General features: G+C 37.6%; 56 protein-coding genes and 1 pseudogene (1 of these 57 running past the window's edge). 26 read left to right on the forward strand and 31 right to left on the reverse strand.

Translation table 11 applies throughout. The annotated features are described in order from the left end of the window. Positions 1-399 precede the first annotated feature (399 nt). The gene (locus AAV96_RS11625; protein ID WP_046739410.1) at positions 400-1,401 is read right to left on the reverse strand and encodes a Tim44 domain-containing protein; all 1,002 of its coding nucleotides are present in this window, start codon (positions 1,399-1,401) and stop codon (positions 400-402) included. Between the two features lie 82 nt (positions 1,402-1,483). Further along, on the reverse strand, positions 1,484-2,872 hold the full coding sequence (radA, locus tag AAV96_RS11630) for a DNA repair protein RadA (RefSeq protein ID WP_004661073.1): 1,389 nt from the start codon (positions 2,870-2,872) through the stop codon (positions 1,484-1,486). Positions 2,873-3,163: 291 nt separating this feature from the next. Here radA and AAV96_RS11635 point away from each other — a divergent pair, with 291 nt between their 5' ends. The 6 genes and pseudogenes from AAV96_RS11635 to AAV96_RS11660 all read left to right on the forward strand — a co-directional run bounded on the left by AAV96_RS11635 (position 3,164) and on the right by AAV96_RS11660 (position 8,661). Continuing rightward, positions 3,164-4,576 carry an amino acid permease gene (locus AAV96_RS11635; RefSeq protein WP_004661074.1) on the forward strand — a complete coding sequence of 471 codons (1,413 nt, stop codon included), beginning with the start codon at positions 3,164-3,166 and terminating at the stop codon, positions 4,574-4,576. A gap of 143 nt (positions 4,577-4,719) precedes the next feature. Next, entirely contained in the window at positions 4,720-4,947 is a 228-nt protein-coding gene (gene lptM, locus AAV96_RS11640; RefSeq protein ID WP_004661075.1) for an LPS translocon maturation chaperone LptM, read from the forward strand. 22 nt (positions 4,948-4,969) lie between these two features. Then, the gene (gene lysA, locus AAV96_RS11645) at positions 4,970-6,220 is read left to right on the forward strand and encodes a diaminopimelate decarboxylase (protein ID WP_046739411.1); all 1,251 of its coding nucleotides are present in this window, start codon (positions 4,970-4,972) and stop codon (positions 6,218-6,220) included. A 6-nt stretch (positions 6,221-6,226) separates the two neighbouring features. Continuing rightward, positions 6,227-7,081 (forward strand): diaminopimelate epimerase, encoded by an 855-nt coding sequence (dapF, locus tag AAV96_RS11650; RefSeq protein WP_046739412.1) that lies wholly within the window; start codon positions 6,227-6,229, stop codon positions 7,079-7,081. A gap of 78 nt (positions 7,082-7,159) precedes the next feature. Then, positions 7,160-8,086 carry an ADP-ribosylglycohydrolase family protein gene (locus tag AAV96_RS11655; RefSeq protein WP_046739413.1) on the forward strand — a complete coding sequence of 309 codons (927 nt, stop codon included), beginning with the start codon at positions 7,160-7,162 and terminating at the stop codon, positions 8,084-8,086. A 1-nt stretch (position 8,087) separates the two neighbouring features. Beyond that, positions 8,088-8,661 (forward strand): annotated as a pseudogene (locus tag AAV96_RS11660) (alpha/beta fold hydrolase). Positions 8,662-8,715: 54 nt separating this feature from the next. Here the strand turns inward: AAV96_RS11660 and AAV96_RS11665 are convergent. After that, the gene (locus tag AAV96_RS11665; RefSeq protein ID WP_046739414.1) at positions 8,716-9,330 is read right to left on the reverse strand and encodes a LysE family translocator; all 615 of its coding nucleotides are present in this window, start codon (positions 9,328-9,330) and stop codon (positions 8,716-8,718) included. 160 nt (positions 9,331-9,490) lie between these two features. Here AAV96_RS11665 and xerA point away from each other — a divergent pair, with 160 nt between their 5' ends. From xerA to gyrA, 7 genes are all read left to right on the forward strand, one after another. Next, positions 9,491-10,381 (forward strand): site-specific tyrosine recombinase/integron integrase, encoded by an 891-nt coding sequence (gene xerA, locus AAV96_RS11670; RefSeq protein ID WP_161794027.1) that lies wholly within the window; start codon positions 9,491-9,493, stop codon positions 10,379-10,381. Next, positions 10,374-10,955 (forward strand): HDOD domain-containing protein, encoded by a 582-nt coding sequence (locus AAV96_RS11675; RefSeq protein WP_046739415.1) that lies wholly within the window; start codon positions 10,374-10,376, stop codon positions 10,953-10,955. Before xerA ends, AAV96_RS11675 begins: the two co-directional genes overlap by 8 nt. 473 nt (positions 10,956-11,428) lie before the next feature. After that, entirely contained in the window at positions 11,429-12,178 is a 750-nt protein-coding gene (locus AAV96_RS11680) for an electron transfer flavoprotein subunit beta/FixA family protein (protein ID WP_004661090.1), read from the forward strand. A 17-nt stretch (positions 12,179-12,195) separates the two neighbouring features. Then, positions 12,196-13,131 carry an electron transfer flavoprotein subunit alpha/FixB family protein gene (locus AAV96_RS11685; RefSeq protein ID WP_046739416.1) on the forward strand — a complete coding sequence of 312 codons (936 nt, stop codon included), beginning with the start codon at positions 12,196-12,198 and terminating at the stop codon, positions 13,129-13,131. 175 nt (positions 13,132-13,306) lie between these two features. Next, on the forward strand, positions 13,307-13,804 hold the full coding sequence (locus tag AAV96_RS11690) for a DUF2147 domain-containing protein (protein ID WP_046739417.1): 498 nt from the start codon (positions 13,307-13,309) through the stop codon (positions 13,802-13,804). Positions 13,805-13,880: 76 nt separating this feature from the next. Further along, entirely contained in the window at positions 13,881-14,396 is a 516-nt protein-coding gene (locus AAV96_RS11695) for a DinB family protein (RefSeq protein WP_004661097.1), read from the forward strand. 296 nt (positions 14,397-14,692) lie between these two features. Further along, positions 14,693-17,422 carry a DNA gyrase subunit A gene (gyrA, locus tag AAV96_RS11700; protein ID WP_046739418.1) on the forward strand — a complete coding sequence of 910 codons (2,730 nt, stop codon included), beginning with the start codon at positions 14,693-14,695 and terminating at the stop codon, positions 17,420-17,422. Positions 17,423-17,467: 45 nt separating this feature from the next. Here gyrA and AAV96_RS11705 read toward each other — a convergent pair whose 3' ends face one another. From AAV96_RS11705 to AAV96_RS11740, 8 genes are all read right to left on the reverse strand, one after another. Beyond that, on the reverse strand, positions 17,468-19,114 hold the full coding sequence (locus AAV96_RS11705) for an ArnT family glycosyltransferase (RefSeq protein ID WP_046739419.1): 1,647 nt from the start codon (positions 19,112-19,114) through the stop codon (positions 17,468-17,470). A 14-nt stretch (positions 19,115-19,128) separates the two neighbouring features. Beyond that, complete coding sequence (locus AAV96_RS11710) at positions 19,129-19,512, reverse strand: GtrA family protein (protein WP_046739420.1); 384 nt, start codon at positions 19,510-19,512, stop codon at positions 19,129-19,131. Beyond that, on the reverse strand, positions 19,512-20,492 hold the full coding sequence (locus AAV96_RS11715; protein WP_046739421.1) for a glycosyltransferase family 2 protein: 981 nt from the start codon (positions 20,490-20,492) through the stop codon (positions 19,512-19,514). The genes AAV96_RS11710 and AAV96_RS11715 overlap by 1 nt, the downstream gene beginning before the upstream one ends. Continuing rightward, positions 20,489-21,283: a ChbG/HpnK family deacetylase gene (locus AAV96_RS11720; RefSeq protein ID WP_046739422.1), complete on the reverse strand. Its 795-nt coding sequence runs from the start codon at positions 21,281-21,283 to the stop codon at positions 20,489-20,491. The genes AAV96_RS11715 and AAV96_RS11720 overlap by 4 nt, the downstream gene beginning before the upstream one ends. Before the next feature lie 120 nt (positions 21,284-21,403). Continuing rightward, entirely contained in the window at positions 21,404-22,492 is a 1,089-nt protein-coding gene (locus AAV96_RS11725; RefSeq protein ID WP_046739423.1) for an ABC transporter permease, read from the reverse strand. Next, complete coding sequence (locus tag AAV96_RS11730; RefSeq protein WP_046739424.1) at positions 22,489-23,619, reverse strand: ABC transporter permease; 1,131 nt, start codon at positions 23,617-23,619, stop codon at positions 22,489-22,491. The genes AAV96_RS11725 and AAV96_RS11730 overlap by 4 nt, the downstream gene beginning before the upstream one ends. Positions 23,620-23,622: 3 nt before the next feature. Beyond that, positions 23,623-24,786, reverse strand: a complete 1,164-nt coding sequence (locus AAV96_RS11735; RefSeq protein ID WP_046739425.1) for an HlyD family secretion protein — start codon at positions 24,784-24,786, stop codon at positions 23,623-23,625. Between the two features lie 12 nt (positions 24,787-24,798). Next, entirely contained in the window at positions 24,799-26,295 is a 1,497-nt protein-coding gene (locus AAV96_RS11740; protein ID WP_046739426.1) for a TolC family protein, read from the reverse strand. A 325-nt stretch (positions 26,296-26,620) separates the two neighbouring features. On the opposite strand from AAV96_RS11740, the gene serC reads away from it, so the two are divergent. Next, on the forward strand, positions 26,621-27,700 hold the full coding sequence (gene serC / locus AAV96_RS11745; protein WP_046739427.1) for a 3-phosphoserine/phosphohydroxythreonine transaminase: 1,080 nt from the start codon (positions 26,621-26,623) through the stop codon (positions 27,698-27,700). A gap of 73 nt (positions 27,701-27,773) precedes the next feature. Here the strand turns inward: serC and AAV96_RS18295 are convergent, their stop codons facing one another. Then, complete coding sequence (locus AAV96_RS18295; protein WP_004661115.1) at positions 27,774-27,917, reverse strand: hypothetical protein; 144 nt, start codon at positions 27,915-27,917, stop codon at positions 27,774-27,776. Between the two features lie 36 nt (positions 27,918-27,953). Beyond that, positions 27,954-28,892, reverse strand: coding sequence for a hypothetical protein (locus AAV96_RS11750; RefSeq protein WP_046739428.1), 939 nt, complete (start codon positions 28,890-28,892; stop codon positions 27,954-27,956). Between the two features lie 221 nt (positions 28,893-29,113). Here AAV96_RS11750 and AAV96_RS11755 point away from each other — a divergent pair, with 221 nt between their 5' ends. Both AAV96_RS11755 and AAV96_RS11760 read left to right on the forward strand, forming a co-directional pair. Then, positions 29,114-29,584, forward strand: a complete 471-nt coding sequence (locus tag AAV96_RS11755) for a YaiI/YqxD family protein (RefSeq protein ID WP_004661117.1) — start codon at positions 29,114-29,116, stop codon at positions 29,582-29,584. Positions 29,585-29,591: 7 nt separating this feature from the next. After that, the gene (locus tag AAV96_RS11760) at positions 29,592-30,485 is read left to right on the forward strand and encodes a DMT family transporter (protein ID WP_046739429.1); all 894 of its coding nucleotides are present in this window, start codon (positions 29,592-29,594) and stop codon (positions 30,483-30,485) included. 17 nt (positions 30,486-30,502) lie between these two features. Here AAV96_RS11760 and AAV96_RS11765 read toward each other — a convergent pair whose 3' ends face one another. Next, complete coding sequence (locus AAV96_RS11765) at positions 30,503-31,090, reverse strand: PilZ domain-containing protein (RefSeq protein ID WP_046739430.1); 588 nt, start codon at positions 31,088-31,090, stop codon at positions 30,503-30,505. Between the two features lie 25 nt (positions 31,091-31,115). On the opposite strand from AAV96_RS11765, the gene AAV96_RS11770 reads away from it, so the two are divergent. From AAV96_RS11770 to AAV96_RS11780, 3 genes are all read left to right on the forward strand, one after another. Further along, entirely contained in the window at positions 31,116-32,351 is a 1,236-nt protein-coding gene (locus tag AAV96_RS11770; protein WP_004661120.1) for a lipoprotein-releasing ABC transporter permease subunit, read from the forward strand. Then, complete coding sequence (lolD, locus tag AAV96_RS11775; protein ID WP_004661121.1) at positions 32,344-33,030, forward strand: lipoprotein-releasing ABC transporter ATP-binding protein LolD; 687 nt, start codon at positions 32,344-32,346, stop codon at positions 33,028-33,030. Before AAV96_RS11770 ends, lolD begins: the two co-directional genes overlap by 8 nt. Positions 33,031-33,117: 87 nt before the next feature. Next, positions 33,118-35,544, forward strand: coding sequence for a DNA internalization-related competence protein ComEC/Rec2 (locus AAV96_RS11780; protein ID WP_046739431.1), 2,427 nt, complete (start codon positions 33,118-33,120; stop codon positions 35,542-35,544). A gap of 41 nt (positions 35,545-35,585) precedes the next feature. On the opposite strand, the gene AAV96_RS11785 is transcribed toward AAV96_RS11780, so the two are convergent. Then, entirely contained in the window at positions 35,586-36,536 is a 951-nt protein-coding gene (locus AAV96_RS11785) for a lysophospholipid acyltransferase family protein (RefSeq protein WP_046739432.1), read from the reverse strand. 138 nt (positions 36,537-36,674) lie between these two features. Between AAV96_RS11785 and sppA the strand changes: the two genes are divergently transcribed. Both sppA and AAV96_RS11795 read left to right on the forward strand, forming a co-directional pair. Continuing rightward, positions 36,675-37,697, forward strand: a complete 1,023-nt coding sequence (gene sppA, locus AAV96_RS11790; protein ID WP_046739433.1) for a signal peptide peptidase SppA — start codon at positions 36,675-36,677, stop codon at positions 37,695-37,697. 136 nt (positions 37,698-37,833) lie between these two features. Continuing rightward, a complete protein-coding gene (locus tag AAV96_RS11795; protein ID WP_046739434.1) occupies positions 37,834-38,628 on the forward strand; it encodes an alpha/beta fold hydrolase in 795 nt (264 codons plus the stop codon). Positions 38,629-38,689: 61 nt separating this feature from the next. On the opposite strand, the gene AAV96_RS11800 is transcribed toward AAV96_RS11795, so the two are convergent. The 3 genes from AAV96_RS11800 to purM form a co-directional block, all read right to left on the reverse strand. Next, entirely contained in the window at positions 38,690-39,217 is a 528-nt protein-coding gene (locus AAV96_RS11800) for a hypothetical protein (protein WP_046739435.1), read from the reverse strand. 75 nt (positions 39,218-39,292) lie between these two features. After that, positions 39,293-39,922: a phosphoribosylglycinamide formyltransferase gene (purN, locus tag AAV96_RS11805; protein ID WP_171062425.1), complete on the reverse strand. Its 630-nt coding sequence runs from the start codon at positions 39,920-39,922 to the stop codon at positions 39,293-39,295. Further along, entirely contained in the window at positions 39,919-40,989 is a 1,071-nt protein-coding gene (gene purM, locus AAV96_RS11810) for a phosphoribosylformylglycinamidine cyclo-ligase (protein WP_046739436.1), read from the reverse strand. The genes purN and purM overlap by 4 nt, the downstream gene beginning before the upstream one ends. 134 nt (positions 40,990-41,123) lie before the next feature. Here purM and cxpE point away from each other — a divergent pair, with 134 nt between their 5' ends. From cxpE to AAV96_RS11830, 4 genes are all read left to right on the forward strand, one after another. Continuing rightward, entirely contained in the window at positions 41,124-42,317 is a 1,194-nt protein-coding gene (cxpE, locus tag AAV96_RS11815) for a chloramphenicol efflux transporter CxpE (protein WP_004661136.1), read from the forward strand. 20 nt (positions 42,318-42,337) lie between these two features. After that, a complete protein-coding gene (gene hda, locus AAV96_RS11820) occupies positions 42,338-43,033 on the forward strand; it encodes a DnaA regulatory inactivator Hda (protein ID WP_046739437.1) in 696 nt (231 codons plus the stop codon). Positions 43,034-43,148: 115 nt separating this feature from the next. Continuing rightward, on the forward strand, positions 43,149-44,996 hold the full coding sequence (rbtA, locus tag AAV96_RS11825) for a rhombotarget A (protein WP_046739438.1): 1,848 nt from the start codon (positions 43,149-43,151) through the stop codon (positions 44,994-44,996). 18 nt (positions 44,997-45,014) lie between these two features. Then, positions 45,015-47,501, forward strand: a complete 2,487-nt coding sequence (locus AAV96_RS11830) for a hypothetical protein (protein ID WP_046739486.1) — start codon at positions 45,015-45,017, stop codon at positions 47,499-47,501. Positions 47,502-47,597: 96 nt separating this feature from the next. On the opposite strand, the gene AAV96_RS11835 is transcribed toward AAV96_RS11830, so the two are convergent. The 5 genes from AAV96_RS11835 to AAV96_RS11855 all read right to left on the reverse strand — a co-directional run bounded on the left by AAV96_RS11835 (position 47,598) and on the right by AAV96_RS11855 (position 50,868). After that, positions 47,598-47,987, reverse strand: coding sequence for a DUF3106 domain-containing protein (locus AAV96_RS11835; protein WP_046739439.1), 390 nt, complete (start codon positions 47,985-47,987; stop codon positions 47,598-47,600). Further along, entirely contained in the window at positions 47,977-48,300 is a 324-nt protein-coding gene (locus AAV96_RS11840) for a hypothetical protein (RefSeq protein WP_004661146.1), read from the reverse strand. Before AAV96_RS11840 ends, AAV96_RS11835 begins: the two co-directional genes overlap by 11 nt. Further along, positions 48,293-48,904 (reverse strand): RNA polymerase sigma factor, encoded by a 612-nt coding sequence (locus tag AAV96_RS11845; RefSeq protein ID WP_005215205.1) that lies wholly within the window; start codon positions 48,902-48,904, stop codon positions 48,293-48,295. The genes AAV96_RS11840 and AAV96_RS11845 overlap by 8 nt, the downstream gene beginning before the upstream one ends. A gap of 156 nt (positions 48,905-49,060) precedes the next feature. Next, positions 49,061-49,837: a TrmH family RNA methyltransferase gene (locus AAV96_RS11850; RefSeq protein ID WP_046739440.1), complete on the reverse strand. Its 777-nt coding sequence runs from the start codon at positions 49,835-49,837 to the stop codon at positions 49,061-49,063. Positions 49,838-49,896: 59 nt separating this feature from the next. Continuing rightward, on the reverse strand, positions 49,897-50,868 hold the full coding sequence (locus tag AAV96_RS11855) for a class 1 fructose-bisphosphatase (protein WP_046739441.1): 972 nt from the start codon (positions 50,866-50,868) through the stop codon (positions 49,897-49,899). 177 nt (positions 50,869-51,045) lie between these two features. Here AAV96_RS11855 and AAV96_RS11860 point away from each other — a divergent pair, with 177 nt between their 5' ends. Then, on the forward strand, positions 51,046-51,231 hold the full coding sequence (locus AAV96_RS11860) for an NF038105 family protein (RefSeq protein WP_046739442.1): 186 nt from the start codon (positions 51,046-51,048) through the stop codon (positions 51,229-51,231). 50 nt (positions 51,232-51,281) lie between these two features. Here AAV96_RS11860 and pal read toward each other — a convergent pair whose 3' ends face one another. The 8 genes from pal to ruvA form a co-directional block, all read right to left on the reverse strand. Continuing rightward, the gene (gene pal, locus AAV96_RS11865; protein ID WP_046739443.1) at positions 51,282-51,851 is read right to left on the reverse strand and encodes a peptidoglycan-associated lipoprotein Pal; all 570 of its coding nucleotides are present in this window, start codon (positions 51,849-51,851) and stop codon (positions 51,282-51,284) included. Positions 51,852-51,873: 22 nt separating this feature from the next. Further along, a complete protein-coding gene (tolB, locus tag AAV96_RS11870) occupies positions 51,874-53,157 on the reverse strand; it encodes a Tol-Pal system beta propeller repeat protein TolB (RefSeq protein WP_046739444.1) in 1,284 nt (427 codons plus the stop codon). Between the two features lie 99 nt (positions 53,158-53,256). Then, entirely contained in the window at positions 53,257-54,672 is a 1,416-nt protein-coding gene (gene tolA / locus AAV96_RS11875; protein ID WP_046739445.1) for a cell envelope integrity protein TolA, read from the reverse strand. 3 nt (positions 54,673-54,675) lie between these two features. Beyond that, a complete protein-coding gene (gene tolR / locus AAV96_RS11880) occupies positions 54,676-55,128 on the reverse strand; it encodes a protein TolR (protein WP_004661165.1) in 453 nt (150 codons plus the stop codon). Further along, on the reverse strand, positions 55,128-55,826 hold the full coding sequence (gene tolQ / locus AAV96_RS11885; RefSeq protein WP_046739446.1) for a protein TolQ: 699 nt from the start codon (positions 55,824-55,826) through the stop codon (positions 55,128-55,130). Before tolQ ends, tolR begins: the two co-directional genes overlap by 1 nt. Positions 55,827-55,852: 26 nt before the next feature. Further along, a complete protein-coding gene (gene ybgC / locus AAV96_RS11890) occupies positions 55,853-56,260 on the reverse strand; it encodes a tol-pal system-associated acyl-CoA thioesterase (protein ID WP_004661168.1) in 408 nt (135 codons plus the stop codon). 174 nt (positions 56,261-56,434) lie between these two features. Then, positions 56,435-57,430, reverse strand: a complete 996-nt coding sequence (gene ruvB / locus AAV96_RS11895) for a Holliday junction branch migration DNA helicase RuvB (RefSeq protein WP_046739447.1) — start codon at positions 57,428-57,430, stop codon at positions 56,435-56,437. A gap of 18 nt (positions 57,431-57,448) precedes the next feature. Beyond that, on the reverse strand, positions 57,449-57,671 hold the final stretch of the coding sequence (gene ruvA, locus AAV96_RS11900) for a Holliday junction branch migration protein RuvA (RefSeq protein ID WP_046739448.1). 380 nt of this gene lie beyond the right edge of the window; 223 of the gene's 603 nt are visible here — the last part of the coding sequence; the start codon falls outside the window, past its right edge; it ends in the stop codon at positions 57,449-57,451.

A 57,671-nucleotide genomic window follows, 5' to 3' on the forward strand; every position in this document is an offset into this window, starting at 1 on the left:
TGCCTGAATGCCTGAATGCCTGAATGCCTGAATGCCTGAATGCCTGAATGCTTGAATGCCTGAATGCCAGAATGCTAGATCGACAGAATGTCTTAAACCATGAAATAATGAATGTTCCTGAATAAGCTAAGAAGATCTACGTGAACCTATTACAAAAATAGTTTATTCCCCAAACGAGGAATATTTTTATTCTTGATTATCCGCTAAGATAACTGAGATATACAGTTTACTTAACTGCCTGTTTAAATCTATTTAAAAATATAGGCAATCGAAATTAGGGTTTACACTCCGCCATTCTCCAAAATAGAGAGTGGCTTTTTTTATTTCTATCTTTAAACATCGACAAAAAAAGAGCTGTCGAAACAGCTCTTTACATGTATTACGTGAGGTTCAATTCAATTAAGCTTGTTGAATACCCGCAACAACCCAATCTTGTTGCGAACCAGCAGGCTTAACAAAATGCCAAATTTCGGTGAAAGGTTGTGGCAAGCTGTTTAAATCTTCGCTTACTGTTCCTGTAAAACGGACGCTAACAACATATTGAGCATTTTCAGTCGCACTATCTACAACCATTGCGTTTAGATTACTAAATTCTGCAACATCTTGGTCTTGGTTGGCCATAATGTCACTGTACATAGATGAATAAAGTTCAGGTGTTAAATAACGACGAATTTCTTCAATATTACTGGCACTATTCACTGATTGAATATGATTAAAACGCTGACGAGCTACACGTAAGAACGCAGCAGGTTCAGTACCATCAGGTAATTGATTGCCACTACTCATTGATGCTCCGCCAAATGGTGCTTGAGGAGCAGCCGTACCGCCACCGACAGATTGACCAAAAATATTGGTATTGTCACCTGCAGGCGCTGTATTTTGGCGACCAAAATTATTTTGACCGTTATTATTTGGCGCATAAGGATTGTTTGCAGCTACTTTTTGTTTACCGCTGAATTTACGGAAAATAAAGAAAGCACCACCTGCGATCAGTAATAACCAGATCCAAGTTGGGATTCCACCTTTTTTCTCTTGCTCTTGGGCTTGTTGTGCAGCTTGAGCATTCGCTGTTTGCTGATCAGTGGCAGTTGGGTTATGTGGTTTATCATCAGCTAAGGCATTAGCTGCAACTGCACCTACCGCCGCACCAGCTACACCAGCTGCAACCATTGAACCAACACCGGGACCTGATTTTTGAGGTGCAGTTTGTTGTGGAGCAGGCGTAACTTGACGTGGTTGCTGATAAGATTGGTTAGATTGTTGGTATGACTGACTAGATGAACTAGATCTGCTCATACCGTGGCTTTTTCCACCACCTGCACGTTTTGCTTCTGCAAGCGGTGCAGCAACCAATGTTGCCATTAAAAGAGCTGCCATCAAGCCACGCTGGTGTACTTGCATCGAAAATTCCTATTTAAATCCTATTTGTAAATGTATTTATGCAGGTATTTATCTGTAATTTCAACTATAAAAATATGTTTTTTTATGTCAACTCGTCACTCAATTGCATTGCTTCAGTGAGAGCCTCATGTAAGCGTGCAACGGCAATGATTTGAACGCCATCAATAGATTTTTGCGGTGCATTAGCTCTTGGTAAAATCACATATTTAAAGCCATGCTTGGTCGCTTCTTTTAATCTTTCTTGACCATTCGGTACAGGACGAATCTCACCAGATAGTCCAACCTCACCAAAAACTGCCAATTGTTGTGGCAGGGCTTTACCTCTTAAACTTGATGCACAAGCCAATAAAACTGCAAGATCAGAGCCAGTCTCGGTAATTTTTAAGCCACCTACTACATTGACATAAACATCTTGTCCTGAGGTTTGCACACCACCATGACGATGCATCACTGCAAGTAACATATTCAAACGGTTTTGCTCTAAGCCAAGTGCCACTCGACGTGGTTGCCCATGTGCATCATCAACTAAGGCTTGAACTTCGACGAGGAGAGGGCGCGTTCCTTCACGGCTGATCATGACAATTGAACCAGGAATCGCTTCATCATAACGACTGAGAAAAATTGCAGATGGATTGGCAACTTCTCGAAGTCCTTTGTCTGTCATGGCAAAGACACCAAGTTCATTCACTGCACCAAAACGGTTCTTTACAGCACGGATCATGCGATAACGTGAGTCAGATTGCCCCTCAAAGTAAAGTACACAATCCACCATATGCTCTAAGACACGTGGACCTGCAAGAGAACCTTCTTTGGTCACGTGACCGACAATAAATAAGGCGGTACCACTATTTTTAGCAAAACGAGTGAGTAAGGCAGCAGACTCACGGATTTGTGAAACTCCGCCTGGAGCAGATTGTAATGTTTCAGTATAAAGTGTTTGAATTGAATCAAGAATGGCAACAGCAGGACGCTCTTGTGCGAGAACCTCACAAATACGTTCCACGCAAGTTTCAGCCATAACTCTGAGTTGGTCTGTGGGAAGATCTAAACGTTGAGCACGTAAGGCAACTTGTGAAAGTGATTCTTCGCCTGTGACATAAAGAGCTGAACTTTTCTTACTAGCCATATGCGTTGCGGTTTGCAATAAAATTGTTGATTTACCGATACCTGGATCACCACCAATCAGTACAACAGAACCTGTAACTAGGCCACCACCCAATACACGATCGAATTCACTGATGCCAGTTTGTAGTCGAGTTTCATTTGAGACAGAGATTTGATTCAGCGTTGTAATATTGGCTACTTGTCCTGCATAGCCACCTACTTTAGGGCGCGCGCGGTGTGAAATACTAGGCTCTAATCGTACTTCCGTTAAGCTATTCCATTCGCCACATTCTGAACATTGACCAGCCCATTTAGGATGGTCTGCACCGCATTGTTCACAACGATAAACTGTTTTAACTTTGCTCATATTTACTCGTAAAAGATACGTGATAGATCAATTAATTTTTTAAAAAATTTGGTTTAGGAAAATCTGAAATACAAATTTTATCTATAACAGTCGCCAAACTCGATTTTGGCACGTAAACTGCTAATTACAAGGAATTGTACATCGAGGTTTATAAAAGAGGAAAAGATGATTAAAAATGCAACTAAAAAGTTCTGAAATTTTAAAAAAGTGATGAAAAGCCGAAAAAACTTTTTCTATTGTTAGATTTTTAGGCTAATTTTGTGACATAAAACTCGAGAGTTGAATATAACAATGTCAAATGATTTTCTTGGTTCACCAAATGAAAACGGTGAGCTACACCGTAGCCTTTCCAATCGACATTTACAGTTGATTGCGATTGGTGGAGCAATCGGAACGGGATTGTTCATGGGTTCGGGTAAAACGATTAGTTTAGCTGGACCATCTATTTTATTCATTTATGGCTTGATCGGTATCATGGTGTTTTTCGTGATGCGTGCTTTAGGTGAATTACTCTTATCGAATTTAAAGTATAAATCTTTTATTGATTTATCCACTGATTTAATCGGTCCTTGGGCGGGTTATTTTGTTGGATGGACGTATTGGCTATGTTGGGTCACGATTGGTATCGCAGATCTATCAGCCATTATTTACTATCTTGAATTTTTCAATGGGGGCGAGTCATTTACTCCATTAGGCGGATTGTTGATTAGTACTGTTGCGATTCTATTTGTACTTGGGTTGAACCTTGTCACCGTAAAATTATTCGGTGAAATGGAATTCTGGTTTGCAATGGTTAAAATCACAGCAATTATTGTCTTAATTGCGGTTGGTTTATGGATGATCTTTACGGGTTTCACTAATGCTGCGGGTACAACGGCAAGTATTAGTAACTTGTGGACACATGGTGGTATGTTCCCTAAAGGGTTAGATGGTTTCCTTGCCGGCTTCCAAATTGCAATTTTCGCCTTTGTTGGTGTGGAGCTGGTCGGTACAACTGCTGCTGAAACACAAGATCCAAAACGTAACTTGCCGAAAGCGATTAACTCAATTCCAATTCGTATCATTATTTTCTATGTATTGGCATTGTTCGTGGTGATGTGTGTAACACCTTGGGATCAAATTAACCCTAAAGTCAGTCCATTCGTAAACATCTTCTCACAAGCAGGTATTGCTTCTGCGGCGATTATTATGAATTTGGTGGTGTTATCTTCAGTGATGTCATCAATGAATAGTGGTGTATTTTCGACCAGTCGTATGCTATTTGGTTTATCAACGGATAAACAAGCACCAAAATTATTTGGAAAACTTTCTAAATCGGCAGTTCCTGCAAAAGCATTAATCTTTTCTTCGATCTGTATTTTTATTGGTGCTTTCGTTCAATTTGTTTATAAAGTGAAGACAGGAACCAATGATGAAGTTACCGCGTTTACCTTAGCGACCACTTTATCGACTATCTTGTTTATCTGTGTTTGGATTGTGATTATGTGGAGTTACATCAACTACCGCAAAAACCGTCCTGAGTTACATGCACAATCAACTTTTAAACTTCCTGGTGGCGTGTTTACTTGTTGGGTAGTGATTATTTTCTTCCTTGCAACGATTTATTTCCTTGCTTTGGACGAAACCACTTTAGAGTCACTTAAAGTCAGCCCAATCTGGTTTGTTATTTTGGCAATTGGTTATTTCTTAAATAAAAAGAAGTAAGCCGTTAAAGAAGTAATGAACAAGAACGTCGGCATCTAAGTCGGCGTTTTTTTATGGATATTGTTTTATTCCTTCAAGTTTAGACTTTAGCCAATCTGATGATCACGTTATACTGCTCCGAATTGTAAAAGTTAGGTGCTCAGATGCGTCAAGTCATTTGTTCGATCGGTTTATTATTCAGTAGTGTGGTACTTACTGCATGTGGTCAGTCAGGGGCATTGCAATTACCTTCTGATATCAATCATGACAAACGTGCAAAATACCTGCTTTATAAAAATGAAACGTCTCAGGCTAAAACGTCATCTGATGATGTGAAAGCTGAAAACCAAGCAGCAACTTCTTCAACAGTATCACAGACAACCTCACCTTAAGTTTGTAAATAAGGACATCTTCATGAGTTTCACTCGCATTAATGGAGTATTGCATGCTGAGCAATGTTCATTAGATCAGCTCGCACAGCAATTTGGCACGCCTTTATATGTTTACTCAAAATCTACATTTGAGAAGCATTATTTAGATATGCATCGTGCTTTTGATTTTATTGATCATCAAATCTGTTTTGCAGTGAAGTCAAACTCGAATATAGCTGTTCTGAATGTATTAGCAAAACTTGGTGCAGGTTTTGATATTGTGACGGGGGGGGAACTAGCACGTGTCCTCGCAGCAGGCGGTGAACCTTCAAAAATTGTATTTTCTGGTTTAGGTAAATCTGAAGCTGACATTGAAAAAGCTTTGACCGTAGGTATTGCATGTTTCAATGTTGAATCTCATGCTGAACTTGATCGGATTCAAAAAGTAGCAGAAAAACTAGACAAGAAAGCGCCGATTTCATTACGTGTAAACCCAGATGTGGATGCGAAAACTCATCCCTATATCTCAACAGGTCTGAAAGAAAATAAGTTTGGTATTCCAAGTGATACGGTCAATGAGACTTATCAATATGCGGCTTCATTACCAAATCTTGAGATTGTCGGTATTGACTGCCACATCGGTTCACAATTGACAGAAACCAAACCTTTCGTTGATGCTTTGGATCGTGTCATTGTCATGATTGAGCAGTTGAAAAGCTTGGGTATCAACCTCAAACATATTGATATTGGTGGTGGTCTAGGCGTTTGTTATAAAGATGAAACTCCGCCAAGTGTTGAAGAGTATGCTAATTCAATGCGTCCAGCTTTAGAAAAGCTCGGTCTCAAAGTGTATATGGAACCAGGACGTAGTATTTCTGCTAATGCAGGCGCATTACTCACCAAGGTGGATTTACTCAAGCCGACTAATCATCGTAACTTTGCCATTATTGATGCAGCGATGAATGACTTAATTCGCCCAGCTTTATATGAAGCGTGGATGGATATTCAGTCAGTCAATCCAAATCCTGATGTTGAAGTTAAAACTTGGGATTTAGTTGGTGCAATCTGTGAAACAGGTGATTTCTTGGGTAAAGAGCGTGATTTAGCACTTCAAGAAAATGATGTCCTTGCTGTATTAGGTGCAGGTGCCTATGGTTTTGTAATGAGCTCGAACTACAACACCCGTGGTCGTGCTGCCGAAGTTATAGTCAGTGGTGATCAAGCCTATTTAATTCGTGAACGTGAAACCATAGAATCACTTTGGGAAAAAGAACGTTTATTGCCTGAGGAGTAAATTGAGATGTATTTAGAATTTACCAAAATGCATGGTTTGGGCAATGATTTTATGGTCGTTGACCTGATCACGCAGCGAGCTTATTTAGATACTTTAACCATTCAACGTTTAGCTGATCGTCATTTTGGTGTGGGTTTTGATCAACTTCTGATTGTTGAACCACCTGATTTTCCTGATGTTGATTTTAAATATCGAATTTTTAATGCCGATGGTTCTGAAGTCGAGCAGTGTGGTAATGGTGTACGTTGTTTCGCTCGCTTTGTACATGAGCGTCAACTGACGACCAAAACTAAAATTCGTGTACAAACTAAAGCGGGTATTGTTGAGCCTGAATTAGGTGCCAATGGGTGGGTTCGTGTAAATATGGGACCACCAAAATTTCTTCCAGAAGAAATTCCATTTCTTACCCAAGAACATGAAGATATTGAAGGCTTATACGCACTAGAACTTGCAGACAATCAAAGTATCAATATTGATGTTGTGAACATGGGTAATCCTCATGCTGTGACTATCGTACCTGATGTATTAACTGCTGATGTTGAGCGTATTGGCCCACAAGTAGAATCACATACACGTTTCCCTTCACGGGTGAATGCTGGATTTATGCAGATCATTGATGAAAAGCATATTCGTTTGCGTGTGTTTGAACGTGGTGTTGGCGAGACTTTAGCTTGTGGTACAGGAGCTTGTGCAGCAGCGGTCAGTGGTATGCGCCGTGGTTTACTTGCCAATGAAGTTGAAGTTCAGCTTGCAGGTGGTAAATTGCATATCGCTTGGCGTGAAGGTGATGTGGTGTGGATGACAGGTCCAACCACGCATGTCTACGATGCACGATTGGATTTACGTTATTTTCAAGGGTAAATTAGATTGATCTTAGGGTAAAAAGTCTCAAGTTGGGCTTTTTACCCTTTATTTTTACAATAAGAAAATGAGAGAAAAATGCAAAATAAGCTTCGTGGTGCAATTTATGGTTTATTGATTGGTGACGCAGTTGGTGTGCCTTACGAATTTCACCTACCTGACCAACTACCTCATATTATCGATATTGATATGATTCCGCCTAAAAATTTTAGTCGAACTTATCCTAATGTTCCAATTGGCACATGGTCAGACGATGGTGCTCAAGCTTTGTGTTTATTGACATCTTTACTTCATTGTCAAAAGTTAGATGCTGTTGATTTAATGAATCGTATTGCGAATTGGTATCAGTTTGGTTATATGACCCCCGATTATCAAATATTTGATGTAGGTGTGCAGACAGCAACCGCTATTCGAAAATATTTACAAGGTACGCCAGTCATGCAAGTCGCAAATGATGATGAACATGCCAATGGTAACGGTGCTTTGATGAGAGTTTTACCTTTAGCATTGTGGCATCAAGGCTCAGACGAAGCATTAATTTTAGCTGCCTATTTACAATCACATATTACGCATGCGCATTTACGCTCGAAAGTATGTTGTGCCTTGTATTGTTTATGGGCGAGATATATTTTAAAAGGAATGGTGATTAATGCCGCATGGTCACATGCTGTAACTATCCTACGACAATATTGTGAAAAACGACCTGATGACTTGGAACAATTAGAATTTTTTATCCGCCCTGATGATTTAGAACGAGGAATGGGAAGTGGTTATGTTGTAGATTGCTTAAAATCAGCTTATATAGCGCTACAAGAGCCAGATTATCAAGCAGTGATTAAAAAAGCGATTTCTTTTGGGCGGGACACTGACACAACAGCATGTGTGGCTGGTGGATTGGCAGGACTTGCTTTTGGGTATGATAATATTCCCCATGTATGGATAGAGCAGCTGAGAGCTAAAGAAATAGTTGAGCCTTTACTCATACAATTGATAGAAGGCTTATGAAATGAATTTAGTTTTTCTTGCAGGTGCGTCTGGAAATACTCAATTTTGGAATCCTTTGGTTGCCAAACTTCCATAAGCCTACACCAAACAAATAATTCATTATCCAGGCTTTCATGGTGTGGCAACTGATCCAGAGATTAACAATTTTGATGATCTGAGCAATTATGTCGTTGCACAGATTGAGCAACCTTCTATTCTCATCGCTCAATCCATGGGTGGGATTTTTGCAATTGCAGCGACATTACAAAAAACTGATTTGGTTAAAGGTCTCGTATTGATTGCAACTTCAGGTGAAAGATTGGCGTCAGCTTTATCGACAAGAATATTTGGCATCCCCTGATTGGTTTGTAACGACAAAGGTCGATTATGAGGAATTTTTATCTACGATAGAGGTAGAAACACTACTCATCTGGGGCGATCAAGATTCAGTTAGCCCAATCGAAGTTGGGCAGTATTTAAATCAGATATTTAAAAAATCAAAACTTTATATTGTCGAGGGTGGTGATCATGGACTGGCAAAGCAGGATGCAGATGAAGTGGCAATACAAATAAATGCCTATTTAAAAATGATTTAGACCATGATTGAAACTGATATTGAGCGTGCTGTGTTACAGCACGCTTTTTATGTACTATCTTTTACTTGAAGCTAGTTTTAGTGCAAACAAGATAAAAATACTGCCTGTGATGCGATCCATGTATCGAATAAATTTAGGTTGCTTTAAATAAGCGGAAATGGACTGCATCGCAGCAATTAGAAAAATTGACCAGATCAATCCGATTACTACATGTATCATCACAAGACTCATGGTCCAAATTACTGGAGATGCAGACTGTGGAATAAACTGTGGCAAAAAAGAAATATAGAAAATACCGACTTTGGGATTGAGTAAATTTCCCCAAAAACCTTTCATAAACCAATTTTGCGTTGTCACTGCTGAATTATTTAAACTCGCAAGTTGGCTACGAGGTTTTAAAAGGAGATTGAGTCCTAACCATGTTAGGTAAATTGCCCCTATCCATTTCAAAGCATTAAAAGCAAGATCCGAAGTCATCAACAATGCACCTAAGCCACAGGCCACGATCACTCCCCACACAATACAACCTAGATTAATTCCTAAAGCTGCTTGAAATGCTTTCGTTTTACCTTCAAGTGTTGCGGTACGGATGATGAGTGTTGTATCCAGACCAGGAGTAATCGTAAGAACTGAGATTGCAATGAGATAGGGGACAAGCAACATTGACATGGTGATGGCGCTACAAAAAACTTGAAATATATTGTATTACACAGCTATATATACTTCGAGATTTGTTTAAAGATAAATCAGAAGAAAATTTGTTAAAATACAAGTTAGTTGATATTCCAAGATGGAGAGAAATTTGGAAACTCCTATAAAACTTCTTTCCATGTGGTTAAAAGAACGCATCATTCAAAATCAATCGGAACATACGATTGCAGCATATCAACGTGATTTAACCGATTTTTTAAAGTTTTGTGAATATAAAAAGCTACGATTAGAAGATGTCGAAGCATCTGATTTAAGGGAATATTTGGCTGCAAGAGTTGAGCAAGATCAACTGAGTTCGAGTAGTCTGCAACGCCATTTAACATCAATTCGTCAGTTTATGAAGTGGGCTGAGCAAGGTCAGTATCTACAACAAAATCCATCTGAAGACTTTCGGTTAAAGCGCCAGCCGCGTCCTTTGCCAGGGATGATTGATATTGAAACAGTGAATCAGATTCTAGATCAGGCAGCGCCAGAGAAGCCGATCGAACAACAATTATGGCTACGTGATAAAGCGATGCTTGAACTTCTTTATTCCAGTGGATTGCGCTTAGCCGAATTACAGGGGCTAAAGATTAAGGATATTGATTTTAATCGACAATTGTTGCGTATAACGGGTAAAGGCAATAAAACGAGAGTTGTACCATTTGGAAGCAAGGCAAAACAAGGTTTGATTGAATGGCTTAAAGTTTACCGAATTTGGCAAGGAAATTTTACTGCCGAATCAGCAGTTTTCATCTCACAACGAGGAAATACATTACAACCTCGTCAAATTGAAAATCGCGTTAAATTGCAAGCACAAAGAGCAGGTGTTAATGTCGATGTACATCCGCATTTATTACGCCATTGTTTTGCCAGCCATATGCTTTCAGCAAGCGGTGATTTACGCTCAGTTCAGGAGATGTTAGGACACAGTAATTTATCAACGACCCAAATCTATACCCATGTTGATTTTGATCAATTAGCAAAAGTATATGATCAGGCCCATCCGCGAGCACAAAAAAATGAGTGAACGACAAGAAACAGCTTTATCGTTGGATAATGAAGTATTTATTCAGTGTGCGAATTATATTGAGAAGATTTTATTTCAATATCAAACAATAATAGGTGCAGACTATCAAGGTTATTTGAATCATTGTAAGCGTGTGGCTGTTTGCTGTTTAATCCTAGCCCAAGATGATTGCCAACAAACCTGTGATAAAATTGCGATTGCTGCTGCTTTTCATGATATTGGTATTTGGACAGCAAAAACGATTGATTACATTCAACCCTCTGTGCAGCAGATGAGGCAATATCTTGAAATCAATCAATTATCTGATTGGCAAAATGAACTGACTTTAATGATTACGGAGCATCATAAGCTAACAGCTACCGAATGTGATGAATATCCCTTGGTTGAACATTTTAGAAAGGCTGATTATGCCGATTTTTCATTAGGCTTATTGCGTTCAAATATTCCCTTTCAAACTTTTAAATATTTAACGCAACAATATCCGAATTGTGGTTTTCATAAGAATTTAATGTTTCTTGGGTTTAAACGTTTTTTGCATAAGCCATGGAGCCCATTACCAATGTTTAAATGGTAATTGCGGTATTCTCTTTTGAGTAGAATTAGATCATAAACGATACATGATGTTGCAAAGTTGAATGTTTAATAACCGACTGTTTTTTTTTATTTGTAGTTGCAATTTATTGAACAGACATTCTTACTTTATTGCCAAGTTTTTGCAAAATGTAAATTGGATTAAGATTTATCAGAAATGATCGGTTACAGATCTTTTGTACGTGTTTTTATATCCCCATTTTAGGTGGTTGAATTATATAAAATATTAGCTAAATCAAAGCCTAATATAAGTGCTGAAAGTATAACAATATTTATCTGCTGAATAACCCGTCAAAATTAGTGAACTGAGCATTTCATCTTTTTTACAGTCATAGCGAAAATTGTGACTTGACCGAAATGCCAAATACATTGCAAGATAGGGCACCTAAAAAGTTTCGATCGAAGAGTTAGAATGCTCTTCACTACATTTACTTGCTTAGAACAGCCGAGGATTACATGAAGGCTCTTGTCGCTGTAAAACGTGTGGTTGATGCCAACGTTAAAGTTCGTGTTAAGCCGGACAATACTGGGGTTGACCTTACTAACGTTAAGATGTCAATTAACCCATTCTGTGAAATCGCAGTGGAAGAAGCGGTTCGCTTAAAAGAAAAAGGAACGATTTCAGAAATCGTTGTTGTTTCAGTGGGTTCTAAAGATGCGCAAGAACAAATTCGTTCTGCAATGGCTTTAGGCGCTGACCGTGGTATCTTAGTTGAAACTGCTGATGAAATTGGCGCTTTAGAAGTTGCTAAAATTTTAAAAGGCGTTGTTGATGCTGAAAAACCAGAACTTATTCTTCTTGGTAAACAAGCAATTGATGATGACTCTAACCAAGTAGGTCAAATGCTTGGTGCTTTACTTGGTGCTGGTCAAGGTACTTTTGCATCTGAAGTTAAAGTTGACGGCGGTAAAGTACAAGTTACTCGTGAAGTTGATGGCGGTTTACAAACTGTTGAGCTTGGTCTTCCAGCAATCATCACAACTGACTTACGTTTGAATGAGCCACGTTATGCTGCTCTTCCAAACATCATGAAAGCGCGTAAAAAACCGCTTGATACTAAGTCTCCTGCTGACTATGGCGTTGCAACTGGTACTAAACTTAAAACAGTTAAAGTTGAAGCACCTGCTGAACGTAAAGCTGGCGTACAAGTTAAGTCTGTAGACGAACTTGTTGAAAAATTGAAAAATGAAGCGAAAGTGATCTAATACAGAAGGATAAAATCATGAGTATTTTAGTTATCGCTGATCACAACAACCAGTCACTTAACGGTGCAACTTTAAACGTTGTTGCGGCAGCTCAAAAAATCGGTGGTGATATTACTGTATTAGTAGCTGGTTCTGGCGCTCAAGCAGTTGCTGCTGCTGCTGCTAAAGTTGCTGGTGTGAGCAAAGTATTACTTGCTGACAATGCTGCTTATGCGAACCAATTGGCTGAAAACGTTGCTGGCTTAGTTGCTGACATCGCAAAAGGCGGTTACAAATACGTATTAGCTGCATCTACAACAACTGGTAAGAACATTCTTCCACGTGTTGCTGCACTTCTTGACGTAAGCATGATTTCAGACATCATTGCTGTTGAATCTGCAAATACTTTCAAGCGTCCTATCTATGCAGGTAACGCAATCGCAACTGTTCAATCTGACGAAGCAATTATCGTTGGTACAGTTCGTGGTACAGCATTTGATGCTGTAGCTGCTGAAGGCGGTTCTGCTGCAGTTGAAGCTGTTGCTGAAGCGAAAGATGCTGGTATTTCTAAGTTTGTAAGCGAAGAAATCGTGAAACTTGATCGCCCAGAATTAACTGCTGCGCGTATCGTTGTTTCTGGTGGTCGTGGTGTAGGTTCTGGTGAAAACTATCACAAAGTACTTGACCCATTAGCTGATAAGCTTGGTGCTGCTCAAGGTGCTTCACGTGCTGCGGTAGATGCTGGTTTCGTACCAAATGATTTCCAAGTTGGTCAAACTGGTAAAATCGTTGCGCCAGATCTTTACTTGGCAATCGGTATCTCTGGTGCGATTCAGCACTTAGCAGGTATGAAAGATTCTAAAGTTATTGTTGCAATCAACAAAGACGAAGAAGCGCCAATCAACAGCGTTGCTGACTACTGGTTAGTTGGTGATTTGAACACTGTTGTACCAGAATTGGTATCTAAACTTTAATTCTCTGAATTAAGTTTGAAAACCCTTGCGATGCAAGGGTTTTTTTTATGGTTAAGAGATTAGAAAAATTCATTATTTGTTGTAAAAACAGCAACGATTAGACCTAAGCGATCAGAAAGTAAAAGAAATTTGCTTCAATTAAAAAATAATTTTGCAAAATATAGGGAGATGCAAAATGAAAATAAACTCGTTATCTCAATGGGTTTTGGGGGTATTCTGGGCAGTGTTGGCGAGTACAACTGTTTATGCAGCTGATTCGATCGAAGGGTATTGGAAAAGTATTGATGACCGTACGGGTGAACCTTTATCTATCATCGAATTTAAAAAGAAAATTGATGGAACTTATTCTGGAACAATTGTTCATCGTTACCCCAATGTTAGCGGTGTCATCTTAACGCATTGTGTGAAATGTGCTGCACCAAATACGAATAAACCTATTCTAGGAATGGAGATTGTTTCTGGTGTGACCAAAGATCCCAAAAACCCAAACAAATATAATAATGCGACTTTGTTAGAGGTTTTGAGCGGTCGTACTTATCAGGGTAAGGGGGAAGTGACCAATAATGGCCGTTTGCTCAGAGTGCGAGCATTTAAAGGAGTTTCGCTATTTGGGAGGAGCTCTGTATGGGTGCGTACTGCTGCACCTATAGATGTCGAGGTTAAATCACCTTAATTCTTACAGTTCTCAAACGCTCCGAAAGGGGCGTTTTTATGTTAAAAATAGGAACAAATAAATGAGAGTATTACCGATGAATTATACTTTTAAGACCTATTTTCAGATGCTAGCTCTTTATAATCAGTGGGCAAACCAAAAGTTATTTTCTACGCTCATCAGCTTAACAGAGGAGCAATTAAATCAAGACTGTAAAGCTTATTTTAAATCCCTTATGCAAACAGCAAATCATGTGTTGGTAGGAGATATACTTTGGTTTGAACGTATCAAAGGCGTTGTCGCATCAACGTATACTTTGGATGAGATTCTTTATAATCAACTTGCCCAATTAGAGAATGCTCGAATTGAACATGATCAAAGTCTGATTAATTTTATTCATGAACATGATGAAGTTTCATTCCATCAAATGATTACTTATGTCCGTCGAGGTCAAGTTTATACTGAGCCTTTGATTGAAATATTGGCACACCTATTTAACCATCAAACGCATCATCGAGGTCAAATGCACAGCATGATCTTTGAGCTAACAGCAAAGTCCTTGGAGCTAGACTTAATTTTCTTTCAAAGAGAATATGCCTATTTATACCGCTGATTTAAAAAAACTGGATTGAATATTTTATTAAAAATGCCATTATTTTGATTAAAAAATAACCTTTTATTCTATTCACTAAAAAATGGAAAACTAGATTTTTAACTTATTAATTCTAATAAATTTTTTATTGTAAAAAAATGCTATTTTCAGATTAGCAAACTCCCTGTTAATAAGTGCTTTATGCTATAATTTTTCACTATATTTTTTAATTTTAGTTCAAGTTTCTGAGCTAATTTTTTGCAAGATTGAATACATAAAAACAAGTAGAGCCATCTACTTGTAAACAAGGAGTATGCATGAGCGTATCGGAAATTAGACCGATTGCCATTGAGGACGAACTCAAGCATTCATATCTAGATTACGCGATGAGCGTAATTGTATCTCGTGCATTACCAGATGTGAGAGACGGTCTTAAACCTGTTCACCGTCGTGTGTTGTTTGCAATGCATGAATTGGGCAATGATTATAACAAAGCATACAAAAAGTCTGCTCGTGTTGTCGGGGACGTGATCGGTAAATATCACCCTCATGGTGACAGCGCAGTATATGAAACAATCGTTCGTATGGCGCAGAATTTTAGCTTGCGTTACATGTTGGTTGATGGTCAAGGTAACTTCGGTTCTGTCGATGGGGATAGCGCAGCAGCAATGCGTTATACCGAAGTTCGTATGCAAAAGTTGACCCATGAAATCTTAGCAGACTTAGAAAAAGATACTGTTGATTGGGAAGATAACTACGACGGTTCTGAGCGCATTCCTCAAGTGATGCCAACACGTATTCCAAATCTTTTGATTAATGGTACGACGGGTATTGCAGTCGGTATGGCGACCAATATGGCCCCGCATAACATGACAGAAGTCGTGAATGCATGTTTAGCCTACGCCAATAACCCGAATATTTCGATTGAAGGCTTGATGGAACACATTACGGGTCCAGATTTCCCTACAGGCGGTATTATTTACGGTAAATCAGGCATTGTTGATGCCTATCGCACTGGTAAAGGCCGTTTGCATATTCGTGGTAAATATCACTTCGAAGAAGATCAAAAAACGGGTCGTACGACGATTGTCTTTACTGAGATTCCTTACCAAGTTAACAAAGCAAAAACCATTGAGCGTATTGCCGAGTTAGTCAAAGAAAAGAAACTTGAAGGTATTTCTGAACTGCGTGATGAGTCTGATAAAGACGGTATGCGTATCGCGATCGACTTGAAGCGTGGTGAAAATGCAGAAGTCGCAGTGAATAATTTATTCCTGCATACCCAACTTCAAAACTCGTTCAGCATCAACATGGTTTGCTTAGACAATGGTCAGCCTAAGTTGATGAACCTGAAAGATATTATTGCGGCATTTATTCGTCATCGCCAAGAAGTCGTGACTCGTCGTACTATGTTCGAATTGCGTAAAGCACGTGAGCGTGGGCATATCTTAGAGGGTTTAACGGTTGCCTTGGCAAATATTGATGCCATTATTGAAACCATTAAAACTTCTGCAAACCCCGCTGAAGCGCGTGAGCGTTTACAAGCAGGTGAGTGGGCAGGTGGCGGTGTGGTTGCATTGCTTGAAAAAGCAGGTGCGATTTCTGTTCGTCCAGATGAGATTGAAGGTGAAGATCCTGCTCGTCCATTTGGTCTGGCTGGTGATATTTATCGCTTGTCACCTACGCAAGTGGCGGCAATTTTAGAATTACGTTTGCATCGTTTAACGGGTCTCGAACAAGACAAGTTACATGCAGAATATTCTGAGATCTTAGGCCAAATCGCTGAATTAACAGCAATTCTCAATGATTTTAATTTATTGATGAATGTGATCCGTGAAGAGCTTACTTTAATCTTGCAACAATATGGTGATGGGCGTCGTACTGAAATTGTTGAATCAGGCGTTGATTTCTGCCGTGAAGATTTGATCCCAGAAGAACAAGTGGTATTGACTGTTTCTCAAACAGGTTATGCGAAAACTCAACCACTTTCTGACTATCAAGCGCAACGTCGTGGTGGTCGTGGTAAGTCTGCAACTTCGATGAAAGATGATGATATTATTCAACATTTAATTGTGGCATCAAACCATGCAACAGTTCTATGTTTTACCAATGTTGGTAAAGTCTATCGTTTAAGAGTGTTTGAGGTTCCGCAAGCTTCACGTGGTGCAAAAGGTCGTCCAATTATTAATTTGCTTCCATTGGATGCAAATGAAACCGTGACTGCAATCTTACCGTTGACTGAATTCCCTGAAAATCACTATGTATTCATGGCAACGGCATCAGGTACGGTTAAACGTGTTGAATTAGCACAATTTAGCAATGTTCGTTCTAATGGTTTACGTGCGATTGAGTTGAACGAAGAAGATACTTTAATCGGTGTTGCAATTACCGATGGTAATCAGCAGATCATGTTGTTCTCGAACGAAGGGAAGGCAATTCGTTTTGCTGAAACAGATGTTCGTGCGATGGGACGTACTGCAAAAGGCGTGCGTGGTATGCGTGTGAGTTTTGCAAGCAATACCATTGAATCTGAGGATGCTGAAGTCGAAAATGATGATGGCGATGACAATGATGATTCATCAGATTCGAATGTTGTCAGTCGTATTGTTTCGCTCGTGGTTGTACCTGAAACAGGTGAAGTGTTGTGTGCTTGTGCAAACGGTTATGGTAAACGTACACCTGTTGATGATTTCCCGACCAAGAAACGTGGCGGTAAGGGCGTGATTGCCATTAAAACTAGCGAACGTAATGGTGAGCTTGTCGGTGCTGTATCTATTGATGAAAGCAAAGAACTGATGTTGATTTCTGATGGTGGTACATTAGTGCGTACGCGTGCTGCTGAAGTTGCAACCACAGGTCGTAATGCACAAGGTGTTCGTTTAATTCGCTTAAGCGATGCTGAAACCTTAGTCGGTGTTGTTTCGATTGAAGCTGTAGAAGATGACGAAGAGTTAGACGTTACAGAAGAAACGGAAAATACAGAGGTTGAGGCTGTAGCTTCTGAAGAAGCGACAGTAGAACCAAAAGATGATACGCCTGAAGCGTAAATATCCTATTCATAAAAAAGGAAGCTCATCAGCTTCCTTTTTTATTTAGGGATGTTGATTAATGAAAAAAATATCATAATTACGATAATGTAAAACCTTTACATTTGGGTCTTCTGGAGTGTATCCATTAGGATTGCTGAAAAGAAGTAATGGCTGTTTTTGATCCAAAGCTTTTTGTAGCTGCTGTTTATTCCATAGATATTGTTGACGTTCAGGTTCGAATAACAGCCCATCTTTTAGTTCAAGTGAAGAGTTATCTGTTTTGACTTTATCCCAATCATTGACAATATAAGCTGGTTTTTTAAGATCCAGTAAAAAAGGAATGTCATAGAAATAATTGTAATAAAAAACTACCTCAGAATTGCGATTGATGAGTTTGGAAAAATCGACTTGGTCAGCATTATTTTTTGTATCTAAAACAGTTATTGCTACTGAAATAGAAGTACAAAATACGATTAAACTTAAAAAAATTGCCGTTAAATAATCTATTTTTTTCTGTTTAAATAACAGCATTAAGCTGAATGGGGTTATACATAAAATTGTGCCAATCACATAAATTTGTATGGCATGATTCATATAAAAATCATGATTATTTTTGATAATGTGCGGTGTTAAAATAATTCCAAAGCCGAGTATGAAAATAAAAACAGCAGTGCCCCAAATTTGAAGTTTGCTTTTATCAATCTTATCTAATATTGGACTTATGGTAACAGCAAGTAATATTGCTAAAGGGGCTACAACTGGCAAGATATATCCTGCTAGCTTTGAAGGTGGAATTGAGAAAAAAATACTGACAGAAATAAACCACCATAAAAGCAGCGATAGTAAAGAATAAGGTAGAGATTGTTTAAAGAGTTGTTTTGGAAAACTAAAGTGGCTGATTAAAAACCAAGGTAAAAAACTGACAAGAAGAATTAAATAGTAGAAAAACCAAGGCTGTTTATTATTAAACTCATTGGAATTAAATCGGCTAAACTGTTGATCAATAAAAAAGTAATGTAAAAATTGAGGGTGTTTTAACTGAACTAAATAGATCCACGGTACGGTTAATGCAAGAAACAGAAGAATGCCGAAGGGATTAAGTAGAGTGGGAATTTTAGCCCATTGACGCGTGTAGAGTAACCAAGGAAGGAGTACGAGCCCCGGTATTAGTACGCCAATTAGACCTTTACTTAAAAATCCTGCCGCGGCTGCAAAATATCCTAAAAATAGAATAGTTTTTTTACCTGAAAGCGTAAAGTCAACGAAGCTAAGGATACACACCGTCATCCATGACGCAACTAATAGATCATGATTGATATATTGGCTGCTGCCGTAAAATAATAAGCTCGTTGCTAATATAATCATCGTTAACTGAGCAATTTTTTCAGAAACATGTTTCTTCAGAAAAATAAAAAGACTGAATAACATCATACAACCTGCCAAGGTTGGAACGAGTCTTAATACCCAAATATGCACACCAAATATTTCCATTAAGCTTGTAGAAAGCCAATGTAATAAGGGGGGCTTATGCATAAATGGTAAGCCATTAATACGTGGAATTAACCAATCCCCCGATTCGAGCATATAGCGACTAATATCACCATATCGTCCTTCATCTGGTATAGATAGGGGACGAATGCATGAGCTAATGAATAGCCAAAGAGGTAAAAAAATAAGTAAAAACTTAGATGATCGCAGCCATTGTTGCATGTATTTCATCCCTATTATTGAAATGCAAAATAACGATTGAGTAAAAAAGTAAAAATTGAAGTGATGCAAATACTTGCAATCACGAGTAAGGAAACCTGAAAGTGAAGATAGTGGTGGCTTATGAGCAAAATAGATTCATTAAAAAGAAAACCCAGAATAGCTACTACAATGAATTTCTTTAATGTTTGCTTGTGCTGAAGATAAGTTACTCTGAAAGTAAAAATACGATGGCCAAAGTAGCTAATCCAGAAAGCGGTTAAAAAGGCAAAAAAGTTGGCGTATTTTAATGAGATTTGATATTGGGGTTGGATGAGCAGTGTGACTACAACATAATGTATAAGTGCTGCGATTAAACCAACCATACCAAAACGAAAGAATTGTAGGATATGCGCTTGCATTAGAAGGAAGCTACATTATTTTGTTTTTCTTGTAATACAGGCTTTGGTTGAATATGTGAATATTCTGCTGAAACAATATATTTAGGTCGATTTTTTACTTCTGCATAAATTCGACCAATATATTCACCTAAAATGCCAATGCAAAGGAGTTGAATTCCACCTAAAAGTGTCATACCAGCAGCAAGTGTGGCCCAACCTGGTACTCGAATGCCTTCAATTAACGTTTCGATAATAATCCATACCCCATAACTCATCGCAAATATTGCAAGTAATGCGCCGAGGTAGATACATAGCCGCAATGGAAGATCAGAAAATCCAGTTAACCCAGACATTGCTAGTTGAAATAAGGCTTTAAAATTAAAACTAGATTGACCGTGTTGACGTTGTTGTTCTGTGAAATGAATTCCAATACTTTTAAAACCCACCCATGCGTATAGGCCTTTCATATAGCGGTTTTTTTCAGAAAGCTTTTTAACCGCATCGACTACTTTTGCATCAAGAAGTCGAAAATCTCCCGCATTTTCAGGAATATCGACAGAAGAACTTAAGTTCAGTATATGGTAATAGCAACGGGTGAAGATTTTTTTAAGCCATGATTCCGTACTTCGATCTCGAATTCCATAGACCATGTCATAGCCATTTTTCCAAAGTTGAATCATGCTTGGAATCGCATCTAGTGGATGTTGAAAATCAGCATCGATTAGGAGGGCTGCATCTCCAGTAACATAATCTAATCCAGCACTTAGAGCTGCTTCTTTACCAAAATTGCGAGAAAGTTTTAGTATGCGTAGCGGATAGTCATTCAGCATTTGTTCTAAAACAGCAACAGTTTGATCCTGACTACCATCATCAATTACGATGATTTCATAGCGTAAGTTTTGTTGTTGCAATTGTTGTGCTAAAGCAGGAATAAATTTTTTTAGATTTTCTGCTTCGTTATACGCAGGGACGACACAAGATAAAAATGGATTGTTTATCATTTTAATGCATCCATTGGGCCGAGTGAAATTTGATAAAGTCGACAGTCATCACGAAATTGTGATGAATTCAGATATTGAAATTCTCTTACACGCGCTGCTGCAATAGGGTCTTTGTGGTCAATAGCATCCATAGCTGGGTGACACATAATTAATAAATGATCTTTTGCTCGCATTAACCATTGTTGGTTTAATCGAGCGTAGTCAAAATCTTTAAAATCATAAATGCCTGCGAAATTTTTGTTTTGATAGATATTTTTCTGCTTACATATCGCTGCCAAAGTTGGCGCACCGAGCATTGAAAGTAAACGGGTTTTGGCTGAATAATGAGGAATGAATACAGGGTACTCTAAGTTTCTAATCCAACCTTGAAAATGATGTTGCTTGAGAAAATCGATTAATACCTCTCGAATAATAGGAAACTGATGTATGTGTTGATGACCATCAATAAAATCAGGTTGTCTCTTCATTTCTGAAATAAATAGATTCCATTGCTGTTCAATGCTTTGCTGAATGATTTTCGGATCTAAACGATGAAACCATGCTTTTAGTATCAACTTAGGTAGACTGAAGATAGGTATTTGTCGATCGAATAAATGAGTAAAATTTAGATGTAGACCAACATCAATATGATTCGATAATGGTTTAAGTTGTTGGGCTGAGATTGGCCAGTAGGGTGACTGAGTCATACATGAGGTTGCATGTAAAACTCCTTTTTGCACGAGCAATAGAATCGCTTCTGAAATTTCAGGGTTCATTGCAAAATCGTCAGCGCAATAGCACACTTTAGCCATATCCATGCCTTCATTTAGGTCAATTAAAAGATAAGATAGAGATTTACTCTTACCTTTTAATTAATTTCGATTAAAGCAATATGCCTAGATATCCTTAATAACAACTTAAACCATGAAACGCTATTTCTTAACCAATCTGAAGTAAGAAATAGCTAATAAAATTGCGCCTAATGTTGTTAAGAAAATTAGTTTGGGTACGACAATAGCAATAGGTACACCCATTTGATTTAATTGCACAAACATTTGCACGCCGTGTGTAGAAGGAAGTAACCATGCCAACCATTGCATCCATTCAGGCATAGCGGAATGTGCCCAAGCTGTACCCGTTAACAGAAATAGAGGCACAGAGGTTACAACAATCAAATGTCCAACACGTTCGGGCATATCGACTATAGAACCAACTAGCATCGCTAAACCAATAATACAACTCACATAAATCGGAACAGAGAATAGCATTCCCCAGAAATTACCCCCATGCGGATATTCATATAACCAAAATGTAAAGCCAAATAAATAGAGACAACCTAAACATCCGATGGTCAATATTGCGGCAAAAATCGCAAAAAATTCTGATCGGTTGGCAACCCAACCTTTTTCTCTATAGCTCGCAATCAACATTGCGAGCCCGAGTAATATGGTTTGATGAATAATAAGACTAGATACAGCAGGAAAAATATAGCTGCCATAGCCAGATAATGTATTAAATAGAGGAATCTGATGAATCGATATTTCAGGATGAAATGAAGAAGCTTTGCCAAATTTTTCTAAATATTCTTGCAGGGTATATTCAATTGAACCTGCAAGCCCTATTCCAACCTCTTTCGTTCGAATGAAATAGGCTGTACTTAGGTAAAGACCGATTCCACCCATTTCGCCGCGTTTCAAACTATTGGTAAGATTTTCGGGTAACAATAGAATGCCTTCAGCTTTCTGATTTTTTACGAGTTTCTCAGCCTCTAAGAAATTATCGGTAACTGTTGTGATTCGAATATGTGGACTATTAGCAGCTTGACTAATAATTTTTGAAGTTAAAATACTTTGTTCTTGGTCAACAATCACAATTGGGATATCTGCTGCCGATTGAGCTTTATAAGCAGTAGGGTAGAAAAAACTATACATGATTACAGCTGCAATCAATGTGGTAAATACAGAACTATTTGCAACAATATTTTTAAACGTTTGGATGTAATAGAAGCAAAATGATTTCATTGATTTTGCTCCTGAATATTTTTCTTCAATAAACGAATACTTAAACCTAGATAAAGAGCAGAGAAAATAACTAAAATGCCAAAAGGAATGAGAGATACGGAAATATCGCTACCAATCACCCATTGCTCTGTTTGTAGTTTCGCATAAGGCGTATACGGAATAATCATTGACCAAAATTGAGTAAATGCTGGTGCATTATTCAGGGGGAGGGTAATTCCCGAAAAACTAGGTGATGATCCACCGTAAAGTGCAATAAAACCAAAGGTTTTAGGTAGATCTTTGGTGGCTAATACAACCGTACTGCTGATGACAGCATAAGAAAAATAAAGTAAAAATTGTGCAAGCAAAATTAGGCTGAGCGAACCTGCAATAAAATAGCCACGAATATGAGCTAGCCAAAACATCCAGCACCATGTCCATGCACAAAAAATAAAGACATAGGTCAGGATTTTACCTAATAGGCTAGAAATAATGTGTTTTGAGTCAACCCATTCATTCAGGGTTTTCCTTTTAAACTCCTGTCCTATCGCAAAAGCCACACAACAGCAAAGCAGTAAATGTAAAACTGCGGGTACCATGAACGGCTCAAGGAATAGTTCATAACTCATATTGGGGTTATACAGCGTAGAAATCTTAATATGTGGTGTGGGAACATCTAAATAAGGAAGGACATTGGCAAAATAACGATTTCCCATATAATCCGCCATACCATTTAAGGTACTGATCAGCATTGCAGAGGAAATGGTATTCCCAATACTAAAAAAAGATTGATTGTAGGCAATACTAATTTGTGCATCTTGTGCTTGTACTAATCTTTGTTCTGCACCATCGGGGATTAAAACGAATCCCCATGCTTCAGTTTTATTAATAAGCTGTTCGGCTTCATCTTGGCTAGTGGTGATGGTTTTTACTTGTAAAGTATGATTGATACTCAGTGCATGAATGACTTTACGGCTCATTTCACTTTGATCTTGATCAATCACAACGATAGGTAAATGCTCAGCTTTACCCGATGCAAACATATTGCCAAAAAGAAGAATCACCAACAAAGGGGCAATGATCGCCATAAAAAAATCAGCTTTATGGCGTTTTAAATAGCGCAACTCCCGAAGCATTACTGCAAACATCGGTTATTTTGCCTCTGCAATGTTAAATAAAACACTCATACCGACTTTTAGGTCTGGAATGGTTTGTTCTGGTACTAAATGAAATTTGAAACTACGAATATCATAACCGCCAGTTTGTCTTGTTGTCTTAATCGTTGCAAAATCACCTTCGGCATCAATTTTTTTCACTTTAAAATTTGCTTTACGGTTGAGTGCAGGAATAAAACCTTCCAGAGTTTTAGTTTTATAAATTGAGCTATACATGTCTTCACGGATATTCAAACTTACCCACAAATCATGGTCTTCAAGAATGCTTACTACAGGGATGCCTGTCGCGACTAACTCAGTTGGTTTACCGTAAGTTTTAGAAACAGTACCATCAGTCGGTGAATACAGTTTGGTTTCTTCGGTTAATGCATTGGCTTCTTTTACCGCTGCTTGAGCCATAGCAACTTGCGCATCAGCAGTTGATTTTTGTTGCTCCGTACTGCCTCGTTTAGCGCGTGCGTATTGTTGATAAGCGGCTTCTGCAGTTTCACGTGCCGAAGTTTGGGCGGCTAACATTTCATCACGGCGTTGACGAGAAATGACACCTTGTTGAAATAGATTTTCACCACGTTTATAAGTGGTTGCTGCCAAATCAGCTTGGGTTTTCATTGCTTGCCAGTTGGCGTATAAGGTTTCGATATTCTCTTGTTGAGCACCACGATATACAGTTGAATGAAATGCTGTAGCACTTTGTAAAGCTGCTTGTGCTTGCTCTTTCTTTGCTTCTAACTCGGGACTAACAAAACGAACCAAAGCCTGTCCTTTTTTAACGGGTTGCCCATCAGTGATGTAAAATTCTTCAATACGGCTTGGAACTTTAGTGCTGATATGTACTGTTTCTGCTTCAACGCGACCTTGTAATTCAATGGTCTGAGGTTGATAAGCCTTCCATAGACCATATGCAATTAAACCGAATAATAAAATAAGGATAATTAACCCAATAAGTTTGAATTTTCCATTTTTAGAAGATTTATTCGGTGGAATTTTTTTATTCAAAGGTGCTGTTTTAGCTTCTACTTTTTCTGTATGTTCAATTAGAGAAACTGGTTCAGATGCTGTTTCTTTTGTTTGAGCATCTGTTGTTTGGTTGACTTGATCTGTACCACGTTCTGAATTGGATGATGATGGATTCTGGCTCATAAATTTCTCCAATTAGCGGATATAGTCAGTACGTGGTTGATTGACGTAAAGCTTAAATTCATCAATAGAACCATAGCTTTGTAATAAGGTAGCCAAAGATAAAATATATTTATACGAGTTGAGTGCCATTTCAGTTTTTAAAGCACTTAAAGCATTTTGTGCGTCAATCACTTGTGTTGCAGTACCCATACCTTCTTTAAATGAAAGTTGTTGGATTCTTAAGTTTTCTTGAGCTGCTTTGGTATTCTGGGTAAGTAATTGATGGCTATTTTGCGAAGAATTTAATTCACTATAAGATTTGTATAAAACATTTTCGACTTCTTGTTTTGTCCGTTCAGTCATAAGCTCTGCTGCGTATTTTTTGAGCTCTGCGGCACGGATATTTTTATTATTGTCTATACCTGAGAATAAATTGTATTTTGCCATCACACCAACAATCCAATTTTCTTTGCTATCTAAGCCGTATTCTCCAAAAGCAAAAACGCTTGGTTTTTTAGAGGCCTGTTGAACTTTCACATTTTCATTGGCTAATTCAGTATCTATTTGTAGTTTTCTAATCAAACTTGAGTTCTGATCATAATTTGCAAGCAATTTATCCAAAGAATGATTCTGAGTTAAATTCACAAAAAGAGGGGTGCTTAGACTGACACTTTCTTTGGTTTGTAATAGATTCTGTAAACTAAATTCGCTCGCTTTTAAATTAGACTGTGTATTTTGGTAGGTACGTTCAGCATTATTGCGTGCAACTTCAAATTGCATACGCTGTCCCTTGTTAATAAAACCTTGTTTTTCAAGTTTTAGAGCATTGTTGTAATGTTCTTGCATGGCATTCAAATTAAACAGTGCTGACTTGGCTAATTGTTGTTGTAATTGCACATTGAAATAAGCCTGAATCATTTCGAAACGTTGTGTATCTTGCTGTTGTTTTTCACTAATATTTGAGCGTTTTGCTTGAATGGTGGCGATTTGTTTAGCGCTATTAATTTTTCCACCAGTATATAGTGGCATAACCATTGAAACTGAAGTACGAACATCATGATCTTCAACAGTGACATCTAGGTTATTTGGAACTTTATTTAAACCATCGCTAACAACTTGATCAAAACCTTGGCTGACCTGATCGATGACTTCTGGAGGTAATACATTTTGCCATTGAGATAATTTTTCATCAAAACCATTTGTTAATGAGTTTTCTAAACGACGTTTACTTGATTCAAGAGGCACGCTCGTTTCACTATGAAATGCATAGGCTCGAGCATTTAAATCAATTCTTGGTAAGCCTAAATTTTTAACAGCTTCCATTTCTAATTGCGATGCTTGCTGTAAGGCTTGTTGCGCTTGAGAACTATAAGCATTTTGCACGACATATTGTTCAGCTTGGCTATAACTGAAGGTCTGAGCAAATGATGGTAATGAAAATAGGGCACAACTAATCAGGCTCATACATAGGCTGAGCTGTTTGGGAAACCGTTTGACCTGAAGGCTCGGTCGATCATGTCGTTTCAACATAAGAGTATGTCGCAATTTAATAATATCCTCAGATAGTCTAAATTCTTTTTATAAAATTGAAATATTATGTTTTTAATTAAATAGTTATATCACTTCAATTGGTGTATTGAATTTGTAAAAAATAGAGTTTTTAATCTATAAAGAATAATGGGATTTAAACTGTGATCAGTGAATAAAATGCATCAAAATAATCAAAAGCAGATTAAAAAATTTATATGTTTTTTGCACTAAAATTTAAATATTTACTCGATAAGCTGCTGCAACCTTCGCTAATCTATGATTAAATCCCCATTTCAATTTGTTTCACTTTGACAAGGGAAAACTCATGCGTGCTTATAATTTCTGCGCTGGTCCTGCTGCATTACCTACTGCCGTTTTAGAGAAAGCTCAACAAGAAATGTTGGATTGGCAAGGTAAAGGTTTGTCGATCATGGAAATGAGTCATCGTAGTAGTGACTATGTTGCTGTCGCTGAAAAAGCTGAAGCGGATTTGCGTAAGCTCATGAACATTCCTGAGAACTATAAAGTATTGTTCTTACAAGGTGGAGCATCGCTTCAATTTTCAGCAATTCCTTTAAACTTGCTCGGCAAGAATGCGAAAGCTGATTATATTCATACTGGTATTTGGTCTGAAAAAGCGTTGAAAGAAGCAAAACGTTATGGGGACATCAATGTCATTGAAGCGGGTACGCTCATTGATGGAAAACACGCCATTACTGAGCAAAGCACTTGGAATCTTTCAAACGATGCGGCTTATGTGCACTATGCGGATAATGAAACGATTGGTGGTCTACAATTTGCAGGTGTACCAGACGTTAATGCACCGTTGGTATGTGACTTTTCTTCAAGCATTTTGTCTGCGCCATTAGATGTAAGTAAATTCGGTTTAATTTATGCTGGGGCACAAAAGAATATTGGTCCAGCAGGTTTAACGATCGTTATTGTGCGTGATGATTTATTAGATCAAGCAAAACCTGAAATTCCAAGCATTTTGAAATATTCTGATCAGGCAAAAAATGATTCAATGGTAAATACGCCTGCAACTTATGCTTGGTATTTGTCTGGTTTAGTATTTGAATGGTTACTTGAACAAGGCGGTGTAGACGCAATGTATAAAGTAAACCAAGAAAAAGCAAAATTGCTTTATGGATATATTGATTCTAGTGATTTTTATAATAATCCAATCGCAATTCCAAATCGTTCAATCATGAATGTACCATTTACACTTGCAGATGAAGCACTTGAAAAAACTTTCTTGAAAGAAGCTGAGCAAAGCCATTTGCTTAACTTAGCAGGTCATCGCTCTGTGGGTGGTATGCGTGCAAGTATTTACAATGCTGTGCCTTTAGAAGGTGTACAAGCATTGGTTAATTTCATGGACGAATTTGCAAAACGTCACGGTTAAGCAATTTATCATCCATAAAATAAAAGCCCTCATTAACGAGGGCTTTTTTATTAATACAATTTAAATCTAAAAATTAAAATAAGCCAATTTGATGAAAAATGAGTGCTGCTAAAAACATACCAAGTAAAAAAAAGCAAAAAGCACCAATATCAAGTTTAAGACCTTGATCACTCGAATGAATCAAACTGGTGGTTGTCTGTTCTGGTATAATTTTCATTAGAACGCCTAGAAATGCTATTTATGTGATTTTTTGTCACTTTATACCAGTTTTAGCATAAATATTCGCCTGAATCCATAGGTTACCGCGAATATATTCGCCAATGTTAAAGTTTTTATACAAATCATTTTTTGTTGCAATTCGAATTAAAATTGCAGGTAAATCATCTTCTAAAACTAAAGTCACATCATACAGCGTATATTCATCTTGCATAAATTGCATGGTTGTTTTGCCAACGATATTACCTTGGAACCAAGCTTCATCTTCTTGACCTAATGTTTCACCATACAAATATGCCACCATTTTAGAAAAATCAACGGTTACAGGTTCGTGATCTTCGGGCGTTTTTGGTTGCCAGTCGTTAATCAGCTCTTGTAAGTTTTCTGGTGCAACACCATTATGTTCAGCCAAAATAGCATTTAAAGCACGATGATGTTTAATCGATGCAGGGTCATCAACAATGATTTTCTCATTTTCAGCAACTGGTTCTACTTCATATGCCCAAGCATTAAATTGAACTTGATAAGTTTGATTTTGATCATATTGGCAGTTATTAACACTAAATAAATTATCAAATGCATAAATAACCGTATTTTTATTTAAACTCAGACGTAATACTGCTTGAGTTGCAGAATCACAAGTAATAATACGTTCAATTTGGGCATCATATTTATATGGGCTTTCAAAACTTGGGAATGCTGTTTTTAATGCGCGTGGTTTTTGATTTTCAACCGCAATAATTTGATTGATTGAAATAGACTGACCCTTTGGCCCTTGAATCAACCAAAATGATTGATCCATGTCTTGTTCATCTTCACATAAGCCCATAGGCATCACTGGAGCATCAAGTGCCAATCCTAACCATTTGGGAACATCTGTTTCAGGTGTATCAGTCAATAGGTTCCAATGCTCAACATGATTACCGAAATTTTGATCTTGAATTTTAATAGTTTCAGGACTGTTTTGATTTTTCATAAAGCGTGATGCTAAAAAGATTGAACTTATTCTATTAAATCGAGGGTAACATCCATTTTTCAAGTCTGGATATGTAATTCATTAAAAATTAATTCAAATTTCTGTTTTTGATCTCAAATCTAACCAATGAAATGGATAACAGCAATTAGTCGAATGATGCTAACTCTACTTTTACCGTAATCTGCTACACTATATTTTTATTTTTATGAGCTTGTGCCAACGTGCTGCCATTTAAATTATGGGTAGATGCTGATGCTTTACCTAAAATTTTACGTGAAGTGATTTTACGTGCGTCTGATCGTTATCAGTTAGAAGTTACCTTTGTCGCCAATCAGAATGTTGGGATTACGCCATCTCTACGGATTAATTCGATTCAGGTGATGAGTGGGGCAGATCAAGCAGACAAAGAAATCATTGAGCGTATGCATGAAAATGATATTGTCATTACACAAGATATTCCGCTTGCAGCACAAGTAATTGAAAAAGGCGGCATTGCAATTCATCCTCGGGGTGAAATTTATACGGTTGCAAATGTTAAAGCACGTTTGCATTTACGTGATTTTATGGATACTTTACGTGGAGCTGGTGTCCAAACAGGTGGACCACCACCTATTTCTGAACGTGATAAACGTGAATTCTCAAGCTCTTTAGATCAAACTATTTTCAAACAAAAACGCAAAACCGCTTCTTGAGCTAAATATGCCTTCACGAATCAACTTAGTACTGACGTATGGATTATTAGTATTCATTTGGGCAACCACGCCATTGGCAATTGTTTGGAGTGTTACTGATTTACATCCTATGTGGGCTTTGGTATTGCGCTTTTTTATTGCCTTACCTTTGGCGGTTAGCGTGCTATTGCTATTAAAGGTTAAATTCCCGATTCATAAAGTCGCGTTATCAAGTTATGTAGCTGGTTCATTAAGCTTGATTGGTTCGCAAATTTTTACTTATGCAGCAACACCTTATTTAAGTTCTGGGTTGATTGCATTGATGTTTGGCTTAGCTCCGATCATGGCTGGGCTGATTGGAAGATTTGGTTTTCAACAAAAGTTAGCGAGTTTGCAGTGGTTGGGGATGGGAACCTCAATTATTGGATTAGCGATGATTTGTCTGAGTGGTAGTCAAAAACATGTGCAACCGATAGGTATTGTTTTAATGCTGATGAGTGTTTTTGCATATTCGCTTTCTATTTTTCTGGTGAAAAAAATCAATGCGGATGTGCAACCGATGGCTCAAGCAACCGGTTCAATTCTGGTTTCAACAATCTTAGCCATATTATTACTACCTTGGATTTGGCAACATGCACCAACGCACTTTCCTTCGACGAAATCATTGTTAGCATTGACTTATACCGTTGTAATGGCTTCATTAATTGCGATGTTTTGTTATTTTAAGTTGGTACAAAATTTGAAAGCGACCACCTTGTCACTGACGACGGTGATGACCCCAATGTTGGCAATACTCATAGGTGCTTACCTCAATCATGAACAGTTGTCTGCACAGGTTTTTGTTGGGGCAAGCATCATTCTATTAGGTTTGTGTCTTTACTTTTATAAAGATTTTAATACCTATCGCCGTTTGAAAATATGAAAACGACGTTTTCATATTTAATTTGGGTTGCTCTCAGTTTGTTGTGAATCTTGAATACTTTCCGCTAATTTGGCACGATCTTGTGGATTAAGGGTAATGAAATAAGCACCAATACGGAATTTACCTTGTTCATCTGCTGAGCTGTAAGCAACTTGAGCAGTTGCTGCGATATGAAAGTAGTTTTCAGGATGACTCAACGTAATATGAATATAGGTTCCTTCATTAATATCTTGTGAGCTGAAGAAGCTCAAGCCATTCTCGGAAAAGTTAACTTGTTCAGGTACTGGTAGTAGGGATTGCACGATATTGTCGTAAAAAGAACCAGTAATCAGATTCAATTTTTGATTGAAAAGGGATAATATGCGAGCAATTTGTTGATCTTTTTCATTTAATTGTTCTAATTCGTAGCGAAATGCATGATCAAATTGATCTAATTCAGCAAGTAGTAGAAAATAGCGTGGCAATACAAAGTGAGAATCATAAGGATCATTCAGCGCAACGTCGTCAGGAATGACTTGATAGTTGATTCTTAACACAGCATCAATACGAGACATCACTCGACGTTCAGAGTTGTCCTCAACAAGCTGATGTTGTGAATTTTCCATAATAAATCACCTCGGACTAGATGGTATGTTTAAGCCAATTTCGCTGTATATAGGGTTGAGATACACTCGTGCTCGGCGAAGTAATCATTTTATTTCTTTTATTGCCTTGGTTTCCATGATTGGTTTAACCCTTGGCGTTGCTGTCCTTATTACAGTACTGTCTGTTATGAACGGGTTTGATCGTGAATTAAAAAATCGTGTTCTGGGGATGGTTCCACAAGCAACAGTTTCTTCTACTCAAATTTTAACAGATTGGCCTGAGCTTGTAAAAAGAGTTGAGCATCATCCGCATGTTACTGGCGTTGCACCTTTTACCCAATTACAAGGGATGTTGACAGCGCAGGGGCAGGTAGCTGGGATTATGGTGACAGGAATTGAACCTGAATATGAGAAGAAGGTTTCAATTATCCAAAACCATATGGTCTCGGGTGATTTAAATGCTTTGAAGAAAGGCGAGTTTGGTATTGTTCTAGGCAAGGACATGACCGATGCACTTGGTCTTGGTTTAAATGACAATGTCACCTTAGTTCTGCCTGAAGCAACACCATCACCAGCAGGTGTTGTGCCACGCTTTAAACGTTTTAAAGTCGTTGGGATTTTTAGTGTAGGTGCAGAAGTTGATTCGATGGTGGGTTATATCGCCTTAAATGATGCATCAACATTATTGCGTTTACCTGATGGCGCACAAGGTGTACGGTTAAAGTTAGATGATATTTTCGCCGCACCATCTGTTGCAGATGATATCGTGAAACAGTTACCAAGTAATTTCTATGCATCGAATTGGACGTATACGCACGGTAATCTTTTCAATGCGATTCAGATGGAAAAAACCTTAGTGGGTTTACTTCTTGTTCTGATTATTGTGGTTGCTGCATTTAATATCGTTTCATCTTTAGTAATGGTCGTAACAGATAAAAAATCTGATATTGCGATTCTGCGAACTCTAGGTGCTTCACCGTCCATGATCACTAAAATTTTTATGGTACAAGGCACAGTGATTGGTGTCATTGGAACGATTGCAGGAACAGTGTTAGGTGTAACTTTAGCATTGACCATAAGTGATATTATTTCTTGGTTCAATACTGCTCTAGGTTTGAACTTGTTTGATGCCTATTTTGTTCACTATCTGCCTTCATATCTAAGATGGCAAGATGTTACGGTAATTGTCACTGTTTCATTATTGATGAGTTTTTTGGCGACAATTTATCCTGCATTACGTGCAGCCAAAGTTCAACCTGCTGAGGCATTACGTTATGAGTAAGATCGTCTTAGAAGCCAAAGATATTTATAAACATTTTGATGATGGTAAAAGCAAAGTTGAAGTGATTAAAGGTTTATCACTTCAAGTAAAAGCAGGCGAGTTTGTTTCCATTGTCGGTTCTAGTGGTTCAGGTAAAAGTACGTTATTACATGCGCTTGGTGGCCTAGAGCAACCTTCGCAAGGTCAAGTTTTTTTACAAGGGCAGCGTTTTGATAATTTAGGCGAAGCAGAGCGTGGTTATAAGCGTAATCAATATCTAGGTTTCGTTTATCAATTTCACCATTTGTTGCCTGAGTTTTCTGCTTTAGAAAATGTAGCCATGCCTTTAATGTTACGTAGTGAAAGTAATTATAAGGATGTTAAAAGACAAGCAGAATATCTACTTGATCGTGTCGGTTTATCACATCGTTTAGATCATAAACCAGGTGAATTATCGGGCGGTGAGCGTCAACGTGTGGCTTTGGCGCGTGCATTAGTGACGAAACCTGCAGTTGTATTAGCAGATGAACCAACTGGTAATTTAGATCGGAAAACAGCATTGAGTATTTTTGAATTGCTGACTGATCTCAAAAAAGAGCTGAATATGGCGATGTTAATTGTGACTCATGATGAGCAATTGGCTCAATCAGCAGATTCGATTTTGCATATGCAAGATGGTTTATGGATTGATCCAAAATAATTTATTTTGTTTAATGTCTTGTTAAAGCCCTGAAAACGGGCTTTAATTTTGCGCTCAGAAAAAACAAAAACTTAATTAAAAAATTACATGTTAAAAATTATTTTATTGGGCTGGATTGCTGGTATTGCAGTCATGGGATTTCATCTTGATTTTATCGAGCTGACATGGTGGATTTGGTTAGCTATTGCAATTCTGATCTTTAGCTTTGGCATATACAAGAAAGAATTCTATTTTTATCGACCTTTTTATAAAGCATTTATTTTAATCAGTGCAAGCTGGGGATTGTTTACAACAGGATATCATTTTGCAGATTCCGCATTAGAACAAAGACTGCAATTAAAAGAGTTTCAATCACAATCCTATGAAGCAATTGTTTATATTAAAAGCATAGATGAATTGAGTGATGATGGTCATAAACAAATTGCTGAAGTACTTAATCGACATAAGCAACCTGTTAACTGGTTACTTTATTTAAAACAAGACAAATATCAGTTAAATCAGAAGCAAAGCTTAGAGTTGGGGCATTATTATCGAGTTCATGGTCAAATTAAACCAGCGCATAGTTATGCTGTTGTGGGTGCATTTGATCAGGAAAAATGGTTTTTGCAGCAAAATATAATGTCTGCATTTTCAGTGCAGTCTATTCAACCTTTAAGCTTTGATGAAATTTATCGTTTGGGTTATCAAGGGCATTTAAAGCAACAGCAAAGCATTTCTGCTAAATTTTTGTTAAGCGTTGAGATGAAACGCTTAGAATTTCGGCAGATGTTACAAGCATCTAACCTTCAGCACAAAGGTTTACTTTTAGCCTTGCTAACAGGTGATGAAAGCCTGTTATCCAATACATTGAAACAACAATTTCAACAGCTTGGAATTTCGCATTTGTTAGCGATTTCTGGTCCACATGTGTTGATCTTTGCATTCATGTTGTCTTGGTTGATACAACGGCTCATACAGCGTTACTACCCACATCTATACTTATGGCAGCCTAGACAAATTTTATTATTATTGCCATTTTTACTCAGTGTTCTGGTGTATGTGGCGTTTGTTGGTTTTGAGATTCCAGCAATCAGAACTTTATTGACTGCTTTGCTTGCAAGTATTTTTCTCTTCTTTCGTCAATCGATTCGCCCATTTAGCTTATTGATCTATAGTGCCAGTATATTATTGCTTTTTGATCCTTTTAGTATTCTATCCGCTGGTTTTTGGCTGTCATATGGTGCGTGTTTTATTCTACTTAGAGTTTATCAAACCATTGCGCAATTACCGCAAGATCAGCCTATTACGTGGACTCAAAAAATATTTTTAGCTGCTAAAGCTTTGGTTGAATCGCAATCTAAGATTTTTATCGCCTTATTACCATTAGTCTTGATTTTCTTTCAGCAAGTTTCTTGGATTGCACCTGTAAGTAACTTAATTGCAATTCCTTTACTTGGCGGTGTCGTTGTGCCATTAGATATTCTGGCTGCATGTATTTGGCTCATCATTCCTGCACTAGGGCAGTTTTTATTTCAAATTAATGATTTTGTATTATCTATATTGATGTCAATTTTAGACATCTTGCAAAATATTTCACCGCATTTATATGGGGTAAGTTATACACCCTTAATGATGGTATCTTTAATCCTTGGTATGCTTATTTTATTTATGCCGAGGGGGACTATTCCTAAAGCTTGGGCATTGATTTGTTTTTTACCTATATGTATAGGTGTAAAAACTCAACCTACGGTTTTAAATATTTTAGATGTTGGACAAGGGCAAGCCGTATTTTTACAACATCCCGAACAGATCTTCATGATTGATACAGGGGGCTCTTACAATGAAAATAAATTTAGTTTAGGAGAGCGGGTTGTTATTCCATTTATACGGCAACAAGGTGTACGCCACATCGACCATGTAATCTTATCTCATCTTGATCAAGACCATAGTGGTGCTTTTCCTATTATTCAAAAAAACTTTGAAATATCTCAAGTACAGTCAAATGAATATGACCAAAAAATGCAGTTCAAAAATAATTTCTCATTTTGTCACCAAGGTCAGCATTGGTCATATGAAAATCTAAAAGTTGAAATTCTATCCCCTAAATCAGATGAGCTTATTCATGCAAAGGATCAGCAAAATGAGTATTCCTGTGTGGTGTATTTACAGTTTTTAAATGCCCAGCCTTATCAAAACTTCTTAATCATGGGAGATGCAGGTTGGGAGGCTGAATATAAATTAATGCAACAATATCCCGATTTAAAAGTAGATGTTTTGATCTTGGGACATCACGGGAGTAAACATAGTTCTGCTTATGATTTTTTAGCGACTTTAAAACCTAAGCTTGCGATTGCCTCGGCAGGGTTTGATAATCGTTATGGACATCCCAGTCAAGAGTTGAAAAATCGTCTACAGGCGCTACATATTCCATTGTTAACTACGGTTGAAGCAGGAACAATTCGTTTTGTTTTTGAAAATGGTCAGGTTGAGCTCAGACAGCAAAGACAACAAATTAAATGGTTGGAAAGAAAATAGCTTAAATATTGTAATATTTTCATATCACAATATTTATAGGATTAAAGCTGAGTTTTTTCTTGCTGACGAACTTCAGCAACTTTTGCTAAAGCTTCGTTGACATCAATATCATAAATTTTGTGTAAGCTAGGGTTCGCACTGAATCGTTTATAACTCCAGTGATAATGCGCTGGAAGACGTTGGATTAAATTCTCCAAAGTTTGATGAATAATAAGCGTACCATCTTCGGCATTACCTTCATAAATTTGAGGATTGATACGCTCGATATGCATGTCGAATCCACCTTGGTCATTCCTCAAAGCATAAAGGAATAAAGTTCGTGCTTTTGTTTTTTGAATTAACTTTGCGCTTAAACTACTCGAGGCCAATGGAATACCAAAATACTTAATCATTTCACCACCGTGATCAGGGGTGTGATCAGGTAAAATAACAGTTGTACCACCTTGTTTTAATGCTTTAAAAATCTGACGAACTCCACTTTCATCAGTAGGCACTAAATTCGCTTGATTACGGCTACGTGCATCACGAACAAAACGATCAGCATCAGGATTTTTCACAGGCTTATAAAGGATGGTCATTTGAGTATGTTTGGATAGCCATGCGTTCATAACTTCCCAAGTGCCCAAATGAGGCATAATCAGGACAAGCCCTTTTTTCTCTGCGAGGGCTTCGTGAAAATAATGCTCATTATGAATCTTGTGAATGCGCTGAATATTTTTCTCATTTGAAGCTCCCCAAATGCTCACAAATTCAAAGTAAGAGGTTAGTTCATTTTTAATTGCTTGTTTTTTTAATTGATTTATTTCTTGTTGAGATGCTTTAGGGAATGCGATCTGTAAATTCAATTGTATAATTTTTGAAAGTTTAGAAAGCTGGAAACTATTAAGCAATAGCGCAACAAAACCTGCGATAAAACGACCTAATTGGAGTGGCTGATGACTCAAAAATTGTATGAGACGGTAATTACTATTTGTTGATTTGGGGTATGCCATATATCAAACATTAAAAAAATTACAAGAGGAGAGTATAACGTATAAAATAATTATAAGTTAAAACAAGTTATTTAAACAGTTTTCTATAAATCAGCGTATATAATAAATTCACTTTACAATACATTGGATTGGAATCTTATGTCCGATTGGCCACCAAAACCACAAAATGAACCTACAAATAGCAATAATGTGACAGGCAAAGAATGGCAGATTTTAGAAAAAGCTGTTTTGGCTTCTGTCGAAGAACAACGCCGTAGTCGACGTTGGAGCATCTTTTTTAAATGCTTAGGTTTTGCGTATTTATTAATCGTATTGATCGCAATGAGCAAAGGCTGCTCAACTTCTGTAGAAAAATCAAATACGAATGTTAGCTCTGATCATTTAGCTGTGATTGATATTGTTGGAACTATTGATTCTTCTAGTGGTCAATCTACTGTCAATAGTGATGACACCAATAAAGCATTGAATCGTGCATTTGAAGCCACTGGCAGTAAAGCGATTGCATTGAATATTAATTCTCCTGGTGGCTCACCAGTGCAATCTGATGAGATTTGGCAAGAGATTCGTTACCTTAAAAAACAACATCCAGATAAAAAAGTCTATGCTGTGATTGGTGATATGGGTGCATCGGGTGCTTACTATATTGCTTCTGCGGCAGATGAGATCATTGTGAACCCATCAAGTTTGGTTGGTTCAATCGGTGTGATTATGCCAAACTATGGTTTGAGTGGTTTAGCGCAAAAACTTGGTGTTGAAGATCGTACTTTAACTTCTGGTAATAATAAAGACATTCTAAGTATGACTAAGCCAATTAATCCAGCTCAACAAGCACATGTGCAAGCTGTTTTAGATAATGTTCATACACATTTTATTAATGCAGTCAAAGAAGGTCGTGGAAAGCGTTTGAAGTCAAATGATCCCGCTGTATTTTCTGGTCTATTCTGGACGGGTGAACAGGCAATTGCATTAGGTGTTGCAGATCGTAGTGGTAGTATTACAACATTAATGCGCGATCTTAAAGTAGATCAGAAAGTAGATTATACCGTTCAACGCAATCCTTTAGAGTCAATTTTAGGACGTATGGGTACAAAGATTGGTGAAGGAATCAGTAGTTCACTTTCTGCACAATTACAAACCCAACAAAATGCAAAAATGCAATAATCATCAAGACTAGGCTGTGATCATTCACAGCCTTTTTTATTTTTAAACGTAACTGGGCAGTTCTCCCTTTTAAATTGCAAAGCATTTGTAGCGCGAGATAATCGACCAATCAATATATAAATTGAAAGAAACGCTTATGAAACCTTTGATTCATTTTGCACATGCTAATGGTGTTCCATCTAAAGTTTATCAGAAGCTATTTGAGCAGTTAAAAGATCAATATGACATTATCTATGTTGCAGAGATTGGCACTGATAAACGTTATCCAATTACGCATGGGTGGAGGCATTTAGTTGATCAAATCATTGATAGTATCGTGCAACAATCACAAGGTCGAAAAGTAATTGGCTTGGGACACTCGTTAGGTTCTGTATTAACACTAATGGCATCTTATCGTCGTCCTGAGTTGTTTTCTCAAGTGATTATGCTGGACCCACCATTTATTATAGGTAAAGCATCATTTGCTTTTCATCTTGCTAAAGTGTTTAAACCTAAATTGGTCGATAAAATTACGCCAGCAGGTCTATCAGTACGTCGTCGTGATCATTGGGAATCTCGAGAACAAGCAGCAGAACTTTTGGGCTCTAGAGGATTTTATCAACACTTTGATACAGATTGCTTCCAAGCGTATATTCAGCATGCTTTGAGTAATGATCCATTAAAGGGTGGAGTGACTTTAACCATTCCGAAAGTGGATGAGGTTGCAATGTTTAGAACGACACCATCGATGTGGTGGTTACCTATGCCAAAACCTAGAGTAGCTGTTCATTTGGTTGTTGGTCGTGATAGTGTGTTCTTAAAAGAAAAACTTCCTCAAGTTGCTAAACGGAAATTGGGTATTCCTTTTTCAGTTGTTAATGGTGGACATATGTTCCCATTAGAGTATCCGACTGAAACTGTGGAAAAAATTAGAAGTTTGATTAATTTTTAAATGAAGCATGCCGATAAGAAAGTATGTATTTTCTATTTCTATTAAATACATACTTTGGGCTTTATATGCTTTGATCTAAAAATTCTTGTGTTTGATTTAGATCATTTAAAGTTAAGTCACTATTTTGTATATATTGAAGGATTAATAATGCTAAAAATTTGAAAATTTTGATATTAGATCCAATATCACTATGAGCCGAAAAACAAAAGTTTATTTTATATAAATCATTAAATTTCATCTGGTTGGATATTTCTAATATAAATTTTTGTAATTCTGTAGTGTATTCAATTGGCAAACCATATTTTGCTTCATCAAGTTTATTCAGGAAATCAGATTGAAAAATACGATTTTCTAAATCATGCTTTGTCAAATTTAGGATAATTTCACTATTCTTTAAATTTATATCAACTTCTGCACCCAGTAAACCATAGAGAAATCTTCCGCCACGAGGTTGAAACAATTCAAGGACAATTGTGTATTTATAATACGAAGACGGCGGTAGTATATCTGTGAAAGGTAAAATCGGAGAGCTTTGAGTCCAAAGTTTTATGTGTAGATGATTTTTCAGTACAAATTCAGATGCGCTCATTTGGGGTTAAAATCTAATTATTTAAAAATTAAGAATTATATTTTTCAAAAACACATCCGAAGATGTGTTTTATTTTTAGAATTGAGCAAATTGAATTGGTCGTTCTAAAGGTTTTTTATTGAAATATGCTTGACCGTTTGTCCAAGTGAGTTGACCATTACATAACCATTCTGCAACCTGAGGGTAGATGAAGTGTTCAAGCTCATGCACACGTTGTGCTAGACTTTCTACATTATCATGCAAACTCACATGAATGGCTGATTGCGCTATACTTTGTCCTGCATCTAGCTCAGCAGTGACAAAATGAACGGTACAACCATGCAAGCGATCTCCAGTATTTAATACACGTTGATGTGTATTAATTCCTTTATAAAAAGGCAGCAGAGAAGGGTGGATATTTAACATTTTACCTTGCCATTGACTGACAAAGTTTGGCGTTAAAATGCGCATAAAGCCTGCAAGGATGACTAAGTCAATTTCCCAAGCAAGCAATTGCTGATGCATAGCATCGTCAAAGCTTTCTCGATTTGGATAATCTTTATGTGAAATAACAGCGGTTGCAATATTGGCTTTCTCAGCACGCTGCAATGCATATGCATCAGCTTTATTTGAAAGTACACCAATGATTTGCCCTGACAGATTTGCATCTATCAGGGCCTGTAAGTTGCTACCGTTGCCTGAGACAAGGACAGCAATTCTCATTATGCAAAGATCACGCGAATTTTTTCGTCTGCACCTTCAACTGATTCAGCATTCTCTTGGATATGACCAATTTTCCATGCTTTTTCGCCTTGAGCATTTAATACATCAATGGCTTTATCAGCTTCGCTTGCATCAACAGCGATTACCATACCAACGCCACAGTTAAATGTACGATACATTTCGAAGCGTTCTACATTGCCTTCACGTTGTAACAATTGAAATAATTCTGACCATTCCCAACTCGATTCATCAATCACAGCTTGTGCGCCATTTGGAAGAACGCGAGGTAAGTTACCTGGTAAACCACCACCTGTGATATGAGCCATTGCATGAACATCAACTTGTTTGCAAAGTTCAAGTACTGGTTTTACATAAATACGTGTTGGTTCCATTGCAACATCTGCAAGTGGGCGACCATCAACAATTTGAGTTAAATCAACGTTCTTAACATCTAAAATTTTACGTAGTAATGAGTAACCATTAGAGTGAGCACCACTTGATGCAACACCGATAAGTACATCACCAGATTTTACTTTAGTACCGTCAATAATTTTACTATGCTCAACTACACCAACAGCGAAACCAGCAAGATCGTAATCTTCGCCTTCATACATACCTGGCATTTCAGCAGTTTCGCCACCAACAAGTGCACAGCCAGCAAGTTCACAACCTTTACCAATACCCGTTACTACATTTGCTGCAACATCAACATTCAAATGACCTGTTGCATAGTAGTCTAGGAAAAATAATGGTTCAGCACCACAAACGAGTAAATCGTTTACACACATTGCCACAAGATCTTGACCAATTGTGTCATGGCGATTTAGGTTTAACGCTAAACGTAATTTTGTACCTACACCATCTGTACCAGAAACCAATACAGGTTCTTCATAGCCTTTTGGGATTTTGCATAGTGCACCGAAACCACCAAGACCGCCCATTACTTCAGGACGAGTAGTGCGTTTTGCGACTGATTTGATACGATCGACCAGTGCGTCGCCCGCTTCAATGTCGACGCCCGCATCTTTATAGCTTAAACCAGTATTTGGGGTAGAAGTTGAGTTGCTCATAGTGAAGTCTCCGCATTGGCGGCAGATTATAACCTGAATATACGAAACTCTTATGTTATTTATGCTCGAAAATGCTATCTTTAATTAAATTTTTTTTCCATTTATAACGATTACACGAAAAAAGGCTAGATTTTATGCAAGATCAGGTACTACGTCGTATCTTTATCCTCGCAGGACTCGCATTACTACTTTGGGTGTTGTATCTATTAAAACCAGTTGTATTACCATTTGTTGGCGCTTTTTTTATTGCCTATCTCTTTAGCCCCCTTGTAGATGTCCTTGTAAAAATTAAATTACCTCGTTGGTTGGCGATCAGTCTCGTCTTTGTTGGGATTGGCGTAACCTTAACAGTTGTTTTATGGTTCCTTGTCCCATTGGTTTGGAAGCAATTAATCTATGCGCGAGATAGTATTCCAGCAGGTATACATTGGGTAAATGCGACATTTCTACCTTGGGTGTCCCATACTTTTAATGTTGTCCCAATGGAGTTGGATACAGAACAGATTTCTAAAGCAATTATGGAATACATTCAAACGAATTATAGTGCAGATAGTATTCAAGTCATGGCTTTACGTTTAGCACAATCTGGTTTGAATTTTATTCAATTAGGTGGCGTGTTTATTTTGATTCCTATCATTTCATTCTATTTCTTACTTGATTGGGAAAGAATGTTGCAAAGTATGCGTCGTTTAATACCTCGTCCATATGAAGAATCAACCTTAGTCATTGTTCGTGAATGTCATAGTGTCCTTGGAGCGTTTGTTAAAGGTCAGTTCCTCGTAATGTTGTTATTAGGAATAGTGTATGCCGTTGGTCTGCAAATCATTGGCTTGGAAGTTGGCTTAATTATTGGAATGATTGCTGGTTTGGCAAGTATTATCCCATATCTAGGCTTTGGTGTTGGTATTATCGCGGCCGTGATTGCTTCATTATTCCAGTTTGGTCTTGATTGGATGCAGTTACTTTTAGTGGGTATTGTATTTATGATTGGGCAAATGGTAGAGGGATATATTCTGCAACCTTTCTTACTTGGTGACAAAATTGGCCTATCTCCTGTTGCCGTTGTATTTGCGGTACTAGCTGGCGCTCAACTGGGCGGTTTTTTAGGGATGCTGATTGCCTTGCCTGTAGCGGCTGTCATTGTTGTGTTACTTAAACATGCAAGAGATAATTACGAAAAAAGCCGGTTTTACGGATCTCCAATAGAGGTCAGTATTCCACATGGTGAAATTCAACGTATAAATGTTGATGCTGGTGATGTAGAACTTGATATTGAGATTAAAAACTCTCAAGATAGCGAAACTTCACATTCAAATGATCTAAAGTAATTGAGGAACAAATTAACAATATGCGTCAACTACAGCTAGATATAGAACCACAGCTCGATGCGCGAATTAGCGATTTCTCGGGGCCAGGGTGGGGTCATGTAGTTGATGCGATACGACAGTTACATACTGGACTGGTAAATCGATTTTATGTTTATGGTGGTGCTGGTACAGGTAAAAGTCATTTACTCTCTGCTATTTGTGATTCATATTTAGAATTGGGCCGTCGTGCAATAAAGGTCTCATTATTAGAATTATTAGATGCACCAATTGATGCGATTACTTCATTAGAATTTTATGATTTAGTGGCATTAGATGATATTGATGCAATTAGTGGTGTACCTCATTGGCAAAAAGCTGTTTTTCATTTGATGAATAATCATGAGGGACAACTGGTCTTTTCATCTCGTGTAGCACCGATAGAATTAAAATTAGAATTACCTGACTTGCAGTCGAGACTGACTCAAGCGGTCAGTGTCAAAGTACCGAATGGAAGCTCATATACAGATCGACAGGCTTTATTACACTCTGTTATGACTAGGCGAGGAATTCATTTTGACCAACAAATTATTGATTATTTGTTGAGTAATGGGCCACATCAAGCTTCTATTTTATTACAGACACTTGCCCAACTTGAAAAGATGTTGAAAGGTGAGAAAACAAAGCTCTCAAATACAACGATTAAGCAAATTTTTGCTTTAATTGATGAATATCAGTAATCGCATAAAATTTCTTGAGTAATTTTGACAGCTATGACAAAGTACGCACAAAGGAATGTGGTTGCAAATTTGTAGTTTGCAATACTAAGAAAAATGAAAATAGAAGGAGAACGGTATGCTCAAACGGACGCTTGCCTGCGCTTTATTTGCGATTACTGGACATGTATATTCTGCGGATATTCAAGTTACAACATTAGTTGATGAAGACAAAGATGATACCGTTTGTTCATTACGTGAAGCTGTAACATTCTTAAATAATCGTACCCAAAAAGAATTTGAAAATGGTTATCATGGTTGTGGTAATAAGGATGCTTCATCGATTGTTATATTAGACCGTGATAAAGAATATACTTTGAGTAAAGCACTTGAAGTTAAAGCCGCAATGACAATTAAAACCGCTGCTAGTACAAGTTTTAATGATACAAAAAAAGGTTTAAATAATGCTACTATTAAAATGGTAGGTGTGGAAAGCGTATTTATTATTGATGATAATGATGTTGAAAAAGACCCATTAGTAGTTAACTTGAATGAATTAAATTTAAAAGGATCATCACAAAAAGTAATTGAAGGCGGCTTGATTTCAAATCGAGAAATATTAACAATTCAATACTCTCGATTGATGGGTGGAAATGCAAATTTTGGGGGGGCTATATATAATAAAGGCTTACTTTCTGATAAAAAAACTGCAGGAATTGTTAGTATAAATAATACTATTTTTGAAGGTAATAAGGCTGATCAAGGTGGGGTTATTTATAGTGAAGTTCCTCGTTATATTATTACACAATCAGTTATACGTAATAATGAGGTGAAAGCAAATGGAAGCATTTTATATGTTCAAAATGCTTATAGTGATACTGCGATTTCGAACGCCTTAACACTAAGAGCATTTGGAATCAGAAATTCCACCATTTTTAATAATAAGGGAGGCTATGTAGCAAATATTCGAGGGGGAATGGTCATCAATAATATTACGATGATCTATAATGATTCAGGATTATATTTGCAAGCTCCAAAATGGATTTCAACCCCTGCGACAGATACAACACAAGCTAAATTAGAGAATAGTGCATTTATTTCAAACAGTATCATAGCTAAAAATAATCAAAACTGTGTTGCAGATACTAATGATTCTTCAGTTATTCAAAGTAATTTAACAGAAATAGATTGTGATCGTAATGCTCCAGCTGGACTGCCAAATTTTTTATTAAATACTGATTTGCTTGCTGGTAGTCAAATGGAAGGAGATTGTGATTTACCTCAGGATAAAGGATTGTTGTGCCCATATGCGACTCCTAAAGATCAAATGCTAGGTTTTTTTCAACCAAGACTATTGACTTCTTATAACTCATTGTCTGAGTCTTTGATCATCAATAAAGGACGTATTTTTAGTGATGGAACAAATAAAGGAGCGATTAGTTGTGAAACTTCAGATCAGCGAGGTAAGGCACGAAGTATTTATAGTGAATTATGCGATTTGGGTGCAATTGAATTAGTAGTAAATCGTAATGATGTAGAAATTGCTGGCCAAGATATTTTATATGGTCAAATCGCTAAGTTTAGTATTGCAAATAGTTTGTTGGATGGGGAGTTGGTTGCTCCTGATGCATGTAAAATAATCTTTAAGAGAGACACTGACTCTAATGGATTACCATGGCAACCAGGCTGTCTTGAAATTGAACAGACTGAAACAAAGTCTAAAGGTAAATTAACAATAGATTCAAAAGGTAATATTGTTTATGTGCCCTATAGTAATTGGCATGGTGCAGATAAATTTAATATCCGTGTAATCACTACGATCACTAGGCTTAATGATCCTTCAAATTATTATATTGATATTCCTACGACGATTGTCCAAGATCCACCAAATAATTTTCAAAGTAAAACTGTAAATGTTGGTAGTATAGACTTTGGATGGATTTTCATAATATTCGGTTTGATTGGATTCAGACGTTTTAAATCATAATCAAGGATGATGGATGAGATGCAAAATTATAAGAAAACCTTATTAGCATTGATGGTTATTTCTGCTATGCCATTATTAGCTGCTACAAATGGTGCAACAGCACCAATTAAGGTGACTACTTTTAATGATGATAACGAAGAAGATTCGCTTTGTTCAATCAGAGAAGCCCTGAAAGTTGCAAAAACGCGTGTATCTGCACATGGTTGTGTTGTTGCCGATATTTACTCCAATACGCAGGATATACAACTAGAAGCTGGTGAGTACACATTAAAAAGTGAACTAATACCTGATTCAGAGGTGAGAATTTGGGGGGCAGCTCCAGCTAATTGGAATGAAAAGAATGTTTTGATTAATGATGTTGCGAATCAATACCCTGCACAAGTTGAACTTAAAACTACTATAAAAGCTGAAAACTCTCGAATTTTTAATACTACGGGTGGAAAAAATCCTTTAACATTAACAAATTTAATACTTGCTAATGGTATTGCACCCAATCAGGGAAATGGTGGTGCTATCTATGCTGGTGGAAATATCACCTTACAAAGTACTCGAATTTTAAACTCTAAAGCATCTACTGGCGCAGGTGGTGCAATTTATTTAGCTGGATTGAATGCTTCTGCAACAATTTCTAATAGTTTATTTGAGGGTAATGATGCTTTCGTGGGAAGTGTTATTGCAATGGCTTGTAAGAGTGATAATACTTATTTAGAGCGGAATATTAGTTTTACAGCAAGTAGTTTGATAAAAAATGGATCAGAAGATTCATTAAGTATGTTTGAATTTTGTGGTCTATTGCCTAAAACAGAATTAAAAGCAAATACAATTGCTCAAAATATTGCTAACTCTAGCAAAGGTAATTTAATAAAATTCACGGGTGATACAAAAGCTGGAACAGAAAATCAAAATGACTCAAGTATATTAAGTAATGGTAGTGTATTATCATTAACAAGCAATACTATTGTTGAAAATAAAGCATTTACAACTTTTTTATATGATAAAATTGGATTAAAAACCCTACTCTTTAATGTTCTTGCTTATAATCAAGGGGCTTACTCTTGTCGTTATTTATTAGGTGATGCTGCAAAAGAGGAAAATGTAGGGATAGGTGCAATATATAATGCATTTCCGTTGGCCAATAATGGTAAATGTGCTCTACCAGATCTGATTTTAAAGGATAATAAGACAAATGTTGATTTAACTAATATTCCTATGGATACAATATTAAGTCATCAAGTTGCAGCTTCCCAGTATACAGCTTTTTTACCTATTTATTATCCTAAGAGGGTAGCTCAAACAGGTACTGATAAGAAAGATTTAGTGAATGTAACTCCTGAGGGTGTTGCGGGTTGTAGTGATTATGATCAACGTGGATTAGCTAGATTTGCTGATAGAGCATTATTTTATCAACCTGACGCAAAAAATACTTGTGATATTGGTTCCGTAGAGTTGATGCGGCTAACAGCTGGTGATATTAATAGCATTACTAATGGATCATTAAGTCAATTAATAAGTGATTATAAGACTCAAAATGATTATTTTGATAATCTAGTTAAGAATCCGAATGATCAGGAATATCTTACTTACTATAAATATCGCTTAGACCAATATAAAAAATTAGTTGAATATTACGATAAAAAAGAAAATTTGAAATATCGAGCTATTTATATTGATTTGCAATCATTTAAACTTCCATTACCACATGAGGTTGCTTTATCTGATGAAAGTCACCGATTAGATTTTTTTAGTCCGGAATTGTATGATATTGAGGTAGAAACAATAGGCGTCGGTAGTACTATTGAGGGGAAACTAAATTTTCGCAAAGACGAAAATTTAGTTTGTAGTTGGGTACCTGAAATTCAACAAATTATTGTATATAGAAAAGATGATGCAATTACACAGGATGGTGAGCAAGCTTTATGTAGTTACACCATCAAATATAAAACTGATCATACAATTCAGACGAAAGGCTTAATTAAAGCCTCATTTACGAATCAAGCACCTGAAGCTAAAGATACATCTGTGACATTAAAGTATCAGCAAAAAGAAATCGCAAAATTGAATCTTTTAGAATTAGCTAATGATGCAGGTGATACAGGCCCAGGTGGTAAAGGTCCTGAAACAAAGCCTAATAAGTCAGACTTTTGGATAAATGAAGATGGGGTAGAATTACCGATAAGATTATCGAATGTCCCAACAAAAAATCTAATAGTTACTGCTGATCGTAAAGGTAAATGTCCTGCTCCTGATCAAAAAGAAACGTGTTATGGCGGAAATATTTATATTCAAGAAGTAAATGCTTTTAATCCATTTAATTATTCGTTCAATTATCAAGTTTATGATAATGATGAAACGCCAAAACTGTCAAATTTAGCGACTGTAAACGTAATTAGTACTGCAACTACCTCAGATGATACTCGACCTGCGAAAAGTGGTGGAGGTGGTGAAGGTATTTTCTCAGCATTAGGTTTGTTGGGTTTACTAATATATCGTCGTTATAAAAAGTAATATTGAATAAAAAGAGCGCTTTAAAAGCGCTCTTTTTTATATCTTCAAATTATAAATTAAATGCATACAAGAACAGAGCAATTCATATAAAAACAATTAGTGTTCAGAATATTTGCTCAAATATTCTTCACGGATGTTCACTTTCTCTTCTGCACTGGCATTTTGCATACGTTTGCGCAAAGTGTTACGTTCTTGAGTTCCTAGTTTTTGCCAAACATCACGCATTTTTTGTTTTTCATCTTCTGGAAGCTGGGTAAACCATTCCATTCTTTGTTGAAGCTGAGAGCCCTGATCGGTTGGGATTTCTTTTAAACTTTGATAACGTTTAATAAGAACACGTTGTTCTTCTGGAGATAAATCATCCCAAGTTTCTTCTGTAGTTGGTTTATTTGATTTTGAGAACACCCAAAAACGCTCAGAACCAGCAAAACTTGTTTGAAGTAAACTGAGTGTACACACAACAATTGCTATTTTCTTAGCTGCCATGTGGAACTTTATCCTCACCAAGTACCATCAACATTTCCATATCTTCAACCATTTGTGGTGAAAGTTTTGGATTTACGACCACCTGACTTTGTGGCTTATCGGTCAGTTGTAAAGAGCTAGGTAATACAACGATACCAGTAAGAGCCGCTGCTAAAGCAAAGCCTCCCATTTTCCAGAGACTGTAATAAGAGGTTGGTTTCTTTTGAACAGTGTCTAGAACATGGTTCATCACTAACATTTTTTTGTGATGTTGCTCTTTTGCTAGTTGATCGAGTTTGGAAGTCACTGATTTAGTGAACTCATCTTTATTCATTTGATGACCCTCCCGTATGTGGATTTAAATGCTCTAAAGCAATTCTAAGTCCTTGGATTGCACGATGATAATGTGTTTTAACACTACCTTCACTGCAGTTCATAATTTGAGCTGTGGTTGTCGTATCAAAGCCTTCCCACGCTCTTAACATAAATGCTTGTTGCTGACGTACTGGTAATTGATTAATTGCTGTTTGGATTTCATCCATTGTGACTTCTTGATTAAGAAATTCAAATGGATTGGGGGTAGATTCATCTACGATATCAACAATTTCATCATCATCGTCTAAGCTAATTTTTTTGAATAATGAGAAAGGAGTCGCTCGACGCGCTTCTTTGCGCCTCCAATCCTGTAATTTGTTATTTAAAATGGTATAAAACAATGGATACCATTCTTCAATACTTTTATCTGAATATGATTTATGCAATGAAATAAAGGCTTCTTGTACCAAATCCATTGCAATGCCTTGTTGTCCCTGAGTTGCACTTTCCATCATCACAAGTGCACGACCTGTAACGTCTTGCATAAAAAAACGCAGACGTTGTTCAACAGTACTACAATCAGTACCATTTTCAGTTCGAGCCTGTTTCGGTGCTAAATCCATAGAGATGGAAAATCCTGTCATGGATACCCACCATTATTTCAATTCATTAATCATATAACGTTGAAAATGGTGGATGCGTTGACAACTTAAGCAATTATTTTATGAGTGTAATGGATTTTTTCATTAAAAAAATCGTATTTAAAATAATTTAACGTTTTATTGACGTTGGCGAACCATTTCAAAAAAGCAAATTGATCCAGCGATGGCAACATTTAAAGATTCTTGCCCACCTGGTTGAGGAATAGTAACAGCCTGAGCATGTTCTAGGGCATAGTCACTTGCACCTTGTCCCTCATTACCTAAAATCCAAACACATGCTTGCTTTAAATCTTTGCTATACAAGCTGGTTGAACGATGTGAGCTCGTTACAAAAACAGGAATTTGAAACTTGGGAAGAATGTCGTTTAACTGAAAATTCTCAAAACAATGTACGCTAAAATGGGCACCCATTCCTGCACGTAAAACACGTGGGGACCAAAGTGAAGCTGAACCTTGCGTACAAATTACTTGTTTAATATTCGCGGCAGCAGCTGAACGGAGTAAAGTACCGACGTTTCCAGGATCTTGGACATTTTCGAGAATGAGTGTATCTGCTTTGAAGTCAATCGTTAACGACGTTTTTGGAAGATCAATAATTGCTAAACAAGGTAGGGTTGTACCTAAAGTACTTAAATCTTTATACAGTACTTCACTAATGACAAAAATATGTCCTTGGTGTAATTCAATCACTTCTTGTAATTCAGGATGATCGAGAGCTTGTTCAGTCGTAAATAATGAAAAGATTTTTTTATGTTGTTGTAGCCATGCTAAACACAGATGAGTACCTTCTAGAACAGTTTGCTGATGTTTCTTTCGAGCACTATTAAGTTCGATCAGCCCACGCAAATGTTTGATTTTTGCATTGTCTTTTGATTCTAGAAAAATAACAGCCATAATATAAAGATCCAAAAGGGCATTATAAGATGATAATAATGCCCTGAATATAAAAGTAATTAGTGGTAGCTTGTTACGCGTTCCACTTCATTTTTAGAGCCAATTATAACAGGAACACGTTGGTGTAATTCTGTTGGTTGAATATCCATAATACGGACACGGCCAGTAGTTGATGCACCGCCAGCTTGTTCAATTAACATGCTCATTGGATTTGCTTCATACATTAAACGCAAACGACCTGCTTTTTTAGGATCTTTTAAATCATAAGGGTAGAGGAAGATGCCGCCACGGCATAAGATGCGGTGAATATCACCCACCATACATGCAACCCAACGCATATTGAAATCTTTTTCACGAACTGATATTTTACCCGCTAAAAGCTCGTCAATATAGCGTTTCACTGGATTTTCCCAATGACGTTGATTTGATGAGTTGATAGCGAATTCTTGTGTATCTACTGAAACTTGTACTTGATCCGTAGTAAGTAGGAAGGTTTGAGTGGTTGGATCGAAAGTAAAGAATACAACACCTGCACCTACGGTAAGCACTAACATGGTTGAAGGACCATAAAGCACATAACCTGCCGCCACTTGCTCAGTACCCGCTTGCATAAAATCTACAGATTGAGTGACTGCATTTTTAGCGGGAAGAATAGAGAAAATTGTGCCAACACACATATTGATGTCGATGTTGCTTGAACCATCGAGTGGATCGAATAACACTAAATATTTGCCATTTTCTTGGGCAGGCGTGAAGTCATCCAATTCTTCAGAAGCTAATCCACCTACTTGCGGATGCGCTTTTAATGCATCAATAAGATAATCATTAGAAATGACATCTAATTTCTTTTGAGTTTCACCTTGTACATTTTCATTACCAGCACTGCCTAAAATACCAGCTAAAGCGCCTTTTTGTAGTGCTTGGTCAATGGTTTGGCATGTTGCGGCGATTGTTTCAATGACTTGCGCCAATTCTGGTGTCAAATTCCCTTTTTGTTGTTCTAAATATTGGGATAATGTAAGGTTTGACATATTGAATTGCTCCGATTTAGCCGCATCAAAAATTGATAAAAAAGAATGTCGCTATTCTAGATGAGATCGCTCGAAAATAAAAATTATCTTACTTTATTTATGTTGCTTTTGTGATTACAAGCATTCTATTACATGCTATGTTGATTGCATACTAGACAGGAAGTTTGGAGAGGAACGATGTCAACCAAAAATTTTGAAGCTACCCCCACGCCAAGTGAATCAATTAGCCTAGATACGATTTCGAAAGAAAGTGTGAAAGATGCTTGGAAAGAGTATGAAGTAAAGCCTGAGTATAAAGAATTTAATAAGCACGATATGATTGAGTCGATGCAACCTCAGTCGAAGCAAGAGTCTTCATCTTAATGAAAATAAAAATGCTCACATTGTGAGCATTTTTATTGCAAATCCAAACATTATTTTAATAATGGTGGCACTGCTTCATAATTAATTTCTACGCGACGATTTTCTTTCCACGCTGCTTCGTCATGACCCGGGTTTACAGGGGCTTCTTTACCGTAGCTCACGGCTTCTAACTGCTGTGGGTTGACACCATTGGTAATCAAGAAACTTTCGACAGCTTTTGCACGACGCTCACCTAAAGCCATATTGTATTCACGCGTACCACGTTCATCTGTGTGACCTGTCAATGCCACCCGAGAATTAGCATTTGCGACAAGGAACTGTGCATGTGCTTGAAGTGTTTGATAGTCATCATTTGATAAATCACTGCTGTCATAATCAAAGTGAACTACGCGCTTCGCTAAAAAAGCTTTGTTTGCAGCAGTTACACCCTTAGATGATGCACCAGCTAAGTTTTGCGCATTTAATGCAGCATCTTCACTTAATCCTTCTGTGCTTACTGTGGTTGAACTGGTTGGCGCAGTATTACCTGCTGTGATTTCAGCAGCAGGTTTACGACTCGCACAACCTGTGAAAGCAATCGTCGCAGCTAAAAGTGGAAGTGTTAGGTATTTAATATTCATGTGATTCTCCAATCAATCAAATTTATTTTGGTGCCCAAGCTGGTTCACGGACTTCACCTTGTTCGCTTGGTAAATTCATACGGAAACGACCATCTGTAGACATAATAGAGAGTAAGCCACGGTTACCTTCACGTGTTGCATAAACAACCATTTGCCCATTCGGAGAGAAACTTGGTGACTCATCCAGACTGGTTGGTGTCAATATATTAGTGATCCCTGTATTAATATCTTGTAATGCGACTTTGTAATTACTGCCACTTGGTCGATGAACTAAAGCAATTTTTTTACCGTCAGCACTTAAAGTGCCGCGTGCATTAAATGCCCCTTTGAAGGTAAGGCGTTTAACTGAACTATCATCAAAACTGTAGCGATAAATTTGTGGAGAACCACCACGATCTGAGGTGAAAATAAATGATTTTCCATCAGGTGCATAACGTGCTTCGGTATCAATCGCTGAGTCATTGGTCATACGCTGTAATTGGCGCGTATTTAAATTCATCTGATAAATTTCAGGATTACCATGCATAGATGCTGTGAACAACATTGATTGCCCATCGGGCGAGAAGCTTGGTGCACCATTTAAGCCTTTGAAGCTCGCTAAAACCTCACGTTGACCCGTTGCTAAATCCTGAATGTAAATTGCAGGACGTTTAGTTTCGAAAGAGACGTAAGCAATTTTTTTAGCGTCAGGTGTCCATGTTGGGGAAAGGATTGGATCTCGTGATGAAAGTACCGTTTTAGGTTGTTCACCATCCGTATCAGCAATTTGTAATGTATAGCGTTGAGCAGGGGTTTCTGGATTGCGTAATACATAGGCAATACGACCGCTAAAATCACCAGCAATACCAGTCAGTGCTTGGTATATCGCATCACTGATCATATGCCCAGCTTGACGAACGCGATTACTTGGTACGGTTAGAACTTCGTTTAATAAATATTGTTGCTTTTGTACGTCATAAAGTTGGTAATGAATTTCAAATGTATTCGCATCAATGTTTTTAATTTGACCAACAACAACATAGGGCACACCAGCATTTTGCCAGTCACCAGCTTGGATTTGATTAATGCTTGCAGTTGCAGGTAAGTTTTGCGATGCACTTGTAAATCGACCTGAACGATTTAAATCATTTTCAATAATTGGATAAAGCGAGTTGTCATTTGTAAAAGGGATAATTGCAATTTTAGGCGCTTGTTCAGGTGCTTTTGCAATTTCAAGGTGTAATTGTGCAAAAGTTGCTGTTGGAACAATTGCGCTAATTGCAGTAAAAACTGCGAAGGAGATGAGGTGCTTACGGGTCTTGTCCATAGTTACAATTACTTGTGTTCGTATTTTTGTGGCTGTTGATTATTTAACATAGTTACATGCTTTGTTCTATTAAAAGCATGTAACGTTAACTATTTATTACTATTTCGCTGTAAAGTTTGAAGTTACATTTTTTGCATCTCTACGAGCATCTGGATCTTCAGGCATTGGATATGGAGCTGCATTTTGAATGGCAGCTTTAATACTTGCATCTAATTCATCATCCCCACTAGAGCGTGTGATTACAATAGATTGGATTTGTCCAGAGTCTGATAGCAAAAATCTAACACCTACAGTTTTACCACGAGAATCTAAAGGTACTTTCCATGCAGAGTAAACTTTATTTGTAAAATCTCGTTTAGCTGTTGAAGCGATTTTTTTCACATCGGCTTTTTTCTGAGCGGCTTCTTGCTCTGCCTTTTTAGCAGCAGCGGCTTTTGCATCTGCTTCGGCTCTTTCGGCATCTGCTTTATCTTTTGCAGCTTTATCAGCAGCGGCCTTGTCTTTTGCAGCTTTATCAGCAGCGGCTTTGTCTTTTGCAGCTTTATCAGCGGCAGCCTTATCTTTTGCAGCTTTATCGGCAGCAGCCTTGTCTTTAGCTGCTTTATTATCAGCAGCGGCTTTGTCTTTAGCTGCTTTATTATCAGCAGCGGCTTTATCTTTTGCAGCTTTATCAGCGGCAGCCTTATCTTTAGCTGCTTTATCGGCAGCAGCCTTGTCTTTTGCAGCTTTATCAGCAGCGGCTTTATCTTTTGCAGCTTTATCAGCAGCGGCTTTGTCTTTAGCTGCTTTATTATCAGCAGCAGCCTTGTCTTTTGCAGCTTTATCAGCAGCGGCTTTATCTTTTGCAGCTTTATCAGCAGCGGCTTTGTCTTTAGCTGCTTTATTATCAGCAGCGGCTTTGTCTTTAGCTGCTTTATTATCAGCAGCGGCTTTGTCTTTAGCTGCTTTATTATCAGCAGCGGCTTTATCTTTTGCAGCTTTATCAGCAGCGGCTTTGTCTTTAGCTGCTTTATCAGCAGCAGCTTTGTCTTTTGCCGCTTTATCAGCAGTAGCTTGTTCTATTTGACGTTTTGCTTCTTCATCTGCACGTTGTGTTTCGGCAATTTTGCGTTGTTCTTCTGCTTCTTTTGCTTGAGCAGCTTCTTTTGCTTTTTGTTTTTGTTCTGCTAACTGTGCTTGTTGTTGCTGTTCAGCTTTTTGTTTTGCATCAGCGAGTTGCTGTGCAGTAGGCGTTGGTGGAGTGACAGGAACATTTTCAGGTTGAGTATTATCTACAACAGGGCTTAATATTTCTTCCGCTTGATTTTCAGCAGTCGTTTCTTGTTCCACTGGTTTAGCCATTGGCGGCGGTAAATCTTCTGGCTTGACTAAAATTGTGGTCAGTTTTTTAGGTTGCTCAGGCGGTTTACTTAGACCTAAGAAAAGCAAGCCAACAATCGCAATTGCATGTACCCCAAGGGTAAAACCTAGTGCAATTGCATTTTGTTTAAAAGGTGGCTCTTGAAATTTTTTCATAACTTATTTTAATGGCTCTGTCAGTAAACCAACTTGAGTTAAACCTGCTTCCTGTAAACTAGCCATGAGTGATACAACCTCACCATAGGGGCGAGATTTATCACCATTCACTAACACGGTGAGTTGTTTATTTTCTTGTTCCGCTTGCTTTTGAGCATCACTCAAAATAGCTTCAAGCTGCTCAAGTGAAAGAGGTTCACTATCTTTATGATCTTGATATTGCAAATAAATATTGCCATCTTTGCCAATCGTTACCATTGCAGGCATATCTTTCGATTCGATAGGATTATTATTGGCTTGGGGCAAATCAACTTTGATGCCGCTGGTAATCATAGGTGCAGTGACCATGAAAATGACTAAAAGTACCAACATAACGTCAATATAGGGTACAACGTTCATATCACTTTTCAGTGGTTTTTTAATGCGTTCAAAACGCCCAGATCGTTGAATTGCCATTATGCATCTTCCTGTGTCGATCCAATCGCTTGACGCTGTAAAAGAGCGACCATTTCTTCTGCGAATAACGCACGATCTGAGTAAATAGATTCACCTTTAGCTGTGAAGTGGTTAAAAGCAAGCACAGCAGGAATCGCTGCAAATAAACCGATTGCCGTTGCAATAAGCGCCTCAGCAATACCCGGTGCTACGGTTGCTAAGGTAACTTGATCAACGGCAGCAAGGCCAATAAAGGCATTCATAATGCCCCAAACCGTACCGAATAAGCCGATATAAGGCGCAACAGAGCCGATACTTGCAAGTGCTCCCAAGCCTTGTTCTAAACCGCCTTGATCACGGCTTAAACCTACACGAAGAATACGTTCCGTACCTTCGATGGTTTGATTCGTATCAGCCTTACGTTTCTGTAGTTTAAAAAATTCACCCAAACCCTGATAGAAAATATCTTCTAAACCGTTACGTTTAGAATTTAACTGAGCATTGTTATAGAGCGTATTTAATTCGGCACCTGACCAGAACATCTTTTGAAAATGCTCATCATCTTGAGCTGCTTTTTTAAAACCCATATGTAATTTGGCGATTAAATACCAGCTGAAAATTGACGCTAGTAATAAGATCAACATGACCAATTGCACGACTGGGCTGGCTTGTAAAATCAGGTCAGAAATATGTAGAGAAGATTCTAAATTAGTTGCCATAAGTCACTGTGCCGAAAAGTTTATTTTTAGTCCTGTGCTAATTCTTTTTGAATCAGATCACGTATTTCCTCAGGAAGTCTACGTGGCATTAACTCTTTGTTTAAACATGCCAACGTAACCTCACCTGAAGCCAGCAAGATTTCACCACGATAAATATTTTGTTGCAACACAAAAGATGCTGCTTTACACGAAATAACACGTGCTGTAACGGTAATTAAGTCATCCATTAATATTGGACGTACATATTTCACCTGAATTTGATGTACAACGAAGTTGTAGTCTTGTTGATGCCAGTAATGATCGACGCCCGCTGCACGTAGCCATTCAGTACGTGTACGTTCCATAAAACGAATGTGATTGGCATGGTAAACGATACCGCCTGCATCTGTATCTTCGATATATACACGAATATTAAATTCAAAATGATTAGCCATATCTTTAACCTATTTTTGCATACTGCTGAGCAATTGAGGGAATGATATTGCGTCAATCAAAAGATGGGAATAGTAATAAATAACATATTAGACTTCTTTCATAATTGTTTAGACCCTCTTTATTTTCTTCTATTAAGGAGAAAATAAAGGATTTATAAAAGAAACCTAATAATTTCATTCTGGCGGTGTCATACCAAACTGTAAATAAGCCATATTTGTTGCAATACGACCACGTGCAGTACGCATGACATAACCTTGTTGGATTAAATAAGGTTCGATTACATCTTCAAGTGTTCCGCTATCTTCAGCCATCGCGGCTGCTAAAGCTTCAACACCTGTTGGACGACCTTCAAAACGCTCAAGTAACATACTGAGATAACGACGGTCTAAAGTATCTAAACCATCTTTATCTACATTAAGCATGTCTAAAGCACGTTGTGCCATCTCTTGTGTCACTTCACCTGTGCCTTTCACTTGTGCATAATCTCGAACACGACGTAATAAACGATTGGCAATACGTGGCGTACCACGTGCACGTCTAGCGATTTCAGTTGAACCTTCCTTAGTAATCGGAACATCCATAAGATTTGCCGAACGAGTGACAATATGGGTTAAATCCTCTACAGAATAGAATTCTAAACGCTGAACAATCCCAAAGCGGTCACGTAAAGGCGAGGTGAGTAGCCCCGCACGCGTTGTTGCTGCGACTAATGTAAATGGTGGCAGATCTAATTTAATTGAACGAGCAGCAGGACCTTCACCAATCATGATATCCAGTTGATAGTCTTCCATTGCCGGATAAAGAATCTCTTCAATGACAGGAGATAGACGATGGATTTCGTCAATAAAAAGGACATCTCCTTCTTCCAAATTGGTCAGCATCGCCGCTAAATCACCAGCTCGTTCCAATACAGGACCAGAGGTGGATTTTAAATTGCCGCCCATTTCGCGTGCGATAATATTCGCCAATGTGGTTTTACCTAAACCCGGTGGACCAAAAATCAAGGTATGGTCGAGTGCTTCACCACGACCTCGTGCAGCACCAATAAAGATTTCCATTTGCTCACGTACCACAGGCTGACCAATATAGTCTTCAAGTGAGGTTGGGCGAATTGCACGATCAAAATGATCTTCTGGTTTTTCAGAACCACTGATTAAACGGTCTTGCATAATGAGTTCGGTCTATCTTTATTTATTCAATGATTTAAGTGCAGCTCGGATAATATCACTGGCTTCGGTAAAATCTGCTTTAACGGCTTGAATCAATTTTTGTGCTTCAAGTGGTTTGTAGCCCAGTGATTGTAAAGCGGCTTCAGCTTCGGCAACAGCAGAATTTCCAGTGAACTGTATTTGAGTGGACGCTGTATTATTTGAAACGGTAGTGCTTGAAAATGCTTTAAAACGATCACGT

Origin of the sequence: Acinetobacter sp. AG1, from assembly GCF_001005525.1 — a bacterium.
In the GTDB taxonomy this organism is placed as follows: Bacteria; Pseudomonadota; Gammaproteobacteria; order Pseudomonadales; family Moraxellaceae; genus Acinetobacter; species Acinetobacter modestus.

Bases quoted from the DNA above. Each gene is read 5' to 3' on its own strand.
- AAV96_RS11625 (WP_046739410.1), bottom strand. From the start codon at position 1,401: ATGCAAGTACACCAGCGTGGCTTGATGGCAGCTCTTTTAATGGCAACA.
- radA (WP_004661073.1), bottom strand. From the start codon at position 2,872: ATGAGCAAAGTTAAAACAGTTTATCGTTGTGAACAATGCGGTGCAGAC.
- AAV96_RS11635 (WP_004661074.1), top strand. From the start codon at position 3,164: ATGTCAAATGATTTTCTTGGTTCACCAAATGAAAACGGTGAGCTACAC.
- lptM (WP_004661075.1), top strand. From the start codon at position 4,720: ATGCGTCAAGTCATTTGTTCGATCGGTTTATTATTCAGTAGTGTGGTA.
- lysA (WP_046739411.1), top strand. From the start codon at position 4,970: ATGAGTTTCACTCGCATTAATGGAGTATTGCATGCTGAGCAATGTTCA.
- dapF (WP_046739412.1), top strand. From the start codon at position 6,227: ATGTATTTAGAATTTACCAAAATGCATGGTTTGGGCAATGATTTTATG.
- AAV96_RS11655 (WP_046739413.1), top strand. From the start codon at position 7,160: ATGCAAAATAAGCTTCGTGGTGCAATTTATGGTTTATTGATTGGTGAC.
- AAV96_RS11665 (WP_046739414.1), bottom strand. From the start codon at position 9,330: ATGTCAATGTTGCTTGTCCCCTATCTCATTGCAATCTCAGTTCTTACG.
- xerA (WP_161794027.1), top strand. From the start codon at position 9,491: ATGTGGTTAAAAGAACGCATCATTCAAAATCAATCGGAACATACGATT.
- AAV96_RS11675 (WP_046739415.1), top strand. From the start codon at position 10,374: ATGAGTGAACGACAAGAAACAGCTTTATCGTTGGATAATGAAGTATTT.
- AAV96_RS11680 (WP_004661090.1), top strand. From the start codon at position 11,429: ATGAAGGCTCTTGTCGCTGTAAAACGTGTGGTTGATGCCAACGTTAAA.
- AAV96_RS11685 (WP_046739416.1), top strand. From the start codon at position 12,196: ATGAGTATTTTAGTTATCGCTGATCACAACAACCAGTCACTTAACGGT.
- AAV96_RS11690 (WP_046739417.1), top strand. From the start codon at position 13,307: ATGAAAATAAACTCGTTATCTCAATGGGTTTTGGGGGTATTCTGGGCA.
- AAV96_RS11695 (WP_004661097.1), top strand. From the start codon at position 13,881: ATGAATTATACTTTTAAGACCTATTTTCAGATGCTAGCTCTTTATAAT.
- gyrA (WP_046739418.1), top strand. From the start codon at position 14,693: ATGAGCGTATCGGAAATTAGACCGATTGCCATTGAGGACGAACTCAAG.
- AAV96_RS11705 (WP_046739419.1), bottom strand. From the start codon at position 19,114: ATGCAACAATGGCTGCGATCATCTAAGTTTTTACTTATTTTTTTACCT.
- AAV96_RS11710 (WP_046739420.1), bottom strand. From the start codon at position 19,512: ATGCAAGCGCATATCCTACAATTCTTTCGTTTTGGTATGGTTGGTTTA.
- AAV96_RS11715 (WP_046739421.1), bottom strand. From the start codon at position 20,492: ATGATAAACAATCCATTTTTATCTTGTGTCGTCCCTGCGTATAACGAA.
- AAV96_RS11720 (WP_046739422.1), bottom strand. From the start codon at position 21,283: ATGGCTAAAGTGTGCTATTGCGCTGACGATTTTGCAATGAACCCTGAA.
- AAV96_RS11725 (WP_046739423.1), bottom strand. From the start codon at position 22,492: ATGAAATCATTTTGCTTCTATTACATCCAAACGTTTAAAAATATTGTT.
- AAV96_RS11730 (WP_046739424.1), bottom strand. From the start codon at position 23,619: ATGTTTGCAGTAATGCTTCGGGAGTTGCGCTATTTAAAACGCCATAAA.
- AAV96_RS11735 (WP_046739425.1), bottom strand. From the start codon at position 24,786: ATGAGCCAGAATCCATCATCATCCAATTCAGAACGTGGTACAGATCAA.
- AAV96_RS11740 (WP_046739426.1), bottom strand. From the start codon at position 26,295: ATGTTGAAACGACATGATCGACCGAGCCTTCAGGTCAAACGGTTTCCC.
- serC (WP_046739427.1), top strand. From the start codon at position 26,621: ATGCGTGCTTATAATTTCTGCGCTGGTCCTGCTGCATTACCTACTGCC.
- AAV96_RS18295 (WP_004661115.1), bottom strand. From the start codon at position 27,917: ATGAAAATTATACCAGAACAGACAACCACCAGTTTGATTCATTCGAGT.
- AAV96_RS11750 (WP_046739428.1), bottom strand. From the start codon at position 28,892: ATGAAAAATCAAAACAGTCCTGAAACTATTAAAATTCAAGATCAAAAT.
- AAV96_RS11760 (WP_046739429.1), top strand. From the start codon at position 29,592: ATGCCTTCACGAATCAACTTAGTACTGACGTATGGATTATTAGTATTC.
- AAV96_RS11765 (WP_046739430.1), bottom strand. From the start codon at position 31,090: ATGGAAAATTCACAACATCAGCTTGTTGAGGACAACTCTGAACGTCGA.
- AAV96_RS11770 (WP_004661120.1), top strand. From the start codon at position 31,116: ATGTTTAAGCCAATTTCGCTGTATATAGGGTTGAGATACACTCGTGCT.
- lolD (WP_004661121.1), top strand. From the start codon at position 32,344: ATGAGTAAGATCGTCTTAGAAGCCAAAGATATTTATAAACATTTTGAT.
- AAV96_RS11780 (WP_046739431.1), top strand. From the start codon at position 33,118: ATGTTAAAAATTATTTTATTGGGCTGGATTGCTGGTATTGCAGTCATG.
- AAV96_RS11785 (WP_046739432.1), bottom strand. From the start codon at position 36,536: ATGGCATACCCCAAATCAACAAATAGTAATTACCGTCTCATACAATTT.
- sppA (WP_046739433.1), top strand. From the start codon at position 36,675: ATGTCCGATTGGCCACCAAAACCACAAAATGAACCTACAAATAGCAAT.
- AAV96_RS11795 (WP_046739434.1), top strand. From the start codon at position 37,834: ATGAAACCTTTGATTCATTTTGCACATGCTAATGGTGTTCCATCTAAA.
- AAV96_RS11800 (WP_046739435.1), bottom strand. From the start codon at position 39,217: ATGAGCGCATCTGAATTTGTACTGAAAAATCATCTACACATAAAACTT.
- purM (WP_046739436.1), bottom strand. From the start codon at position 40,989: ATGAGCAACTCAACTTCTACCCCAAATACTGGTTTAAGCTATAAAGAT.
- cxpE (WP_004661136.1), top strand. From the start codon at position 41,124: ATGCAAGATCAGGTACTACGTCGTATCTTTATCCTCGCAGGACTCGCA.
- hda (WP_046739437.1), top strand. From the start codon at position 42,338: ATGCGTCAACTACAGCTAGATATAGAACCACAGCTCGATGCGCGAATT.
- rbtA (WP_046739438.1), top strand. From the start codon at position 43,149: ATGCTCAAACGGACGCTTGCCTGCGCTTTATTTGCGATTACTGGACAT.
- AAV96_RS11830 (WP_046739486.1), top strand. From the start codon at position 45,015: ATGCAAAATTATAAGAAAACCTTATTAGCATTGATGGTTATTTCTGCT.
- AAV96_RS11835 (WP_046739439.1), bottom strand. From the start codon at position 47,987: ATGGCAGCTAAGAAAATAGCAATTGTTGTGTGTACACTCAGTTTACTT.
- AAV96_RS11840 (WP_004661146.1), bottom strand. From the start codon at position 48,300: ATGAATAAAGATGAGTTCACTAAATCAGTGACTTCCAAACTCGATCAA.
- AAV96_RS11845 (WP_005215205.1), bottom strand. From the start codon at position 48,904: ATGGATTTAGCACCGAAACAGGCTCGAACTGAAAATGGTACTGATTGT.
- AAV96_RS11850 (WP_046739440.1), bottom strand. From the start codon at position 49,837: ATGGCTGTTATTTTTCTAGAATCAAAAGACAATGCAAAAATCAAACAT.
- AAV96_RS11855 (WP_046739441.1), bottom strand. From the start codon at position 50,868: ATGTCAAACCTTACATTATCCCAATATTTAGAACAACAAAAAGGGAAT.
- AAV96_RS11860 (WP_046739442.1), top strand. From the start codon at position 51,046: ATGTCAACCAAAAATTTTGAAGCTACCCCCACGCCAAGTGAATCAATT.
- pal (WP_046739443.1), bottom strand. From the start codon at position 51,851: ATGAATATTAAATACCTAACACTTCCACTTTTAGCTGCGACGATTGCT.
- tolB (WP_046739444.1), bottom strand. From the start codon at position 53,157: ATGGACAAGACCCGTAAGCACCTCATCTCCTTCGCAGTTTTTACTGCA.
- tolA (WP_046739445.1), bottom strand. From the start codon at position 54,672: ATGAAAAAATTTCAAGAGCCACCTTTTAAACAAAATGCAATTGCACTA.
- tolR (WP_004661165.1), bottom strand. From the start codon at position 55,128: ATGGCAATTCAACGATCTGGGCGTTTTGAACGCATTAAAAAACCACTG.
- tolQ (WP_046739446.1), bottom strand. From the start codon at position 55,826: ATGGCAACTAATTTAGAATCTTCTCTACATATTTCTGACCTGATTTTA.
- ybgC (WP_004661168.1), bottom strand. From the start codon at position 56,260: ATGGCTAATCATTTTGAATTTAATATTCGTGTATATATCGAAGATACA.
- ruvB (WP_046739447.1), bottom strand. From the start codon at position 57,430: ATGCAAGACCGTTTAATCAGTGGTTCTGAAAAACCAGAAGATCATTTT.